The sequence below is a fragment of the Maribacter luteus genome (genome assembly GCF_009674825.1).
Classification (GTDB): domain Bacteria; phylum Bacteroidota; class Bacteroidia; order Flavobacteriales; family Flavobacteriaceae; genus Maribacter_A; species Maribacter_A luteus.
Genome location: NZ_WKJH01000001.1, coordinates 1 through 57,671, shown reverse-complemented (window position 1 = coordinate 57,671; position 57,671 = coordinate 1). Strand labels below are relative to the sequence as shown.

Sequence of the window (57,671 nt, the reverse complement as noted above, 5' to 3'; positions counted from 1 at the left end):
ATTTAACTGGATTTCTATATTCTTAAATTTTGAGCCTTTCTTTTTTAAGATATGAACATTACGTATTCGGTCGAGTCCAAAAGTTCGAATTTCCTCCATACCATCCGGGACAGCTATCAAATACCATCTATTTAGAAATTCCTTTAGGCGAAACGGACTAACTATGTATTCTTTGGAATCATCATGAAAGAAATTCATCTTTGTGAACCTTATTTTTTGAGCAAGGGTAATCCCTTTCAAAATAGGTTTCATATTCTGTAAACCATAGAACCCAGAGCTGTCATCGGGTATCACCCATTTTTGGAAGGTTTTATAATCCTTTAAACCCGTTTCATAGATTTCGGCCAAGGATGATAATTCGGCAAACTTGAAAAAGGTAGCGATACGCTCAGGGTCATCATCCAAGACATACCCTCTTTTGCTTCTATCGTATTGTATTTCCAAACCAAAATCAGTTTTTAATATCTCGAAATCACGCTCAAGCGTACGGTCGCTTATCTCTTGGTCGTAGTCATTTCTCAAACGTTCCAATATCTCCCCTTTAGAAATGCCCGGTAAATTCTTTATAAGGTAAATACTGCGCTCCAATCGTTTCAAAAGTTTGTAATTCGCCATGATTCGTGTTTACAAAGGATAGACTTTACTCCGTCATTTAATGACGATGTAAGTTAAAAATTTAGTTCGACATGGTTTGGCGGAGTGCAACTTTAATTTTGTCTAAAAATATCACCGATCATGGAACATATCATATTAAAGGACATCATCAAGTTCTCAAAAAGGGTAAAAGGATGTAAACTGAAAAAACAGCTGTTGGATAGTGAAGAGGATTTCTTATCAAGGATAGATGATTATTTCCGGACAACCCGGTTTCAATCTCTAATATTAGTGGCTGTTTTTGAATTGAACAGTGAAGATAACTATCCGGATTATGCCGAACTAGCTACTTTCCTAAAATGCTCGGCAATAGAATTGTTCGTCTTTAAAAAAGAAATTGAAGCAATGTATGATAAGGGGATTTTAGAGAATGAATCCAGAATTGTTTTTTCAAGAATAAACAACACCCGGTTCAAAATATCAGAAAGGGTGAAAAATGCCATTATTGAAAACAAGCCCTTCTCTCCTCCTGAACCAACAAAGATGACCCCAATACAAATTGTAGTTTGGGTTAAGGATTTGATCGAAGCACGTAGGCTCGAGGACGGTAATATTCTTGAGCTAAGGGTCGAATTCCGTAAGATCTTCATGGATTATAAGGAAACGGATTTCATTAAATATTTGAATGGACTAAAATTCAACACGAAAAACCTAATGGCATATTTATATGTCATTGCACATAATGTACAGGGCAACCGAGATTGTGAGCTGCAAAGGTTTTCCAAAGGATTCTTTCAGGATATAACCGATCAATTGTTTTATGAAAAAGAAATTTTGGATAAGAAGAACCAGCTTATCAAATTGGACTACTTTGTTCTTAACGATGATAGTTTTTATTCTTCTGCAAGTGTTTCTCTTACAGAAAGGAGTAGTAAGGAATTAGAGCCGTTCAAAATCCCCATTCGATTAAAAAACCAGGAAAAAAATGTGCAATTGATTTATCCGAACCAGGTTTTTAAAAAGAAATTATTCTTTGATAGTGTTACTGATAAGGAAATGGACTCAATAACCAGAAGTCTAAAGCCGATCAAATATAAGAAGATTATCAATTCATTAAAGTCTGAAGGTTTGAGAACAGGTATTTGCACACTTTTTTACGGTGATCCAGGTACAGGTAAAACGGAAGGGGTATACCAAATTGCCAAAGCTTCTGGCCGACCTATGTGGAAAGTGGAATTGAGTGAATTGAAATCCATGTGGTACGGAGAAAGTCAAAAACTGGTAAAAGCTTTATTCAAGAACTATGAAGCACTTTGTAGAAAGGAAAAAGTAACTCCTATTTTATTGTTGAACGAGGCAGACGCTATTCTAGGTAAAAGAATAGCCCAAAACCGAAGTGGGGTAGAGAAGGAAGATAATGCCATTCAAAATATCTTCCTGGATTGTCTTGAAAATTTTGAGGGGATTCTTTTTGCCACGACCAATCTAGAGGAAAGTCTGGATGAAGCATTTGAAAGAAGGTTTTTGTTTAAAGTTCGGTTTAACAAACCAAATAAGATGTCTCAAAGTAAAATTTGGAACAATGGGCTTCATGGTATTTCTAAAACAACATCCAATTATTTGGCCACCAACTTTGACCTTACTGGTGGGGAGATTGAAAATGTGATTCGAAAATTTAAAATGGCAAGAGTATTAAACCCAGAAATTGATATAAAGGAAAAGCTGGTTCAGTTGTGTCAGTCGGAACGGTTTGATGAAAGGAATCAACGTACAAGAATAGGTTTTAATTTTTAAGACGTTATGGAGCTAAGTGGGTACTATAAACTCAATGTCTTAAAAATGAAAAGAAACAATGAACTCAAGTAATTTTCACACATTGTTTTCGTTATAAATAAATCTTCAAATCTTCACAATTTTAAAGAATCGACATCATGCAAATAATTTCGATTTATCTACTTATCGGTTTGGTCTTTAGTATTACGGCTTCTGAAATAGACAAGATGCCATCAGAAGATGGTAATCAGGATATAATGACCCATACTGACAAGGTCATCTACATTCTCCTTTGGCCGGTCATTATTTTTTATCTCATGTATAAACTAAAAAAATAAAATGTGGCGATTATTGTATGACTCCATTATCGGAATTGAAAAAGTGGATTTATTTAATGTTTCCCAAGAGCGTGCATTGGCTTTAATTCACCTATTAGACCAAGATGACCTAGAGTTAAAGACTACCCTTAGCAATATAGTTGAGCATGAACGATCAAATGAAAAGGATAAAGTAAAAAAAATATATGCTATTCTTGAAAATGAGCGTCTGATGGGCCTACTTTTTGGGGACAATGTTCTGAAACTAAAAATATCATCTAATTATACAAAACTCGTTCAAAAAGCACCAATACTTTCTTCTACGGATAATTTAGAACACCTGATAAAGGGAGTAGTCGATAAAATTGTCAAAGAAAAGAACTCCATTATTTCCCCTCAAAAGTTCGAAACAATCAAAAGCCATGTACTGGATTTGCCGGATTCTGATTTTATGAACAATATCTACAGTATAGACAGTTCTGGTTTTTCGGACCTGCGATTATATCATTTATGTGAGACACGATATTTTAAACGAATAAAAAACGGGTATTCAAAAAAATGGAATACGGTGGTGGCCATGAAAGATTTCAGGGTCACTAAATTATATTATAAAAAACACCTCTTAATGGGTTTTTCGCTTTATAGAAAAGAAGATGGCGAACAGTTCTTCTGGAGTGGACAACTACAAGAGGTTTTGGAGAGTTTAACGAGAAAATAAATAATATGCATCAGAAAAAGAGAGAATTGATCAGTCAATTTATTTACAGTTGGAAACAATTAAAAGAAGAAGGTGTTATTAAAAATCAAAAAGACTTTACTGGTCAAATTGCGGAATGGTTAATTGCAGAATTATATAATGGAACTTTAGCAGAAAATGGTAAACAAAAAGATTGGGATTTAATAGCTGATAATCTAAAATATCAAGTGAAAGGACATGCCAAATCCAAAACTTCAAAAAGAAGGGATACCGATTTCAATTACAATATGAACTCGGAACTAGATGTATTTGTTATTGTAGTCTTTAATGAAGAATTTAAACTCAAAAACATTTTCCAAATTTCAAAATCGGAGATATTTGAAAAGAAATTAATTGAAAATAGAAATAAAGGTAGTGTCATTTTATGGAGCAAATTAGAAAATTATGATATTTTACGCTCCTATAAATGGAATAAAAGACAAATGGATATTCTGTCTATATTTTTCACCGATGACGATGATTCTAAAATAGAGTGTAAAACTTACAAAATAAAAATAGGAAAGGACTATTGGGAAAAAGGTTATCTCACTCCTCCCAAAAAAGCCTTATCATCTTTACCCCCGGAGGGAACTCGTATTATTCTTAGACCTAGGAATAAAAAAGAAATAATTTGTAATCTAGTCAATAACCCCAATAAAAGAATTTTAAGTAACCTCGAATTGAAGGATTATATACAGCAAAACTTTGAAATTGGAGATACATTAGAATTTGAAATGGTAGGCGACAATAAGATGAAAATTCTGAATTAAAATGAAACCCCTAACCAAATCCCGCTTTAAACTTGGACTGGAATGCCCTAACAAACTGTATTTTACATCTAAAAAAGAATATGCCAATCAAAGTCTTGACGATTCGTTTTTGGTGGCATTGGCAAAAGGAGGATTTCAGGTAGAGGCTTTGGCGCGTTTGCATTACCCGGGAGGCGTATTTATTGATACGGAAAACCATGAATATGACCGGGCAATAAATCTTACTCGTGTACAGCTGGGAAAAGATGCTATTTCCATATATGAAGCAGCCTTTGAACACGAAGGACTTTTCATCCGAACAGACGTTCTTTCTAAAAAAGGAAACCACATTAAGCTCATTGAGGTAAAGGCTAAATCATTTGACCCCAATGATGAATATTTATTCTTGGGAAAACGAGGGGGAATCAATAAAGGATGGAAATCATACCTTTTCGATTTGGCTTTTCAAAAGTATGTGGCACAGAAAGCGTATCCCCAATTTACATTTGAAGCCTATCTCTTGATGGCGGATAAAACAAAAACCTCCAAAGTCAATGGCCTAAATCAATTATTTAGGGTACCCAAAGAGGGAAACCCAAGAACCGATGTGGTTAGGAGTATATCCTCTATAGACGAAATTGGGGGCTCCGTGCTTTCGGAAATCAATGTGGATACCCTAATCAATGGTATTATTGCAAACGAGCACCCTTATTTTGACAATCTTTCTTTTTTGGAGTCCATTACTTTGTTTAAAGGCGCTTATCAAAATAACGAGTACTTAAATTGGCCTACGAATTTCAGCAGTTGTAAAGGTTGTGAATTTAAAACCACTCCAGAGCAAGCAAAGGAAGGGTTGAAATCCGGTTTTAAATATTGCTTTAAAAAACAACATCAATGGCAGGATCAGGACTTTGAAAAATCGAATGCATTTGAGATATGGAATTTTAGGGGCAAGAACCTTGTTGAAGAGAACCGCCTGCTTATGGATGACCTTACCGAGGAAGACATCAATATAAAAGTGGAAGCGGGAAGGTTATCATCTTCCGAACGGCAATGGGTCCAAATTGAAAAAGCCCAACAAAAGGACGATTCCATTTTTGTTTTAAAAGAGGAACTGAAAGAAGAAATGGCTAAATGGAATTTTCCATTACATTTCATAGATTTTGAAACCAGCACCGTAGCCTTGCCTTTCACCAAAGATAGAAATCCTTATGAGCAAGTAGCTTTCCAATTCTCCCATCATCAATTACACGAAGATGGAAGTATTGAGCATAGAAATGAATACATCAATAACACCCCTGGGGAATTTCCCAATTTCGAATTTGCCCGTGCTCTGAAAAAAGCCCTATCCGAAGATGAAGGAACAATTTTCAGGTTCGCAGCTCATGAAAACACAATTGTCAATGCTATTATATCCCAATTACAGGCAGGTACAGAGGAAGATGCCACCGAATTAATTGCCTTTTTGAAATCCATTTCAACTTCGACTAAAAACAATGTGGATCAATGGATCGGTCGGCGAAGCATGGTGGATTTGAACAAAGTGGTCAAAGACCACTATTATAATCCGTTGACCAAAGGCTCAAATAGCATTAAAGCCGTTTTGCCCGCTAGTTTGGACACCAGTACTTTTTTACAGGAAAAGTATAGCCAACCTATTGGAACAATAAGAGTCGGTAGCACCAATTTTGAAGCAGATCATGTTTGGCTCCAAAAAAACAATGAGGGAGTTGTTAATCCGTATAAAATGTTACCTCCTTTGTTTGAGGGCTGGAGTATGCTCGAATTGGATGACACCATTTCCGAATTGGAAGGTATTGCCGATGGTGGTGCGGCTTTAACCGCTTATGCCAAATTACAATACACCGACATGGACCAAAAAGAACGTGATGAAATCACCAACGCCTTGTTGAAATATTGCGAATTGGATACCTTGGCCATGGTCATGATCTATGAGCATTTTAAGTATGATCTTTATGTTTGACACTTCACATTTTACATAGAAGAGTATAGTAAAAAGACTATTTCATAAAAATGGTGGTAATTCCTTAACGAGGATTTCTCATTAGATACTCATCAACCTTTAGGTTAAGATCTTCTTTAGTCATTTGCCTACCCTGCATTAACCATTTGTCAATTTCTTTCTTTTCAAAATATAAACGCCTACCCTTTTTGATGAATGGTAAAGAACGTTTATGCACAAGTCCGTAAATGGTGTAAACTGACAGATTTAAATAAGTGCTGAGTTCTAAACTTGTCATGGGTTTACTTCGGGCTTTACCTATATCTCCTTCTTGCTGTGATACTAGCTTTTCTAGCAATGCTTCAATCCGGTTTAGGCGTTCATTAATGATTTCAAATGGATTTTCCATATTCAGGTTTTAAAGTTTGCGCAACTTTGTATGAAATACTATTTAATCATGATTTTTTTTCGCTAAAAACGGTTTTCAATATATAAGCATCCATTTCATCTTCGGTAGGCATTTTGGTTTTAGTTGTATTGTTCTTTTTGATATTCTTTTTCTTGGTTTGAAAAACTAGATTTTCTAGTAATAACTCAATGCGCTCTAATCGTTTGTCTATGATTTCATAAGGGTTGTCCATGATTACAATTTGATTATAATTAGCGTAGGGTAATTTTTATTTAAAGCTTATGAAGCTTGGTTTATATTCATTTCTTAGAATAAAATTAGATTTTTATTTGAAGAAAAAGTAGCATAAATAGGGTGGTTTATTGTCAAACCATGAATTATATAGAAGTTAGGTAGTTATCCGTTTTTGTTTGCTGATAATGATTGTTATGGGGTGCCTAATTATGGGAGGAGGTCGTCTGTAATTTCATTGAACTTAAAATCTTGTAAACGGCTTTGATTCCTTGTTTGCTATACCCATGCAATGAAGACTTTTTTAGTTGTTTTCATTACAGATTTTCGTATTCCCTATCATTTATCCTATCCTTACTTCTTTATATAAGGGTAGTAAGATACCCTTCATTTCAGGTGATTTTCCCAGTATTTCTTGCTGAATTGTAATATTACCTAGGGTACTTAAGAACTTAAAAATTAATCTATTAGGGTAGGGGTAGTTGATCAAAACAGGCCTCGTATTACCCTGTGTATATTTTACGGGTAGGCTCTTAAAATGCTTATAATCAATAATATAGGTAGTTTTTACCTTGTTAATACCAAAAAGGCTACCCTGTTATTTACCCTAAGGCTACCCTTGGCCTACCCTGATTGAACTACCCTGTCCTACCTTATATAACTACCCTAGCTGTTTTGGTCGATTTTTGGTTATTTTTTTTTTTTGAATATATTATTAATCAGATAATGGATGGCCTCTTCATCGCTCAGCACTGACCGTCTGACCTTATTGGATTTTTGTTTGGATATCTCTTTATCATCTCGAATGGGGTTATTTTTAGGTACATCCTCATTTTTAACATTAAGAGGACTGCTTTTTTCGAACCCAAACTTCTTGTTGAGGTCCAGCAATACCTTTAGGTAGCCTTCGAATGTAACGATTTCCTTAAGTATAGGTGCTTTGTCAACAAGGGCGTTGTTGAAATACCCGGTGTCACCCATAAGGAAGTGGGCCAGTCCTTCCGGGAACATTTTTATTAGGTTTCTTGGTAGAACATCCCGGTGTAATGCGAAGAGCTCCAGTTTTTCGGCATTCTTTACGACATGATCGCCACTCGGAGTGTTTTCCAGCCTAACCAGGTCTAACCGGGTCTTAAGGATATTGTTGGATATGGATAGATAGTGATCCCTGGCTATTCTTTTAATTTCCAACGGTTCAAGTCCGAATGTTTGATTGTTATAACCGTAGAAGAAATCGATAAATATATCTGTGGATAGATTGGCATAGTTGGCCAATATAAAATTATGGAAAGCAATAACAAGATTTGTTGAAGGGACTTGGACCTTTGTACTGTTTTGGAGGGCCATTTCGCTCAATCCGCCTATTTGAAGCGATATTTTATTCTCTTCCACAAAAATTCCTTTAGAAATATATAGTGCGGTGCGTTCTTTCTCAGAAAGTGAAAGAAGATCAAGTTTTTCTAAAAGTCCAAGATAATTCATAAAAATATTTAGCTATTGGAAGTTTTCGTTGGTTTTAAAAGTTGTGAATAATCTTCGGGCAAGGCTGCATCGATATCCCGTAAATATTTTTCAAGTGCGGTCAGTGTCGTATGGCCTGTAATGAGCATCAATCTACTTTTTACCTCTAACGGGGTGGCTGTCCGTTCCATTTTCCTGAACATTCTGGTGATATAGGTATGTCTGAAACTATAGAGCCCATAATCCTTACCTAAATTGAAATGATTCTTGACCTTTCTGAACCGTTTAGTAAAGTAATTGCGTTTTTCTGTTTCGGAAACGTTCCACAAGTCTCCTAAACCATTAGGGGTGAATAGTGGGTTTTCCTTATTCATTTTAGAGATGTCGGGTAATTCGTCCAATAAGATCTCTGGAATGATCTTTATCTTGACCGGTTTGTTCTTTGCGCGTACATATATTCTGCGATCGGATATATCAAGGTCGCCGACCTTTAATCGACATACCTCTATGGGCCTCAATAAATTATAGGAAATGAATTGTATGAATAATCGCAGTATGGGGTCGTGTTCTTTTAGATATCGGTCAATGTCCTCGACTAGCTTGGGTGTGTAGGTCTTGTTCCGTTCAGGAATGGACTTTTCTACATTTATTCTAAGGATAAAGTTCTCCGGTATCAGTTCGTTGTCTACCAATGTTGTAAAGAGCGAACTTAAAGCCGTACGTGCATTGTTACGGTTGCGGGGACTTGTTTTTTCAAGTACGGAGTTCAGGTATTGAATCACGGTTTTCTTGTTGATGCTTTTAATGTTGTCAATCTCCTTTTTGTTTTCTTCAAGCCATCGCTGGAATCTATTGATACGGCTTTTGTACTTGGGATAGGAATTGTCGTTCAGGGTGTTTTTTTTGATTCGTAGCCCGATTTCGAAAGCTTCTTCCACGGAAACTTTTTCTTCTGGTTTCGATTTCTCTTCATGTACGGGGTCGTTCACCATACTATTACACGTTGTCCTTGTGGGAGGGGAGGTTAAGGGGGCGATCACCTCTTTTGCAGGAGCTTTGGATACTTGTTTAGGAACAGTGCCTAGTTTTGGTTCGTTCGGCTTTCCAAGAAATTTGGCCTCAAGTTCCGAATTGTCTTTGTACGGGTCAAAGCCTGCTTCTAGCAAAAGGAGCAGGTTGCGCTGAAGGACCTTCAGAAATTGCAATCGCTTTGTCTTGTCTTTATACCTGTTGGCCCCACCTTTTATATAAGGTTGCCTTTTTTGTTTACCGGTCTTGGGATCGCGGAAGGAAAAATAGACGAACCACTGTTTTTTCAACGCATCGTTTTGTTGCGTTTTAGTTAGGGAGGACCACTTTGAAATATCGATTCCACCAGTATAGATTTTTGGCTCGATATAGTTCGGTTTCATGGAAAAAGTGTTTACGTTTTTGTTTACTGAACGTAATATTACGGAAATACAAGGCATAAAAAAAACGGATTGTAGTTCACAATCCGTTTGTTTATAGCGGTTACGCCTTAGTAGCGGGGACTGGACTCGAACCAGCGACCTTCGGGTTATGAGCCCGACGAGCTACCTACTGCTCTACCCCGCGATATGGGTTTCATCTTTCTTGTTGTGAAACTTCAGTTCATTACCCTGACAAGATGAGCGCTACTATTTGTAACGGGCGACAAATATACAACGGTTTCTTGGTATAATCAAAACTTGTTGCGATAATCTTTTTAAGAACCCACTTAAGTTAAAACTCTTAAAATTCCATATCTTCGAATTTTTATAGCCCATGGACCTTATCAATGATTTTATTGCAAAGATGTTACCTTATACAGAATGGCCCATGTTCATTCTACTTATTTTAGGCGGACTTTTTCTTGTTTTTTATTCCAAGCTTTTACCCTATCGGTATTTTGGTCATGCCATAGCCATCACTATGGGTAAACATGATAAGAAAGATGCTAAAGGGGATGTGAGTTCCTTTCAGGCCCTTTCTGCCGCGGTAGCGGCCACTGTGGGTTTAGGTAATATTTCTGGAGTTGCTATTGCCATTCACGATGGTGGGCCAGGCGTGGTTTTTTGGATTTGGATGACCGCCCTTATAGGAATGTGCATCAAATTTTATTCCTGTAGTCTATCAATAATGTTCAGGGGAACCGATGCCGATGGTAATCTGCAAGGAGGTCCCATGTATTATATTACCAAAGGTTTGGGTGAAAAAGCAAGGCCCTTGGCTATATTTTTTGCTATTTGCGGACTTTTTGGTTTTTTGGGGGTATTTACGGCCAATCAATTTACTGAAACTTTTATGAGTGTCATAGAGCCATCACAGACGATTTATGCGATGAGTGATGTTAATTGGAAATGGACTATAGGCTTTGTATTGGCAGGGGTAACCTCTATTGTGATTTTCGGGGGTTTAACCAAAATAGCCAAAGTGGCTTCTGCCATAGTACCTTTTATGGTGGCTGTTTATTTGATTGCAGTAGTTGTGGTAATGGCATTGAATGCCTCTGAGATTATGCCTGCTCTAAAAATGATAATAACCGAAGCCTGGAATTTCAATACCATAGTAACCGGAGGTTTTTGGGGGTTGGTGATCATAGGGGTTCGTAGGGCCATGTTCTCGAATGAGGCCGGTCTGGGTAGTGCGCCAATGTACCACGGGCAATCAAAAACGGATAACCCGATAAAGGAAGGGCTTGTCGCCATGTTGGGGCCTTTTATAGATACGATTATGGTTTGTACCTTTACCGCTGTTGTTATTATTCTCAGTGGAGCGTATCTTGAAGATCAAAGTGGTATTGTAATGACGCTTTCCGCTTTTGAAAAGACGCTTTATGGTTTTGGTGATGATTTATTGATGTTGATCGTAACCGCATTTGCGCTATCTACATTATTCACCTATTCGTATTATGGTGTTAAGTGTTTGTCGTTTCTTACGAATGCGAAAATCGGTAAATTCTATAATTGGTACTTTGTGGTCATGATCGTATTCGCAGCGGTTGCCTCGTTGGATTTGGTAAAGAACCTTATCGATTTATCGTATGCTTTAATGGTGATTCCCAATATGATAGCAGTCTTATTGTTGGCACCAAAAGTGAATAAGGCTGCAAATGAATATTTTAAAAAGTTGAAGAATGGAGGAGCATAAAGCAGGATTCGTAAATATAATAGGAAACCCCAATGTGGGTAAATCTACATTAATGAATGCATTCGTTGGTGAGAAGCTTTCCATTATCACCTCTAAAGCACAGACTACCCGTCATCGCATCTTGGGTATTGTGAACGGAGACGATTTTCAAATGATTTTATCCGATACACCTGGAATCATAAAACCAGCCTACGAATTACAATCGTCCATGATGGATTTTGTAAAGTCGGCCTTTGAAGATGCGGATGTATTACTATATATGGTCGAAATAGGGGAAAAGGCATTAAAAGATGAGCAGTTCTTCAAGAAAATAGAAAACAGTAAAATACCTGTTTTACTTTTGTTGAATAAAATCGATGCTTCCACCCAAGAAGAACTGGAAGAACAGGTGCAATATTGGCAAGAACAATTGCCATCAGTTGAGATACATCCAATTTCGGCATTGAACAACTTTAACGTTAAGGGGGTGTTTGAGCGTATTCTTGAATTACTCCCCGTATCTCCCGCCTATTACCCCAAAGATCAACTTACCGATAAGCCTGAGCGGTTTTTCGTAAATGAGACCATACGGGAAAAAATACTTCTTTTTTACAAGAAAGAAATTCCATATTCCGTTGAAATAGAAACCGAGGAATTTTTTGAAGAGCCTGAAATCATTCGCATGAGAGCAGTAATTATGGTTGAGCGTGAGTCCCAAAAAGGAATCATCATCGGCCATAAAGGTAGTGCGCTAAAACGGGTCGGAATTGAGGCCCGTAAGGATTTGGAAAAGTTTTTCGGCAAACAGGTACATTTAGAGTTGTATGTTAAGGTAAATAAGAATTGGAGAAATGATGCCCGACAATTGAAACGTTTTGGTTACAATAAAAAATAAAGGTCATATTTCCAAAATACGATTCATAAACTGGTGCAATTCATGCATTTGAGGTTTTCCTTTACTTCTTCCGGCTCTTCCAAAGGCGTATAAAACAAACCAGAGTAGAACCATAAAAACCATTAATCCGATTTGAAGGGTCAATGGCCTACCTAATGAGGCACTCGAATAGGCCCAAACACCTAATCCTATAAAAATGGTGGCTACCCCAAAATGAAGGAACATAAAAAAGGTCCATAGCGTAGGGTTTGGCCCAAACAGACCATAAATTTTACTGCCACCTTCATTCAAATCATTTATTTCCAAATGTAATTGTGGTGACCAAAAATGGACTTTTTTCCTATTGAACTTTATGAATACGTGGTCATCTATTCGCTTCACCAAAAAGGGTGGTAGGTCTGCTTTTTCAAAGGAATTTAAAATTGAATCTTTGGATTTGGCCATTTCAATTTGAAACCTAGGACGCAGGACTATCTCATTCGGTAAAATGCTCATGTTTGACTTTTAAGTATTCTGGAATTTAACAAAAAAAGCCAAAAGATACTGCTTATGCCCTTTTTTTTCTATATTTGAGTAATCGATTAAGTGGTTAATATCATCGATGAAATACCAAAACCCCCATTTGGAATGAAAAATATTGTCATAATTGGAGCATCAGGAGAGCATTGTAGAGTTTTGGATTCTGTAGTTGGTAAAGAGAATTACGAATTTATTGGCTATGTAGATTCTTTTAAAAAAAAAGGTAGAAAGCATAATGGATTCCCTGTTCTTGGGAATGAATCAGATCTTCCTTATCTTATTGATAAGCATAATATTTATGGAGGAATAGTAGCAATTAAAGACGATCGGGAGAAAAGTATGGTCGTTGACAGGGTCTTAAAGATTATACCCGATTTTAATTTTATATCCTCTTATCTGCCAACATTGAATACAGAAAGAAATTTGTCGGTAAGTAATGGTAGAATGGTAGTGCAAAATGATTATCTTCATTCATTCAAAGATCAAACACCTGAAAATAAGATTTTTATACACAGATTGGCCGATGTGCAGACCAGTAATATTGGTGTCAAAACCAAAGTATGGCAATTCAGTGTAATTCTAAAGAATGCCCGAATTGGAGAAAATTGCAATATTAATAGTCATACCTTTATTGAAAATAATGTTGTTGTAGGGGATAATGTTACGGTTAAATGTGGAGTTTATCTTTGGGACGGAATGAGGATTGAAGATGATGTCTTCATTGGACCTAATGTTACTTTTACGAACGATAAATATCCTAGGTCAAAGAGTTATCCAAAGAAGTTCCAGGAAACCATAATAAAGAAAGGAGCATCAATTGGTGCAAATGCTACTGTCCTAGGGGGAATAACTATTGGTGAAAATGCCATGATAGGGGCAGGTAGTGTTGTTTCTAAAAATATACCTGACGGAGAACTGTGGGTTGGAAATCCAGCTAAGTTCGTTAGAAAGATGGTGCAGGAATATTCTTCGTGTTGTAGCTAATGAAGGCTGATATCAATGCGTCATATTTTGGTGGCACTTCAATCATGCCTTTTTATTCAAGTGAAACCAATCATTTGCCTTATTGATTTGAATCAATTAAATCCACGCATATTTGGAAAATTTAAAATTCCATATCCTGTTGTAAAATCAATTGCAAGTAGTTTTGGTTGATCAGCTTCTTCATCAATCTACTGACATCTAAAACCTTTTGGCCTAAGTTATACTTTTTGGCATATTAATTAATATTACCTTTGCGCCAAAATAAAGTTGTATGAGTGCTATAGTCGCTATTGTTGGAAGGCCAAATGTTGGGAAATCTACCTTTTTTAATCGTTTGATCCAAAGGAGGGAAGCTATTGTTGATGCTGTAAGTGGCGTAACTCGTGACAGACATTATGGTAAGAGCGATTGGAACGGCAAAGAGTTCTCATTGATCGATACTGGAGGTTACGTGGTTGGTAGTGATGATATCTTTGAACAGCAGATAGATAAACAGGTTGAGTTGGCTATTGAGGAGGCCGATGCCCTAATTTTTATGGTTGATGTTGAGACTGGTGTTACCGGTATGGACGAAGATGTCGCCAAATTATTACGTAGGGTGAAAAAACCGGTTTTTTTAGCCGTGAATAAGGTTGATAACGCCAAAAGGGCAGAAGATGCCGTAGAATTTTACGGACTGGGATTAGGGGAATATTATCCGCTATCGAGTATCAATGGTAGTGGCACAGGTGAGTTATTGGATGCGTTGGTTGAGGTGTTACCGGAAATTGAGGAGGAAGAAAGTGAATTGCCAAGATTTGCCGTGGTAGGTAGGCCCAATGCAGGTAAATCATCATTTATAAATGCGTTGATCGGGGAAGAACGTTATATTGTTACCGATATAGCAGGTACTACACGTGATAGTATCGATACTAAATACAATCGTTTTGGATTTGAATTCAATTTGGTCGATACTGCCGGCATCCGTAGAAAATCCAAAGTAAAGGAAGATCTTGAGTTCTACTCGGTCATGCGTTCCGTTCGGGCCATTGAGCATAGTGATGTTTGCCTGTTGGTTATGGATGCTACAAGGGGTTTTGACGGTCAGGTCGCCAATATCTTTTGGTTGGCACATAGAAATAATAAAGGTATCGTGATATTGGTCAATAAATGGGATTTGGTAGAGGATAAAGAGACCAATACCATGAAACAGTACACTGAAAAGATAAAAAAGGCTATTGAACCTTTTACAGATGTTCCTATTCTTTTTATTTCTGCACTGACCAAACAGCGTATTTATAAGGCAATAGAAACAGCGGTGCAGGTGTATAATAACAGAAATACAAAAATACCTACCCGTAAGTTCAATGATATTATGCTGCCAATCATTGAAAATTATCCGCCTCCTGCGTATAAAGGAAAGTTTGTGAAAATCAAGTTTTGTACCCAATTGCCAACGCCATATCCGCAATTTGCATTTTTTTGCAATCTACCGCAATATGTGCGTGAGCCTTATAAGAGGTATTTGGAGAATAAACTGAGGGAGAATTTTGATTTCTCTGGAGTACCGATCAAGGTCTTTATGAGAAAAAAGTAGTCAAATCAACTTTAGTCTAGGGAAATAATGTAGAATCCGTTGGTTTTTTCAAGTGGACTTCCGTTAATCTCCAGACTTTGTACTATTGCCACATTACCACAGCAAGAATTGTTTTGGGCCTCTGATTTAATGAAGGTTGCTTTCATTTGAAATAGTTCTTCATTTCCTAAGTGCACGGTATATACATACTCGCCTTCGGTCCAATTAGGATTTTGAATAAAAAGAATGGGATTTTGGGTAGAATCTAAATCCGACACAAGGGAAATATTGGTTTCCATGGCTGTTTCGCCCTCAATGGTGATATTATCTAAAGTATAATCTCCATTGGAAAAAATAGTAGTGCCATTAGCCAGAATATCAAAACCTATAGAAGGAGAGCCTAAACATAAAACTGCGGAACAATCGGTTTTATCGTCCTCACAAGAAAATATAAAAGATAAAAAGAGTAAACCAATAAAAATCTTCTTTAAAACCATATGTATTTTTATTGAGAAGATAAACAAATGAGGAAAGGGTTGCTTTTCATCCTAAAGGAAAAACAAAAGTTTTGATTACCAACCACCGGAAGCCCCGCCTCCGCCAAAGCCGCCTCCGCCAAAGCCACCACTGAAACCACCGCCACTACCAAAGCCACCACCGGAACCAAATCCGCCACTGGAACGGCCTCCGCGCCCCATATTACTAAGGATGATAACATCCCATAGGTCGAGTCCGGATTTTCTGCCACCACCTTTGCCACCTCCGTTTCTTCGGTTACGACTGGAAAGTATGATCATGATCACTATGAAAATAATGATGGGTAAAAAGGTATCAAACGGTATGCCCGGGTTGTCGTTTAAGGTTCGTTCTTCTTTGAATTCTCCACTCAAAACCTGAAAAATGGCATCGGCCCCGTTGTTCAGTCCACCATAAAAATCATTTTGTTTAAATTGGGGTATAATGACATTTTCTATGATTCTTCTAGACATGGCATCTGTCAATGAACCTTCAACCCCATAACCTGTTTGTATGGTTATATGTCTATCGTCTTTAGCTAATAAAATGAAAATACCGTTGTCCTTGCCTTTTTGGCCAATTCCCCAGGAATGTCCCCATTGTGTTGCCAAGTATTTTATTTCCTCACCTTCGGTAGAACTGATAATGGCTACGACTATTTGGGTAGAGGTACTATCTGAATATCGTATGAGTTTTTGTTCTAGGTTATTTTTTTGGTTTTCACCTAATAGACCTATGTAGTCGTAAACACTCGTTTCTTTTTTAGGTTTTTCGGGTATCTGGAATTGGCAGTAAGAACCCAATCCCCAGAACAAAAACAATACAAGTAAACTAGTTTTTAGATATTTCATTGCTCAGCTCATTTACATCTCCATGATGCCATGGGAAATGTACTTCCAACTCCTTTCCTGCTTTTGTTATACCTTCTATAAGCCCTTCTTTGAATCTTCCGTTTTTAAAATGGGCCTCAATTATATCCTTTGTAGATTTCCAGAAATCCTCAGGAACAGCATTGTTTATGCCACGGTCGCCATAGATGGCAAACTTTTTGTCATTTACCGCAACATAAATAAGTACTCCGTTTTCTTCCTTGGTGTTATCCATCTTCAGTAAATGGAATACCTCCTTGGCCCGGTCAAGTAGATCGATTTTCGTTCTGGATTCCAAATGAACACGAATTTCCCCAGAAGTTTTCTTTTCGGCATCTACAATGGCCTGGATAATTTCCTGCTCTTCTTCCGCCGTTAATAAATCTTCTACTTTAGACATGGTAAGGTCTATTTAAAATCGAAATTCACGTCTGGTGCTTGTTCTGCCCCAGCTTCTGATTTGAAGTAAGATAGTTCTTCAAAATTGAATAACCCTGACAATAAGGAATTAGGGAAGGTCTTTATGTGATTGTTATAGGGTTCAACCGTGGCATTGAAACGATCCCGAGCAACATTGATTCGGTTTTCAGTTCCTTCTAGCTGGGATTGCAATTCCAAAAAGTTTTGGTTGGCCTTTAAGTCGGGATACCTTTCAACGGTAACCAAGAGACTTTTTAAAGCTCCACTTAAACCTCCTTGCACTTCATTGAATTTTGCCAATTGTTCAGGGGTGATATTGGTTGGGTCAATAGAGACCGATGTAGCTTTAGCCCTTGCTTCGATAACATCTGTTAGTGTTCCCCTTTCAAAATCCGCTGCTCCTTGTACCGTCTTCACCAAGTTATCTATAAGGTCATTTCTACGTTGGTAGGCACTCTCTACATTGGCCCAGGTTTTTGTTGATGTTTCTTTCAGTTTTATGGCTGTATTGTTAAAACCTACACCCCATTGGTACAGTCCAAAGGCTACTACGGCCAGTATAATCAAGGGAATTAACCATTTTTTCATGTTCGTCTGTGTTTATAGTTATTTATAGTTGATCTTTAATTTTTATAAGCTCACTTTTTACCCGTTCCAATTTTTGGATGATTTCAAAACTAGATAAGGTTTTTTGCTTTTCCTCTTTTAAATGTGTTTTAGCCCCTTCAAGCGTAAATCCCCTTTCTTTCACCAAATGATAGATTAATTGAAGGTTTTTTATATCCTGTGGAGTGAATTTACGATTGCCTTTAGCGTTCTTTTTAGGCTTTAAAGCATCGAATTCTTTTTCCCAAAAACGTATTAAGGAGGTGTTTACACCGAATGCCTTGGCAACCTCGCCAATACCATAATATCTTTTCTCGGGCAAGTCTATATGCATTAATCCAAGGATTGGTTTTCTTGATTGGCGTATTTCAACATGTTCTTGAATTCCTCGGGGGTTAAACTGCCATAATAGAAGTTGATAGGATTTATTCTTTCGTTGTCCTTCCAAACCTCATAATGTAAATGGGGTCCTTGTGATCGTCCGGTGTTACCAACGAATCCAATAAGATCTCCTCGTTTTACTTTCTGCCCTTTCTTTACGTTGTATTGACTCATATGTGCATATAGGCTTAAATAGCCATAGCCGTGATCAATACGAATGTGCTTCCCGTAACCCGAAGAATTATTGTCCGCTCTAGTGACCGTACCATCTCCCGAAGCATAAATGGGGGTTCCTTTCGGGGCGGTGAAATCCATTCCCCAATGTTTTTTACGTGCCTTTGTAAAAGGGTCGGTTCGCCACCCATAGCCAGAAGCCATTCGGGTAAGGTCTTCGTTGTTCACTGGTTGAATCGCCGGTATGGCCGCCAATAATTTTTCTTTCTCCTCGGCCAATTTGGTGATCTCGTCCAAGGACTTGGATTGTATGGCCAGTTGTTTTTTGATGATATCCATTCTTTTGGTCGTGGCAATGACCATTTCCGAATTATTGAAGCCTTCTAGTGCCTTATACCTGTTTACCCCACCAAAACCAGCGCGTCGCTGCTCATCAGGAATAGGGTTCGCCTCAAAATACAACCTATATATGTTGTTGTCGCGATCTTCTACATTGGCCAGAACATCTTCAATCTGCTCCATTTTTTTGTTTAGAAGCTCAAATTGCAATTCGTAGTTCTTGACTTCCCGTTGTAGGGAAAGTTCCCTTGGGGTATTTATCAGATTGGTGTTCAGCAAGAGCACCAAGGAAAGTAGCCCAAAAAGAAATGAGCCTAGGATAAACAAAGCAATATTGCGGAATCGCTTAGTTTTTTTTGGCTCTATCTTTCGATATGAAAGTGTGTCCGGATCGTAATAATACTTTACTTTAGACATGAATGGATTTTATCCTATTTTTGTGCATTCGATTTTTCGAAACAAACAAATATAAAAATTGTTTCGCACAATTACTTAAAATTATTAAAACCTTACCATTTTAGATGAATTCCAAGGATATTAGGACCCAATTTTTGAACTTTTTTAAGGAAAAGAACCATAAGATAGTACCCTCTGCGCCCATGGTCATAAAAGATGATCCGACATTGATGTTTACCAATGCGGGCATGAACCAGTTTAAGGAATTCTTTTTGGGGAATAGTGTGGTCAAGAACAAACGTGTTTCCGATACACAGAAATGTTTACGGGTAAGTGGTAAACACAATGATTTGGAAGAGGTAGGTAAAGATACTTATCACCACACCATGTTCGAAATGTTGGGTAACTGGAGCTTTGGTGATTATTTTAAAACTGAAGCAATAGCTTGGGCATGGGAATTATTGACCGATATCCTTAAAATCGATAAAGACAGTTTATATGTATCGGTCTTTGAGGGTAGTGATGATGCCGATAAACTTGGAATGGATACGGAAGCGTATGATTTATGGAGCGCCATTGTGCCCAAGGACCGTATCATAATGGGCAATAAAAAGGATAATTTTTGGGAAATGGGAGATCAAGGTCCATGTGGTCCTTGTTCGGAAATTCATGTAGATATTCGCTCGGCGGAAGAAAAAGCTAAAATTTCAGGGGCTTCTTTGGTCAATAAAGATCACCCGCTAGTCGTAGAGATTTGGAACTTGGTTTTTATGCAATACAATCGTAAGGCGGACGGAAGTTTGGAGCCCTTACCAGAGAAACATGTAGATACGGGAATGGGATTTGAACGTTTGTGCATGGTATTGCAAGGGGTACAGTCCAATTACGATACCGATGTTTTTACCCCGATCATCCGTGAGATTGAAGCCATTACCGGGAAGGATTATGGTAAAAAAGAAGAAACCGATATTGCCATTCGTGTAATCGCCGATCATATTCGCGCTGTGGCCTTTTCAATAGCGGACGGACAATTGCCCAGTAATACCGGAGCAGGCTATGTTATACGTAGGATTCTTAGAAGGGCCATTCGTTATGGGTTTACGTTCTTAAATACAAAGGAGCCTTTTATGTACCGTTTGGTCAATGTACTAACAGAGAATATGGGAACTGCGTTTCCAGAGTTGAAAGAACAACGACAATTGATCGAGAACGTGGTCAAGGAAGAGGAACATTCGTTTTTACATACTTTGGAGCAAGGGTTGGTTTTATTGGATAATGTGGTAAAACAGTCCAACGGCAAAGAGATTTCAGGTAGAAAAGCCTTTGAATTATACGATACTTATGGTTTTCCGATAGATTTAACGGGATTGATTTTAGAGGAAAAAGGCTATACGTTAGATGAAAAAGGTTTTCATGAAGCCATGCAAGAACAGAAAAATCGGTCTAGGTCTGCTTCCGAGGTGGCCAAAGCCGATTGGGAAATCTTGATGAACGACTCCGAGCAGGAATTTGTGGGTTATGATGTTTTAGAGACCAAGGTGAAATTAGTGAAATATCGAAAGGTTACCTCTAAGAAAGAAGGTGAACAATATCAAGTGGTATTTAATTTAACGCCTTTTTACCCTGAAGGAGGGGGGCAAGTTGGTGATAAAGGATATTTGGAGGCTCCCAATGGCGATGTATTCTATATTGTCGATACGAAAAAGGAGAACAATGAAATTGTTCATTTTGCGAAGCACTTGCCTAAGAACACTTCTGAAACGTTTAAGGCAGTGGTCGATAAAAAACAACGTCAGCGAACGGCCGCCAACCATACGGCAACACATTTGTTGCATCAAGCACTTCGGGAGATTTTGGGCACACATGTAGAACAAAAAGGTTCCGCGGTCCATTCTAAATACCTGCGTTTTGATTTTTCCCACTTTGCCAAGTTAACGGTCGAAGAGCTAAGGGCTGTTGAGAATTTCGTAAATGCACGAATTGATGGCCAATTACCATTACAGGAGAACCGCAATGTGCCTATGGAAGATGCCATGAAGGAAGGGGCAATGGCCCTTTTTGGGGAAAAATATGGTGATGCCGTTCGTACAATACGTTTTGGGCAATCCATAGAATTGTGTGGAGGTACCCATGTGAAGAACACTGCCGATATTTGGCATTTTAAAATTAAATCGGAAGGAGCTGTCGCTGCTGGAGTACGCAGGATAGAGGCCATTACCTTAGATGCCGTCAAGGATTTCTATTATCAGAATAATCGCAGCCTTTTTGAAATCAAGGACCTGCTGAACAATGCCCAAGACCCTGTTAAGGCGGTAGAGGCCCTACAGGCAGAAAATATTAGATTAAAGAAAGAGGTTGAAGTTTTGTTGAAAGACAAGGCAAAAAACCTAAAAGGAGAATTATTGTCCGAATTGGAAGAAGTGAATGGGATAAATTTCATGGCCAAAAAATTGGATTTGGATGCTGCCGGGATCAAAGACCTTTCCTTTGAAATGGGGAATAGCCATAACAATCTGTTTTTACTCTTCGGTACGGAGCAGAATGGCAAAGCATTGCTTTCGTGCTATATTTCCAAAGAATTGGTATCGGAAAAAAACCTGAATGCGGGCACGATCGTTCGGGAACTCGGCAAATTTATCCTAGGAGGTGGCGGCGGACAACCCTTCTTTGCTACAGCAGGTGGTAAAAACCCTGCAGGTATAGATGAGGCATTGGCCAAGGCAAAAGAGTATCTTAACTAAAATCATGAAGCTCCAAACCCAAGTATCTTTAAAGAAGGCGAAAAAACAAATTGATTATCAGAGCCGGTTGTTGTTGCTGGGGTCATGTTTTGTTGAGAATATAGGGGCAAAATTGGAATATTTTAAGTTTAGGACAATGCAGAATCCTTTTGGGATTTTGTTTCACCCTAAAGCTATTGAGAAGCTTATTTCTAAGGTTATAAAAGGGGAGGTTTATTCGGTGGATGATATTTTTCATCAGAATGAAAGATGGCATTGTTTTGATGCACATTCAGACTTAAGTGATCCATCCAAAGAAAATTTGCTATTGAATCTGAATAACGCCTTGGCCCAAACCAAGGAACAACTTTCAGTTGCGACCCATGTTTTGATTACTTTGGGAACGGCATGGGTATATCGGCATAAAGAATCGGATACAATAGTGGCCAATTGCCATAAGGTTCCTCAAAAGAGCTTTTACAAGGAATTACTTTCGGTGACAGAAATCGCTGAAAGTTTAAGGAGGACAATAGATTTGATACAAGCTGAAGATCCTAAAATACAATGTGTGTTTACGATATCACCGGTTAGGCATCTAAAGGACGGATTTGTGGAAAATCAACGGAGTAAGGCTCATTTAATAGCGGCTATGCATGAAGTGCTTGAAGATTCCAAACTTGAAGCCGAAATAAGTTATTTTGAAAGTTATGAGCTTGTCATGGACGAACTCAGGGACTATCGTTTTTATAAGAACGATTTGGTACATCCCAATGATTTGGCAGTGGAATATATTTGGGAAAAATTCAGTTCGGTTTGGATTTCAGAAAATGCAAAGAATACGATGGCTTCCGTTGAAGAGATACGGAAAGGACTGCAACATCGCCCTTTTTATCCTGAATCGGAACAGCATCGTAAATTCGTGGAATCGTTAGAACGAAAGATGGAGAAAGTACGGCAAAATCATCCATTTATTGATTTCACGGTCTAATGCGTCAAAATATCATCGTATTTTATAAATTTCATTAATGAAAAGAATATTAATAGGAGCCTTGATCACATTGGCAATAATTTTAGTATTTAGATCTTGTTGGGAAGATAAAAAAGAGAAATCCATTCTACAGGAAAACTCTATGTTGATACAACAGCAGATCAATAATGTTTCCAAACTGATCGTAACCGAAGGGCATTTTGCGGAAGTTTATAACTATAAAGATTCCCAAGAATTATTCGGTGCATTAATCACGGCCGATAAAAAGGCTTTAGTAGTCGTGAATGCCGAGGTTTTGGTGACTTATGATTTAACTAAAATTGATTTTGAAGTTATTGAGGAAACCAGAACATTACGAATAAATAGTATTCCGGAGCCTGAGATTAAGATAAATCCCGATTTTGAATATTATGATGTAACCGCCGATTATTTGAATCCGTTCAAAGCTTCTGACTATAATAAGATAAAACGTAACGTAAACGCATCACTTATGAAAAAGGTCGAAGCCTCATCCTTAATATCAAATGCAGGGAACAGATTGTTCAGTGAGCTTTCAAAATTTTATATCTTGACCAATTCCATGGGTTGGACTTTGGTTTACCGGGATAGGGATATCGAGAACATGGAAGGTTTACGGATGTTGGATGAAATTTCTGCGGATTAGGTGGGGTAGCTTGCTATTTCACAAAGGTATTGGCCCACTTTATATAGTTTTCCCAATCGTAATCCATCACATCGTGAATGCCCGTGCGAATGTGGTAAGCTACCGTGTTTTGAATGGGGGCATTGGTCTTGGGCATTTCCTTGGATGTAATTCCCTTCCTACCGTATAATCCATAAACAGAAGATGCATAATAGGTAGAAAGGAACTCACCCTTTGGATCGGCCCATTTATCCTCTTCTGCACTGGCGATGTATAAAGGTCTTGGTGCTATCAAGGCCAACAATTGATGTTGGTCGACAGGAAGCGTTCTTTCATTGTTGTCGTATTTTAAAAAGCTATCTGCAAACCAATGCGGAAAAGAAGTGTTGATTTGTGCTACAGTTTCACCAAATTGCCGCCTACTCAAGGCAGCACCGCCACAACCGGAATTATTGCTTATGACCCCGGCAAACCTTTTATCTGTGGCCCCGGCCCATAGCGCGGCTTTGCCTAAGCGCGAGTGTCCAAAAACAAATACTTTGGAGATATTGACATCGCTTTCGAGGTAGTTCATCGCCTTGCTCAAGCCAAAGGCCCAAGCCGAGATACTGCCCCACTCATTCGTTTTGGGCTTGGTTTGTCCGTCCCTATAAAATAGGGAATGTACACCATCTGAAAAATCGTTTTTATCTGGGTCTATTTCGCCATAGTAAATCGTAGCAAGGCCAAACCCATTGTCGAGCATTTTTTCTATGGCCCATCGATGTGTTCGTATCCCTCTACTGCTCTCCGACGCTTTGTTGTCCGTTATGCCAAAAGCTTCATTGTTCTTTACCCAAGCTTTGGTGATAGCAACATTTGGGTCAGCGGTCACCGTATGGTTGCCGTAAAAATTATAACCAAGGAAAACGGGTGCTGTTGGATTTCCCTTTGGAAGATAAATAAGCATGTAATAGGTAATGGTTTTTTTGTTCTTCTTTAAGGTAATGGCAATCTGTTTGCGCCTTGCTTTTCCACCATAGGCGTCATTGCTTTCTTCCAAAAGTTTAAAGCCATACTCATCCAACCGATCGGGAACCTTTCCATAAACTTGCTTTTCAAAGAATTGCAAAATCTCACGGCGCCTGTTTTCTTCCCATTCGGTTTGATTGGTGATGGGATTGCCACTAAAAGAAGTCAATACATCCGGAAGTGTAAATTTGGGAACTTTTGATTCATCGTAATTGGCCTGCGATTGTGCAAGGCCTAGGGAGGTAAAAAATAAAATAGCGATTAAGATATAGATTCTCATAGTATTGGATGGTAAGGTTGGTGATTCATTTTCATTTGGCGCGATGTGTATGGAAATTTTCATTGACCAATGCAACCCCGTCATCGATCAAATGACCTACTGTTGGGTTGTCTAGTTTTACATTTTCCAAATGGTCACGTATATCTCCTGCAAATATGAAATCGTTGTTGGATTTGGCAAGTTCATAAAGTTCAACGGACAACAGCCAATCTTCAGGGTGGTTGGCCTTAATTTCAGCAAAGACCTTGTTCCGTGAGATTGTCGTGTTTTTTCCTTCCCTAAAATCACGGACTTGTTGGTAAAGTTGCTCCAATTTAATTCTTTGTTCGTTTTTCTTAGGTTTTACCGTTGTGGTTTGTATATCATGGGAAAGTAAATTGAAACTGTTCATATCTGCCGGGCCATTAAAGGCAGAAACAATTCGTTCCCCTATGGCCATATGATAAAGGTTTTCATGGGATTGGAAAAGAATCTTGCCTTGGCAAGTTACGGTGCAATCTTTTAATGTAACTAAAATGATTTGTCCCCCCAGATTTCTGGTTCCTGTAATAATAAGACCAGTTACGTTGACTTCTCCTTCAAATTCTATGGAAACCCTTTCCCCTTCATAAATATTATAGGCCTTAAGATCCCGAGGGCTCATATCTTCAATGGCCAGGTTAATGCCTTTTAGTTTCCCAAGCGGACTACCGAAACCTGATGGATGCTTTTCGATTCCATGTCCTATCAATTCCTTTTCGCGATATGCCAAAGCAGTGGCCCCGTTGGTTTTAAAGAAAACAGGTTTGCCGTCATATGATATGACTTTTTCGAAGTTTCCTGAAATCTGCAATCCTGTACTAAGTTCTATAGTTCCCAATTCTTTCGAATTGATCAGTTTGTCAATGCCCTTCAGTCCTCCTTGCCGCAAGGCCATTGTGCTGGCAAATTCCTCCAATACTTGGCTAAGAAATGCAAAATCGGGGGTAACGAACAATTGCGGTTGCGGTTTGGTAATATCAAATGAAGTGTGGGCGGCCTTTAGTGAATATGGTATTTTGTCCACTTTGTTGGTCATGCACCAAGCACTTTCCCCAATAGAAGACAAAAGGCCTGCACCATATATTTTCGGGTTCTCCGGAGTGCCGATCAGGCCATATTCAACTGTCCACCAATGTAAATTTCGAATGAGGGCCATTTCACTGGGTTCGCCCATGTTTCGTTGAAGCTCTGAAATATGGTCTTCTGCTTTTTTTATTTCACTTTCAGCAGTTCCGATTGCTTCCTTGATAATGGATAAATGTCGTACGGCCTCATACAACTCAAAGTCTTTGGCGCTTGATATGGCTTTACTTCCTATTTCTCCAAAGCGTCTCAGATACTCGGCATATTCCGGATTGGCGATAATAGGGGCGTGGCCTGCACCTTCGTGGATAATATCCGGAGCAGGGGTATATTCTATATGTTCCAGTTGACGTATGTCCGAGGCAATGACCAAGACATTATAAGCTTGAAACTCCATAAAGGCAGAAGGGGGAATAAAACCATCTACTGCAACAGCTGCCCATCCGATATCTTTAAGGATTCGGTTCATGCCGTACATATTGGGAATCTGTTCTATCGAAATCCCTGTTTTTTTCAATCCTTCTAAATAAGATTCATGGGCAACATGGCCAAGGTAATCTACATTTTTTCGCATTACATAGCGCCACACGGCCTGATCTATTGCCGAATAACCCCCATAATCCTGAGGTTTTATGTATTGCCGTAAATGCTTTGGCAGTTTGTCCAGTATGGGATTGCTTTCGTATGGCACCTTTCTTGGGTTTATGTTCGACTTAAAGTTACGAAAACAGTATTTTATGGGAAATTTAGGGTAAGGCATACAAAAACCGCCGTTTTAAAAGGCGGTTTTGAGTCATTATTTTGAAGTATTTCCCGGAGGATATTGTTGTAATATTTCATACACGAATTCCTTGATACGAGCTTCTTTCTTTTCGATGTCCCTCGTATTGTTCAAGGAGCCGACCCCTTTGCCTTGCCAAACCAATTCCTTGTTTTGGGCATCAATCAAATCAATATAGAGGGAGCCTTGTGTACGAGTGCTTACAGCAGGACTGTTCCATCCCCATCCAGGACCAAAACCGCCCCAGTAATAAGGACTCCATCCCCAACCACCGCCCCAGTAGTTGTTGTATACATCAACCTGTTCTTGTTCTTTGGTGAAAATACTGACCAAAACATCGGGGTTTTCAGATTTAACCATACCTCGAGAACTTAATTCGGCATCTATGGCTTTTAATATCCTCTTTTTATCCAAGTCCGAAATATGGGCCTTGTCAATACCCGTTTTGTAGAAGGCATAGGATTTGTACCCATTAAAATCCGCTTCCCTATCATAATCCGATAGAACGCGAACAGAAACACAGGAACTTAAAAAAAGTAGGGCCATAATCGGTAACGCGAGAATTTTCATTGTTTTCATAACTTATTTTTTAGGAATTAATGCAGTATCACTAAATGAAAAAGCTCAAAAATCGTGCCGAAAGGGCTGGAAATCATTGAGAATTTGTTTTCGCTTCGTACCCGTATGGGCAGTGTCTGCAACCACTCTCACAGCAATAACCGCGCTTAAGGTGGTACTGTTCAGTAAAGACCCTGTAGCCAGATTCGGAGAGATAGTAATCGCCTTCTTCTGGCTTTAATATTTTTTTCATCGGGATCGGAATGGTATTTGTTCTGAATCTGTAAAATTAAAGGTTTTCTATTGAAAAGCCTTTTGATTTATTGTGATGATCCATTTTTTATCGAGATTTTGGATATATTGTTGTGCCGTACCAATTTATTGGTAACGATTCCCCGATGACTGCAATTGGTCGAATTTTAACAATTATCTTTGAATAGGGGCGTTATTTATCTGAGTTATGATTTTAGTCTTTAAACATTTTTTTTACAAAAATTACGTGGGCCTATCTCTTTGGCCTTTCATAATCTTGAAAAATGAAGACCTAAAGAAGGATAGCTATCTTATCAACCATGAGAAAATACACCTTGAACAGCAAAAGGAATTATTGATCGTTCCTTTTTATATGTTGTATGTAACCGAGTGGGCCATAAGGTCTTTGTGTTATTTTGATAGTTATAAAGCATACCAAAACCTAAGCTTTGAAAGAGAGGCCTATCGCAACGAAAAGAATCTTGATTACATTGCAAATCGTTCCAAATTCAGCTTTATTAGATATCTTTGGCGCTGAAAACATGATAAGTGCAAACTGAAAATCAAAAAATAAACCTTCCAATATTAGAAGAAAAAAAGGTGACTCTTTCCATTAAAAGGGAAGATAAGATACACCCTTTTGTTTCAGGGAATAAATACCGAAAGCTAAAATACAACGTGCAAAAGGCCTTACAGGATAATTATGATACCCTTTTGACCTTCGGAGGTGCTTTTTCCAATCATATTGCGGCAGCGGCTTGTGCCGCACAGGAAAGTGGGTTACGGAGCATAGGTATAATACGCGGAGAGGAATTGGCCTATAAATGGAAGGACAATCCTACGTTGGCAACAGCCGCAGATATGGGAATGCAGTTACAATTCGTTCCCCGTAATTTATATAGGGAGAAAAACAGTGAAGAGTTCCTTGGGCATTTGAAATCGGAATTCGGAAGATTTTATCTTTTGCCTGAAGGAGGTTCAAATGATTTGGCGGTTAAGGGTTGTGAAGAGATTTTGACCGAGGACGATACGGTTTTCGATATTATTTGTGGCTGTGTAGGCACGGGTGGGACCATAGCGGGTATGATCAATGCCACGGGCAATCATCAAAAGGTATTGGGGTTTCCAGCGTTAAAAGGGGATTTTTTAAAAGAAAGTATTCGTAAATTTACCGCAAAAGAAAATTGGGAATTACAAACGACGTACCATTTTGGTGGTTATGCCAAAGTAACCTCTGAGTATATAAATTTCATAAATGAATTTAAGCGTTGTACCCAAATTCCTTTGGATCCGGTATATACGGGAAAAATGATGTATGGCCTGATGGATATGGTCAAAAACGATCGTTTTTTGCCGGGAACTAGAATATTGGCCATTCATACAGGAGGGTTGCAAGGAATTAAAGGGATGAATGTTACCTTGAAAAAGAAAAACTTACCATTGATAGATCTATGATAAAAAGACTGGTTTTCATATCGATTTTAGGAATTTTACTTCTTGGCTGTAAAGCAAAGAAACGAACTGTTTCTTCCGATAGTTCCAAACAGGAAAGTACATTGGGAGGTAATAAAAATACCCAGATGGATTATGAATCTACAGGGCTTTACCCCCTTCCTGCGGATACCGGTAAATTTCAAAGATTTTCTATTGGTTCCGTTGAAGAATATATAGATACGTTTTCCGAAATAGCACAATACGAAATGAAAGCCTATGGTATACCGGCAAGTATTACCTTGGCCCAAGGCCTACTAGAAAGTGGATTTGGAAAAGGGGATTTGGCAGTAAGGACAAACAACCATTTTGGAATAAAATGCCATAAAGGTTGGCAAGGTGATTATGATTTTCATGATGATGATGAAAAAGGGGAATGTTTCCGAAAATACAACCACCCCATGTATTCTTATAGGGACCATAGTGAGTTTTTGTCAAAAAGGGCCCGATATTCATTCTTGTTCAATTATAGTAGTACGGACTATAAACGATGGGCGAAAGGACTTCGCCAGGCAGGTTACGCGACGGATCATAGATATCCGCAAAAATTGATTTACTTAATTGAAAAACACAAGCTCTATAAATTCGATAAGGGAGTTCAATTGAATGATGCAATTGCCAATTCAGAACCCAAAATTTATGAGAACAGTGTTCACGTTGTGCAAAAGGGTGATACCTTATATTCCCTTTCAAGAAGATATTTTATCTCTGTAGATGAGATTAAAAGAATTAACAATATGAATTCCAATAATTTGGCGATAGGGCAGAAAATTACTGTCAAAACCGAATTGAGCAAAAAATAATAATGATTTATCAAAGAAGTAGTGCCTTGTTCGCAGAGGCCAAGAAGTACATTCCCGGAGGTGTTAATTCACCGGTTAGGGCGTTTAATGCCGTTGGTGGCGATCCCGTTTTCGTAAAGAGTGCCAAAGGCGCTTATTTATATGATGAGGACGGCAATAAGCTTATAGATTATATAGCATCATGGGGCCCTTTGATTTTAGGCCATGCCTATGAACCTGTAATAGAGGCGGTAATTGAAAAAGCAAGGAAAGGAACCTCATTCGGCATGCCGACAGAAGTCGAAACGGCATTGGCCAAATTGGCCGTGTCCATGGTTCCGGATATAGATAAAATCCGTTTTGTAAATAGTGGTACGGAGGCTTGTATGAGTGCAGTGCGGTTGGCCCGCGGTTATACCGGTAAGGATAAGATCATCAAATTCGCCGGCTGTTATCATGGACATTCCGATTCTTTCTTGATACAAGCAGGTAGTGGGGCAGTAACATTCGGTAGTCCAAATAGTCCTGGAGTTACCCAAGGTACGGCTAAGGATACCCTATTGGCCAACTATAACGATTTACAAAGTGTAAGAGAACTGACCAATGCCAATAAAGGGGATATAGCAGCAGTGATCATAGAACCTATTGCAGGGAATATGGGATGCATAATTCCTTCAGAAGATTTTATAAAAGGCTTACGGGAACTTTGTACACAAGAAGGGATCTTACTTATTTTTGATGAGGTAATGACCGGATTTCGTCTTGGAAAAGGAGGTGCTCAAGAAGCTTTGGGAATAGAAGCGGATATTGTGACCTTCGGAAAGGTTATAGGTGGTGGTTTGCCCGTTGGGGCTTTTGCCGCTAAGGAAGAAATAATGGATCACTTAGCTCCTGATGGTCCTGTATACCAAGCAGGGACTTTAAGCGGTAATCCTTTAGCAATGAGTGCAGGATTGGCTATGTTGACAGAATTGGATGCCAAGCCGGAAGTGTTCAAGAGTTTGGCCGATAAAACCGCCTACTTACATAAAGGAATAGAAGATGTTTTGGTGAAAAACGGGATTCCACATCAAATAAATAGATTTGGTAGTATGATGTCGGTACATTTTACCGATGAACCTGTTGTTGACTTTAACTCTTCGGCCAAGGGGAACAACGAAACATTCAAAAAATATTTCCACGGTATGTTACGTGAAGGAGTATATTTGCCACCAAGTGCTTTTGAAAGTTATTTTCTTAACGATGCCCTTTCGTATAACGATTTGGATTTTACCATAAAGGCTCTTGAGAATATCGTAGATGAATTAAAATAAAAAAAGGCGCTTTAAAAGCGCCTTTTATATTTCTACCCGATCGTATTATTTTCTTTTTGATCGCTTTTCCTTCATCTGGTCACGGTCACCTCTTTTTTTTCGGGTCTTTTCCCATTTGGCATATTGATCGTCGTTCAGGATTTTCTTAAGTGCAGCCTTATGTGCAATAGCGGCATCCAAACGTTCTGCTTGCATCGCATATTTCTCTTCTGAAGTCATTTTAGGACGTTCCCCAGAGTCCCTCATAGCCTTACGCTCATCCATCTTGGCCTTACGTTTTTTCGCATTTTCCAAGTTTAAAGCAAGGATTTTGGTTTGTTGGGCATCGGTCAAGTCTAAATCCAATGTCATTTTTTTGGTCTGAAGGGTCGCCACTTGTTCAGCGGTCATATCCTTCATTGAATTTCTCTTTCCGTCTTTTCTTTGTTGTGCCATAGCGGTTGTACCTACTATCAAGGCAATCAATACTATTACTTTTTTCATGTGTTTTGTTTTTAATGAATTTTAATAGTAAGACCTGTTAAGTTCATTAAGGTTTAACCCAGCAACTCAATTTGTGAATGGTTTAACAATTTTAGGCAAAAGAAAAGGGCAAGAAGATGTCTCCTTGCCCTGTATTATAATCTTTAATTTAAATCGGGTAAAATGGACCGATTTAATTTTACCACTAATCTCTTAGTGGTTGTAATGAAAATATACTTTGAAAAGAACCATTAAAAGCATGTAGGTTCCTAAGGCTATAAAATAGGTCATAATATGTGGGGGTTTTTGATTATACCATCAAAGATATGTATAGATACTATTGGGTATTTTGAATTGTTGCCAATTGAACATTTTATATGGTGAAATATTCTATTTATGTGGTTTGGTATTTTAGTTCATCGAAGAAATATGCATTTGGCCTAATGCCCTCTTTTTTGGGGGCGCAGTTTCAGTAGGATTTAAAAATAATTGGATAAGAATTATGATATGGGTGTAACATTTAAGGAATTAAGGAGTCCTATTAATAGAGAATTTTCATTTTCTTCACCGATGGTTATCGGGATTTGAATTAGTCAATAAATAAAGCTGTTGCATTGCAATGGCTTTATTTTATTTAAGCTAGAAGCGTGTTTTTTATCGATAAACAGTTGAATTTTTGTTGATTAACAAAAAAATAACATCTTCAAGTCGATTTATTCCCTTCATAAAATTCCAATTAAATTCATGCGAGCCAAGTAAATCGGATCATTTGAAATTATCATTTTGATAATTTGGGAAGATGGTATTTGCGAAATTGATTTTATGCTTATGCCGTTTTTCTCTTGTCCACAATATCTGGGACAATAATAATTGTCCAAAGCTGTTATACCTTTGCATTGAATTTAACCTCAAATGTTATGAATAAGAAAACAATTTTATTGGGTCTAACAACAGGACTTCTATTTGTAAACGGCTTGTTTGCAAATGATACGAAAAGAGATGATGATAATTTCGATATTAATTCCATCGTATATATCGAAGATGATACTGAAGTGGAACTTGGTTTTGATACCTCGGACTACTTACCGGAAGATTTTAATGCTCATGAGCATTATTTTGATATCAATGGCCTCGAATATATAGAGGAAACGATGATATTGGATGTGGATACCAAAACATATCTACCCCAAGACTTTGATGCATATGCATTTCCGACAGATGTTCAAAGTTTGAATTTTATTGATATGGAAGAGGATGCTCCCATTGATCTTGGTTTTGATACTAAACAGTATTTACCGGAGAATTTCAATGCGTATTCAAAATAGAATCCATTAAAATAGATTTATGGTGAACCCTCGTAATTACGGGGGTTTTTCTTTTTAAAATAATAGGGGTACCACAAATTGGAACATAACGGATAAAAGGGCTACCGCTACCAAATTCAATATAACCCCAATCCGGGCCATCTCATGTACCTTTATATAACCGCTTGCAAAGACTATGGCGTTCGGAGGGGTCGCCATTGGCAGCATAAAGGCACAACTGCTCGCCATTGTTACGGGAATCAATAAATAAAGAATAGGGATATCAAGGCCAATGGCAATACCGGCAACTACGGGGGCCAGCACGGCGACTAATGCAACGTTGCTCATTAATTCGGTCATGAACAGCATTAAGAAAATAAGTAATATGGCCGTAAACAAGATACTTATTTCACTAGAGGCAATTGCTTGGGCAACCAAATCAACGATACCACTGACCGACATTCCTTTGGCCAGGGCCAAACCGCCACCGAACAAAACCAGAATACCCCAGGCCAATTTTCGGGTGTCGACCCAATCTATAATAAAGTCCCCTTTATTGATGTTGTAGGGGACTGCAAATAGCGATACCGCCGCAAGCATACTAATGATGGTATCTGTAAGTCCCAATTCTGGAAAAATAGTATTGATCAAAGTTCTAAAGATCCAAAGGGACACGGTTATCCCGAAGATGACCAATACCATTTTTTCCTTACCGCTCATAGGGCCCAGTTTTTTCAGTTCGGATTGAATTACGTCTTTTGAGGCCGAAAATTTCAGTTCCTTGTTCGGGAACATCCATTTTACAAGAACAAAATAGATGATGGTGATCATTACCGCTGAAAATGGGACACCGATTAGCATCCATTTTAAAAAAGAGATCTCGATATTATACTCATTCTCCAACAGGCCGATCATAACCGAATTCGGAGGAGTGCCAATAACCGTGGCAATTCCGCCCGCATTGGCCGAGAAAGCGATACCCAACATTACACTTAAAGCAAAATTCTTGTCATTCTTGGAAAATCCGTCGGCATCATCGATCAATAAACCAATGACCGACATGGCGATAGGCAGCATTACAACGGTGCTTGCCGTATTACTGATCCACATACTAAGGGTTGCTGTGGCAATCATAAAACCAAGAACTACCTTATTGGGCGTAGTGCCCGTTAATCTTATAATATTCAAAGCGATTCTTCTATGAAGGTTCACTTTTTCCAAAGCCAAGGCCATAACAAAACCACCGAAGAAGAGAAAAACGATCGGACTACCATAATTGGCCCCAACATCGCCTATGGGCATAATATCCAAAACTGGAAAGAGGATAAGGGGCAATAAAGCGGTTACCGATATCGAAACAGCTTCCGTTATCCACCAGATAACCATCCAAATTGCAACGGCAATGACCATATCTCCCTTTTCTGAGATGAGGTTTCCCGGAAAGTTCAGGATAACAAAAAACAATATCGGCCCAAGAAAGAGTCCTAATTTTCTGCCTAGTGTCATGGAATTTTATTAGAGCCCCTAAACTAGGATTTTTTTTAAACATATAACATGACCCAGATTAAATACTGGAAAGAACAGAAAACCCCAACTGGGTTATTTTACCTAGTTAGGGCTTCGTTTTATATTCCAATTTAGGCAAGTAAAAGCTATTTACTTATAAAATCGACACTGCTAAGAGTTTGTAATTAGGATTTAAGTTTAACGGTTTTGGAATCACCTTCAACCACTACTTTTATCAAATCATGTTTAGAAAGTGCTTTCATGGATTTGTCCCATTTCTTCCCGCTTAAACCAGCTGCACTTTTTAGGGCTGCCAAATCCATTTGACCTTCAGGTTTCAATAAGTCCAACAGTGATTTTTCTTCCACCGATAATTCAACTTGCTTTTTCTCAGGTCGCATTTGAGGAAAGAACAATACTTCCTGTATAGAGGAATTATTGGTTAAAAGCATTACTAAACGATCGATACCGATACCGATACCAGAAGTTGGGGGCATTCCATATTCCAGGGCGCGCAAGAAATCCTGATCAATGAACATGGCTTCGTCGTCCCCTTTTTCAGAAAGTTTCAATTGGTCCTCAAATCGTTCGCGTTGATCGATTGGGTCGTTCAACTCGGAATAAGCATTTGCCAATTCCTTACCGTTCACCATCAATTCAAAACGCTCTGTCAATGCAGGGTTCTCCCTGTGTTCTTTTGTTAACGGACTCATTTCCTTGGGATAATCGATAATAAAAGTGGGTTGAATATAGTGGTGCTCACATTTCTCCCCGAAAATCTCATCGATCAATTTACCTATTCCCATGGTGTCGTCTACCTCAATGCCCAATCCTTTTGCGGTTTCCCGCAACTGAACTTCATCCATATCGGCAACATCTATACCTGTATGTGTTTTGATAGCTTCTAAAATAGGTACTCTTGCATAGGGAGCCTTGAATTCTATTTCATGGTCTCCAACAGTTACCTTGGATGTGCCATTGGCATCGGTAGCCACTTTTTCCAAAAGCTGTTCGGTGGTGGTCATCATCCAGTTATAGTCTTTGTAGGCTACATAGAGTTCCATTACCGTAAATTCAGGATTGTGGGTACGGTCCATACCTTCGTTCCTAAAATCTTTGGAAAACTCATAGACCCCATCAAAACCACCGACAATCAATCTTTTTAAATATAATTCATTGGCTATTCTCAAATATAACGGAATGTTCAATGCATTGTGGTGGGTAAGGAACGGTCTTGCGGCAGCACCTCCTGGGATAGGTTGTAAAATCGGGGTTTCAACCTCTAGATACCCCTTACTGTTATAGAATTCCCTAATGCTATTGGTAATCTTGGTTCGTTTTACGAAAGTCTCTTTTACAGACGGGTTTACGATCAGGTCTACATAACGTTGTCTATATCTAAGTTCAGGATCGTTGAATTCGTCAAAAACATGACCTTCGGCATCTTTTTTTGGCAAAGGTAATGGGCGTAAAGCCTTGCTTAACATGGTGAAGGTTTTGACCATCACCGTTATCTCACCAACTTTAGTGGTGAACAATTCCCCTTCGACACCGATGATGTCACCAATGTCCAATAGTTTTTTATACACTTCATTGTACATGGTTTTGTCTTCCCCGGTACAGATTTCGTCCCGATTAAAATAAACCTGTATCCTGCCTTCGCTATCCTGCAGTTCTGCAAAAGAAGCCTTTCCTTGTATTCGGCGAGACATTAACCTACCCGAGATAACGACTTTTTTGCCCTCTTCATAATTCGATTTAATACCCTTGGATTTGGCATCGACAGGGTATAAGGCCGCGGGGTATGGGTTAATGCCCAATTCCCGTAATTTGGTCAATTTTTCTCTTCGGATTACTTCTTGTTCTGAAAGCTGCATAAAGTTGTTATTAAGGCTGCAAATATAGGTAGTCTAGGTAAATCTATCAATCCATTGGTTAGGAATATTGATTTTGAGTAAATAGGGTGGTTTTGATGTAACAAAATGGGTAATTTTGCGTCATACAAGTACATCAATCAAAAAAATCCTACATCTATGAGTTTAATTCGTGTGCTTTTGGCCATTTTGTTTCCGCCCTTATCCGTTATCGGTAAAGGTTGTGGTTCGTTCTTAATTGTTTTACTTTTGACTTTCTGTGGATGGGTTCCTGGGGTCATAGCGGCTTTGGTCATTCTAAATAATCCTAATTAAGACATAATTATGTTCAAATTTCGTTTTTGGTCATTGCTTCTGGTTTTGGCCCTCGTTTCAGCATGCAATTTTACTGAGGAAATTTATGTAAAGGAAGATGGTTCCGGGAAGATATCGATAAATTTTGACGGTTCTGAAATGATGGGAATGATGGGCGAGGAATTGAACAAGAACGGGGAGAAGGCTATTGATTCAGTAATTTCTTTCAAATCGTTTCTCGAGGAAAAGAAAGATAGTATCGCTACGCTTTCAGCAGAAAACCAAGCCAATTTAAAAAAGTTGGAACCTTTTGAAATGCATATGGTCATGAACCCGGAAACCAATGAGATGAAGTTTGATCTTTACCGGGATTTTGATGATTTGAATGAGATTTCGGATATCTTCAAAGCTTTTCAGGATGCCAGTAGTTTAGGTCCTGGGTCAAAAAAACAAAGTCCCACTTCGAATTTAAGTAACCAGGCTACCGAGATAGATTATGCTTTTAAAGCCAATTCATTTAAAAGAACGGCACGGGTCGTAGATAGTGCATTGTTAAAACAAAGTATTGATAGTTTGGCCGGGGCAGAAATGTTCCTGTCCGGTTCAACCTATAAACTAAAATACCATTTTCCAAAACGTGTTAAATCGGCATCAGTTGAAGCCGCTACCTTTAGTGCGGATGGCAAGACCTTGTATTATGAGGTTGATTTTCTGTCTTATATGAAAAATCCGGATACCTTGAATATTGAAGTGCTATTAGAGGAATGATTTAGCCATTGTACTTCGTATCTTTGTGCTTATGAACAAGAAGATTGAGCTACAGGATTTAGGTCTTAAGGATTATAAGGAAACTTGGGACTATCAAGAGGAACTATTTCAAAATACGCTTGATATAAAAATCAAGAATAGGAGGGAAGGCTCCTTGTTACCGACACCTAACCATTTTCTGTTTGTTGAGCACCCTCATGTATATACTTTGGGTAAAAGCGGAGATATGGCAAATCTTCTGGTCGATGAAAAAGTGTTGGATGAAAAAGGGGCAAAATTCTATAAGATCAATAGAGGTGGGGATATTACCTATCATGGACCAGGTCAGATTGTTGGGTATCCTATTTTAGATCTGGACAATTTCTTTACCGATATTCATAAATACCTTCGATTCTTAGAGGAAATGGTAATTTTAACATTGGCTGAATATGGGTTGAAAGCAGAGCGATCTAAAGGGGAAACCGGGGTTTGGTTAGATGTAGGTACACCTTTCGCACGTAAAATATGCGCGATGGGCGTGCGTGCCAGCCGTTGGGTTACCATGCATGGTTTTGCTTTGAACGTAAATGCAGATTTGGGATATTTTGATTTAATGATTCCATGTGGTATAAAAGGTAAAGCCGTAACTTCCTTGAATGTGGAGTTGGGTCAAAAAGAAATTTCGATGGATGAGGTTAAGGAAAAATTGCTCAAACATTTCTCAGATTTGTTTGAAGCGGAAATCATAAAACAAAAAACCGAGGTGTAGACCTCGGTTTTATATTTAAATATAAGCTTAATATTCTAATCCTAAATAGTCCATTACATCTCTGTAATTACTTGTTTTTATACCAATTTCTAGCATATTTTCTAAAGAACGCGCATCACTTTTCCCCGTTAGGTTAGTGGCGGCAATTAATACATACCTAACCTCATGATTAGTGGGTGGTTCTGGCTGGGCTCCTATATCATTTACTATGGCAAATGCTACATACTCTCCAATAGACATTGCATCATGAATTTCATACCTGCTTGCTAAACTTATAAATGGAGTTGATACTGCGGAAGTATTTGACCCAGTGAATCTTATAAAGCTTAATAAAGCATAAGAATCTATTACGTCTTGTGTAATACTAGAATCAGAGATTTCAAATCTAGCTTCATTTGTAGCATCCCAACTATTAGGAAAGTTAATTACTGTCCATGAAGATGCAATTACATTCGCATTACCATTTTCCCCATTTTCCCCATCTTCCCCGTCAACTCCGGCAATTCCTTGCTCTCCTTGTAGACCCATTGCTCCATCTTCCCCATCTTCCCCATCGCAAGAGGTTAATACAAGGCTAAAAGCCATAATTACTAATCCAAATAGTTTCATTGATGTTTTCATAATTAAAATATTTTTTAAGTGATTATTTAATGTTTAATGTAGACTGATGTAAAAGGTTAACACAAGTATAGGATTTGGATGGTACTCCCTAGTGTTTTAAGTTAAAATGCTTCATTACTTGGTAATAGTCTGTTGGGTCTATTCCTTTTTCGTAAAGTGCATCTAGGGTATTGTATTTAGAAGATTTTCCTGTATTAGATGGTGACATTACTACCAAACGAAGTTCATCTAAATCTCCAGCGCCTATTATTATAGGCTCACCGTCTCTTAAAAAATTTAATTTGAAATAATAAGAGGTGTTTCCATTTGGAACAAATTCACTACCAATATCAATAAGAGCAAAACCATTGGTAAAAATACGTTGATTAGGTACATAGTACCACGTATCACCAGCTCTTACGTATGAAAGCACTGCCCCATCTTCCACAAAACTTGCAGGGGTCGTATTATTTAGTTGATGGCTTATTCCACTTGCTTCGGTAATATCATATTTGAAAGCAGAAACATTCGCATTACCATCTTCTCCATCGGTACCATTCGCTCCGTCAGCGCCGTCTTGACCATTAGTGCCATCAATACCAGCAATTCCTTGTTCCCCTTGTAATCCCATTGCACCATCCTCACCATCTTCGCCATCTTTGCCACAAGAGGAAAGGGTTAAGCTTAAAGCCATTATTGCAAATCCAAATAATTTTAATGATTGTTTCATAATTTAATTTTTATAATATGATTTTTAATGCTCTTTTATGGTAAAAGAATGGAAAGGTTAACATTGGAATGGAAAAAAACAGAAGTTTAGGTCCCAACATAAATTGAAGAATAGTTAGCCTATTGATAATACCCCGTTGGAGTGATTATTAAATGGGGATAAGCTATTTGGTCCAATTCCCGTTCCCATAGCAGGGTTTTATCTGAAAGATTCAACAAGGCGATATTTGCTTTGTTGTCATCAGGTACGATGTTGAAGAGTAATAGGTGATTGTTAAAGAAGTAATATTTTGTTGCAGAGGTTTTCCATTCTTCAGCAGTCATGTATGAATAGGAATCCAGTTCCTCACCGGTAAAAATATCAAGGGTTTTAGTTACAATGTTTGATTCCCCCACCTCTTTATGGCTAATGAAAACCGTATCATTGGATATATCTATGGCCAATGGGAATTTTCCTGTATAGGTGTGATTCCAAATAAGGTCACCTTCACTTTTATCAATGCTATAAACGGTCTGGTCCCGAGAGTAAAAAATAAATTGGTTTCCAATTTCATAACCTCCTAGAATATTGGGACTCCCGGTGTTAAAGGTCCAATTCACATTCAATTCGGCATCCATAGAAACAATACTATTACTCCAAGTCATTATCAATATTGAGGAGGCACCGCCAATTAATTTTGAGATTCTATCGGTGAAAGGTATTCTTGTGTCAATATGGCCATTATCCGGATTTATGCTCAAAAGTTCCACGGTACTAGAGCCTACGCTCAATTCGGTGATTATTTTGTTTTTGTAAGGTGTGAACTTCTTTACCTCATTACCGAGTTCAATGCTCCAAATGACGTCCCCGTTGTCAAGCTCCAAGGCTTCTAAATGATAAGTGGAGGTGTAGGTTGTTGCATTGACTATCCTATAACTAAGTAGAATCGAATTTTGATGTATTGCCGTCGCATTGATTTGGAAATACCTTTCACTATCTTTTACATAATCTTTGGACCACATGAGATCTCCGTTGAAAGAACCTTTTCGCTGTACTGTTTTTGTTCCCGTGTATTCCCCTTGGGTGCATATGAATGTGCCATTAAATTCATTACAATGAAATGAAGACAAGGTAGTGAAGGTGTTGATTTGCTGATTGTCCTTTAAATCCAATTCCGTAAAGACATTATTGTTATTTATCCATAGACTTCCTACGATGTTGTTGGTAGGCTCCACTATTTCATCAAAACTATTATCATCGTCTTTTTTACAGCTTATTGAAACAATAAGCACTATAAGTATTCCCAAGAGTGATTTATTGGTCTTCATTGTCTAAAGTATTTTAGGTTAATAATGCTTTCTATTGTTGGGGGTCGTTCTTGGTTTTCTCCATGGCATTATTCAACATCTTGTCTACTGCTAACTTCAAAGAGTCTTTCTTTTTAGGGTCGAGACTACTGTCATAGACGTTGTACATATCCCTAAGTTGTTGTTTTTGTTCTTCCGGAGCATCCATTTTTTCAATTAGTTCTAAGTAATTTTGAGCTCCGGCCAAAGGGTTCTCTTCTCCGGCCCCTGCTAGTTTGAATATGCCACTGAACATTTTTGTTTGTTCGTCCAATAAGTTCATTTGTGCGCTTGAATCTTGCTTTGTTTTCGATTGTGCATGACATGTTGGGAAAAGGCCGAATGCACATATGATTAATAAAGTTGCTTTTGTTTTCATAAGTATGGTTTTATAAGATTCTTTTCCTTTTATGTTGTACTTTTTAAAAGGTTAACATGATGTAGAATTTTTATAAAGAAAAGCCTGCCCAACTATAAAAGATGACAGGTTTAAAAATGTGGAAATTGTTATTATTATAAGGTTAAGTCTACTTTTATTAGTTTTTGGGTATCATAATCATTCCAACTTGTAGCAGCCAACCAAAAATTAGTGCCGTCGTAGGTAATACCTGTTACATTATGTCTTCTTAATTCATAAGATTCGATGGCTTTGAATTCTGGAGAAGTTTGGCATTTATGTATCCTATTACCTTCTGTAACATATAAAAAGCCATCTCGATAGTCTAACCCACGAGGTTGAAAGTCCAATGTTATATTTCCAAGAATTTCTCCCGGTGATATTGGTTCATGGGCCCAATAGTGATATAATGTCTTTTCACTTCCGCTAGCCGCCCATAATTCTCCTGGTACGATAGAAGCTATACCATATATCCAAGCCCCTAAGTCTAAAGAGGTATAATTAAAAGTATTGGAAGAATATATGTAAGAATGAAAAATTTGACTTCCATTACTACTTTGAAAAAGCTGTTTATCTGCTGCATCTGACTTTTCAATTTCTACGGCATAGGCTGAATGGGTTGTAGGGATAATTCCTTCTACATTAAAATCAATAGGATTAATTTGTTCAATATTATAGCTGTTAGAATTTAAACCCAATAAATAGGTGCCATCAAAAGCAATATCAACATCCCTGTCCCAAGCTGTATTTCCTTCGTCTAAAACTGTAAGTTCATTAATCCAATTAGACGGTGCTGGTACTGTGGTAGAACGTTGCATTATAATAGGGTCACTATCATTAGACCTTGTAATGGTTAAAATATCATCGCTAACCTCATAATTATTTATCCCAAATATGCCAATACTACCATATAAATCATTTGTTATTATTTGATTTACGGAAACAGTAACGTTTGTTCTTTCTGCTCTTTTAAAACCCAATTGATCTTCTGATAAAATTTCTAGGGTGTTATCTTCATTTATATAAACATATTTTGCTACATCAGAACCAACTTCACTAATAACCTCCCATGTGCCATATGCAGCAGGTGTTGTTAAGGTTGCGTCATCGCCAGCAGGTCCTTGTTCACCCTGTATTCCTTGTTCCCCTTGTGCTCCCATAGCGCCATCTTCACCGTCTTCAGGATTGCAAGATGAAACTATTAATAATAACATGGAGAAGATGAAAACTGGATTGTAATACTTCCTTTTTTGCATAATAATAGATTTAATTTTTTTACAAATTCTTATCCTTTAATGAGCCAAGAAGTAAAAGGTTAACATCTTCTATTTTTTAATGAAATAAAGTAGATAACATTAGAAATAATAAAATGGTAGGCTAAATCTTACATTACTTGTGTTTAGGCTAGTTTTCTATAATTTAGAGGATTAAAAAAATGAAAAAGACTAAATTTAGCCATCAAGAACGTTAACCTTAATTTTCCTATTACATTAAAGTGAAAGAAGCAAAAACCGAAATTACGCTCGAGGATTTAAGACAAGGCTCGGACATGGCGTTGAAACAGGTTTACGAAGATAACCGTGAAAAATTCCTGAATTTTGCACGGAGGTACCACTTGTCGGATGAGGAAAATATAGATATTTATCAAGATGCCTATGTCATTTTTTATGACAATGTGATGAACGGGAAAGTAGAGCGCTTTACCAGTAGTATTGCCACTTATCTTTTCGGTATTGGTAAATACTTGATTTTTGAACGCATGAAGAAAAATAAAAAAACGGTAAGCTCAAAATTTGACCTAACATTAGTGGGGAAAGAGGATGAACTAGTGGAGAGTTTTGAAATGGAAGAACAGGAGTTGACACCAGAGCAGGTATTATTGAAAAAACATTTTGGGGGACTAGGGCAAAAATGCCAAGAGTTATTGACCCTCTTTTATTACCAAGGCTATACGATTCAGGAAATTATGGAGGCTCGCGATTACAATAGTGAAAACGTTGTGAAAGCGGCTAAATCCCGTTGTATGAAAACATTGCGGGAACGTATACAGGCTAATAATCCCGATTGATTATGGATAAGGAACTTTTATTATATCAATATTTTGCAAACCAACTCTCAAAGGATGGGCAAAAGCTTTTTAATGAATTGTTGGAAAAAGATCCGGATTTTAAAGCACAATTCGAATTTGAAAACAATCTAAAGCGTGTTATCAAAAAGAAACAAAACGAAAACTTAAAGCAAAAACTGGCCGGTTTTGAAAATGAAATCAAGAGTAATAATACCAAACCCAATACTAAAACCAATTTCAAGTTTTGGTCGGTGGCCGCATCCTTCGCTCTTTTGATTGCTTTGGGATGGATGGCCTATAGCACTTTTTCCAAACCCGATTATGATGCATTATACGCTTCGAATTTTGAAACGTATCCCAATACCGTTTATACGATTACTAGAAGTGATAGTAACCAATCCTTGGAAAGGCACGCTTTTTCATCCTATGAGGCCAATGACCATAAAACGGCAGTCGCTGCGTTTTTAGATTTGAAAACGAAAGGGGAAACGGCTCAAGTGGACTTTTATTTAGCGCAATCTTATTTAAATTTAGGAAAGGACAAAGAGGCCATTGAAGTATTGAAAAGAGTTATTGCAGACGGCAGGGAATTTAAGGCAGAAGCCCATTGGTACCTTGCCTTGGCCTATCTTAAAAGTAAAGATGAGGAAAATGCTATAGCTACTTTAAAAAGGCTCATCGAAAATTTCGATTATAAAAAGGAAAAAGCTGAAGCATTACTAAAAGAGTTGGATTAAGCCCTTCTTTTTTTTCTCGCTATGAAGTAGTAAAACCCACCGGTCAATAATATGATGGTACCAATTATAATATAAACCCAATTATAGGAGGTTGCCAAGGGTACAGTGCTACCTGAAATCACAAAACCAGACCAATAGTAAGGATGTGATAAGCCATTATCACGATTAGTATTCAAAAATTCTATCTGAGCTCGTTGAAGGGCCAGATCCTTGGCATCTCCCCTGGAAAGATTTTTGTAAAAACCACTCATTAAGGTAGCGGAACTGGCATCGTTGATTTTCCATAAGGTGCTGGCAATGCTTGCCGCCCCACTATAAAAGAATCCTCTTGCCAAGCTCATAAACCCTTCCCCTCGTTTTAAATCGCCCAAACCACTTTCACAGGCACTTAAGGTAACCAAATCTGCATCAATTTGTAAATTATAAAGATCGGCCACATAAAGTAAATTCTCTGTTTTATTACCCTTTTGGGAAAAGGCCAAATAGGAATATTCCGGGGCTGCATCGTCAAAAATGGCATGTGTGGCCAAATGTACTATCCCAAAAGAGGATAGTTGGGATTTAAAATTCAGGAGCGACGCATCTTCATCGATATATGAACTGCCATTGAAAGAAGTCAATATTTGCTCCACCTCTTTTTTATTATTGGGCAATGGAAGTAATTTTCCGCGATCTGTATTGGTAATGTTAACTGTTCCGTCAAAACTGGGGGCAAAGGCCAAAATTGTATGCTCTTTTGGTTGTCGTTGTCGCAATTCTGCAAGCATTGTAGCTGAATTTACATAACTTACGGCATGGTTTTCGGCTAAATAAGTTAATCCCTCGGGGTTGGTGTTCAAGGCTGCAAAAGGGATGTAATTTAAAAGTCCATCAGTGGTGATGATAAGTTTTTTATGGTGGTCGGACTTTAATATGGGGTCTAGTAAATGTTTATATAGGTTATGGGTGGCCTTGCCCAAAACCACTATATCCGATTTTGGATTGGAAAACATCCTGTAAGCCATTTTAATTTTTGTCTCGAATTCCGAATCAATCGGTATCCTTGTTATTTTCTTTGAGTTGTTATCCAAGCTAATGGCGTAAATGTCATTATTGCCAAAGAAGAATGAAATCATAAGTTCATCCGTGTCCAATAATGCCTGGGTCTTTTCCAGTGATATGACCTTGGTTCGGTATTTTAAATTGTAATAGGAGGGGTAACCCGATTCAATTTTATGGATAAGGTTTAGATGGTCGTTCTTCAATGCGAACAACTCCCCTTCCAGTTCAAAATTCCCTGTTTTTGAAGTATTGAGTTGTTTTTCAATGAATGTGATTTCCGATTTTAGTTGGCTTTCTTTCCGTAACAGATTATCGGGTATGTTGGCGAATTTCGTTGCTTTTGTGTTAAGTAGCGCTTCCATTAGCAGAACTGATTTACTTTTTTCCATGAAATAAAAAGCTTTGTCTAATAAAGAATCATCTGCTTTGGATGCATGTAGCATATAAATAGCCTCCAATCCTGATTCGAAAATCGGGAATGCGTCTTCGATTAATAGAAGTTTGTCTTGCTGACTTTTAAAGGTGGGCTTTAAATCGTTCAGCAAGTGAATGGCTTCATCGACAGTTTCCAAAGATGCCAAAAAGTACTTTGGTTCATGAATCCCATTTAGGGTATGTGCCTTATTTTTTAAAAGTTTTAACTCGTTAATGGAGCGGTTCCCGACTTTTTTGAATTGTTTTTCCGCATACCTAAAATTGGACAAAGCTTTTTCCGGGTTGCCATTCAAATCATTGATCTTGCCCATTTCAATGTATGTCGATGCGAGAAAAAGTGCTTTGGTGTTTCCTGTGGTATTTTGAATCTTGTTCACAGCCTTTTCAAGCTCGGTAAGGGAAGCATCGTACTCTTCGTTTTTAGCAAAAATATCGGATTTCAATATGTGGTATTTTGGATAAAAAACAGGGTTGTCGTTTAAAACCGATTTTGCGTATTCAAGGTAATATAATGCACTATCCCTTTGGTTCAACTGATTAAAATTTTGAGCTACATAAAAGGAATTGGCAATCACTGCATTCGAATTGTTTTTCTGTTGATTGTATTTTAAGGTCTTTATCCAATATGTACTGGCCTCATCATACTTTTTTTCGTTCATCAATACTTCTGCAAGTAAGTTGAAATTACCGTATAATGCTTCTTGGTCAACATCCTCACTTGCCAGGATTTCCCTAATGTTTTTGTTATAAAGTTGTTTGGCCAATTCAAATTTTCGTTCGCTTAGGTATATTTTCCCTAAAAAACTATGTGCTACTGAAGTTAGGCTTTGCAAAGTTTTGCTTTGCAAAGAGTCGGCCGTATTGTTTACATTAAGAATAATTTCTTCAAAGGCTTTTCTGGCATCGGAATCTTCGGATAATTGAAAATGGTAGGCACCACGAAAATAGAGGTAAATATTATAGTCATCGGTTGAACTAAAATTGGTATGTCCTTTTTTTTCCGTAACAAGAAGGGAGTCCAATTTTTCCAAATTGGCACCCATCGTTTTCATATCACGATGGTAGTTGGCCACTCCTGTTAAACTGAACAGCGTTTGAATCAGGTTTTTCGAGTCATTATTTTTTTTTGCTATGTCGTATACTTTATTGAAATATACATAGGCAGAGTCCTTTTGGGTGTAAAAAAACGTAGTTGCTTTTTTGTTCAAGGCAACGATTTCCGTGCTTTGTTTTTCATCTTGAGCTGATGAAAACAGGCCGCAAAGTAGTACTGTGAAAATGAGGGCTTTCTTCATTACAAAAAGCCCTCAAAAGAAGGCTTGTTAATTTTATTGTTATAAGGTCAACTATCTATTTAAAGTGACCGTTGATGTTATTTCGTTGCCTTGATCGTCTTTTTTAATAATCTCGATAATAATACCCTTTGCATGGGAATCCACCGGAACTCTTATATATTGCAGTTCATTCTTAAATTCAGGCAGCGGTGTTAGTTTATCGGAGATCCCGATACTCTCCCCGTTTATGTTTTTTACATAAACCACTGCTTGTTCAATATTTTTGTAAAAAACAAAGTATTCCAACAGTCGTGGTACACATTTTCCATTTGGGGTATCGCACGGAATTACAAGATCCAATCCTACAGCACTTAAATCTATAATTTGGGCCAAACGGTCTTTAAAGTTGACCCGTTGTTTAATTAGTTTTTCTATTTTGGGGTCATTTTCATCGAGTTGGGCAATTTCATCTGTTAATCGATCAATTTGTTCTTCTAAAAAAATCCTTTCCAAATCGCCATCATAAAGATAGTTTTCAGAATTTAGTTCTATTTTATCCCCGCCTGTATCACCTAAGTAATCCTTTATACATGAGGTCATAAGAAGTGATAAAAATGCGATGGTAATGAATAGTTTTGTTTTCATAATTTGTGTATTAATGGTTTCTTATATTAATTTAATGGGCATAAAAGGTCTAGGTTAACACAGTGTTTAAACTTTATTGCCTGTTTAATTGGTGGGGGAACAATACTTTGGGGGAAATTTGAAAGTAAAAAAGATACAAAATGATTGGCTGCAAAATTGTAAAAACCCGTCCTATTTGTTAAAGTGGATAAAAAAAACGGGATATTTAAGTAAATGGAGTTTAATTACTTTAGGAATATTGGGTTCTTTATAAAGGCTTCTTTTACAAATTTGAATTTATCCAAATGAAACTTTTTTGGGGTCTCACCGCAATATTTTTTAAAATCCTTACTGAAATGCGCTAGGTCATAGTAGTTGAAAAGTGCTACTAAGGTTTTATAGTTGTTTTGGTCTTCAGCATCGAATTGAGAGAATAAGTTGTTGAAGCGGACGATACGGTTGTATTCAGAAGGTGTAATACCTACCATTTCTTTAAACTTCTTTTGAAAATAGCGTTCACTTACATTTAGTTTTTTGGTGATTTTAGTAATTGGCTCGCACCCCAATGAACGATTCATCATGTCGATGGCAATGTCTATAAAACTGGGGACGTATTTTTTATCTTCCAATTGGTTTAAAAGTAATCCTTCCACCATATTCACCTTCATTTCGGTCCTTGATTCCTTTTCATAGGAGATTTCAAAATGGGTTAGGTCAGAACCAAGAACAGTTTTTGAATCCATAGGGGAATTGGCTAGTAATGCCATGTTCTGCCCGAACATATGGTAAAGGCCGGTGGGTTTAAAAGCTACTCCGGACAAGGCCGTGGTTTCATGATCGGAGAAAAGCGTATAGGTTTTAGTCTGTTGGCCAATGGTATAGTATTTCGGCACAAATTGTTCTTTAGTATCCATCATGCCCCTAAACCTTCCCTTGTATTGAAAGACCATAAAGCCTTTGCCACTTGGTAAAACGGTCTCCCGGATATCATTTTCATAGTCTTTACGCTTCCAATTTAAGTCATAATAGAACGAGACATAAGGTTGTAGTTTCTTTGTGACGGGATAGGTAGTGAACATGTATGAATAATTGATAATGCTTTGATTTTAGAAAGGCATGGATTATAAATTTAGTTTAAAAATGTAAACAATTGATAATTAAAGTATTGTATTTACTATATTTTTACGAATTCCACGCGCCTATTGTTGGTCTTGCCTTCGGTCGTGGTGTTGTTGTCAACGGGCTCTGTTTCTCCTTTTCCCTCAGTTTGTAATCTATTACTTTGAATATTGAATTGTGTAATCAAGGCGTTCTTAACGGATGATGCACGTTTTTCCGACAGGGTCAAGTTAAGGCTATCATTGCCATCTGCATCGGTATGGCCGATGATCTTCAGGTTTAAGGTTGCTTCTTGTTGCAAGGTTTCTGCAACCTGTTTTAATACGCCGAAGGATTCGGGCTTGATTTGGTCCGAGCCCGAGTTGAACAATATGCCAGTAGTGGAAAACCGACCATTTTCCAATAATTGGTTTCGTAAGTCCAGACCGCCTTGGGCAATTTTAATATTATTAATAAAAACGTTATCAATACCATCACGAATGTTCCTTGGGTGCAATTTAAATGATACAATGTTGTCGGGAACCAGTCTAGGTACGTCAACCACCTTATTTTCATTGATCCACATTCTAAACCTTTTACCGTTAACGGCAATGGAAACATGGTTTTTTTGTAAAAGTATGTTCCTTATGTCTTTTTCAACTGTATTTCTGATGACACGGTTACCATCAATCTTATTATCGACTATAAAACCTATGCTGATAAATAAACAAAGGGGTATTTCTACCATGGCCATATTTTTTGAGGGGTTGAACATATTATTATCCTCAAGCCATATTTCCAACTTTGCCTGTGAACTTGTTTTTTTATCAACTACGGTAAGCATGTCAAACTCTACAGTATAGTCTTTGGGTAAATTGGAAGGTAAATCGGGGATGTAAATGGATTTCCCGGCCAGCTTAAACCACTTTTCATTGTTAATCATAGCTAGTTCACCAGTGCCATTAGTATTCCATTTGGATGGAAAATCGCCCATATTATCCAATGAAAAATCATCTGTCATTAGTATTTTGTCACCAGGGACAAAATCGAAGGTACTGTAGATCTCCAATTCATTCGTTACATTGTTTTCTTGTTCTAAAGAGCTATTTGTATTGCCCGTACTATTTTTGGCAATATCATCTTCAGTTTTTGTTTCGCCGTCTTTTCCATTCTTTTCTGACAATAACTTTTTAGCCGTTTTTATGCTGTATTTCAAGGCTTTTTTTGCGCGGTTCATTTGTAATGTTGCCTTTCCTTGTTTAAGAATACTGGCACCTTTGATATCGACCACTGCATCTGGGGCACTCGATAGAACACTTTGTGCATCTTCAACCGTGTCGATCAAGGCTTCATAATCATCTTCTTCCAATGGTTTTCCTTCTTGTGCATAATTATCGTAGATGTAAACTTTATCATATAGGTCAAAAGATTCCCTGACGAATGTATCCACACTATGGATTCCTACGCGGCCGGAAGGCCGTTTTAACCTTTTTTCTTGGGAATGTAAGGAGTTTAAGAATAGAAATCCTAGGAGCGCTAGTACTAACTTTGATTTATAGGAATGCTTCATCATTATATTTTTTTAGATTAAACAGTTACGCTTTAAAGGCGTTCGTATTCTGAGGTAACAATTTGAAAATTTTCCCTTTCAAACTTTATACATGTCATTGTTGTTATTTTTTCTCTTCTACCCCTTTTTTTATTGGTTACGATTTTTAAGGGCAAACCCGAATAAATGGCTTTAAGGGAATCGTCATCAAGGGTTAAACTTCTTGCCAAGATGTAGCCGAACATTTGTGGGGTCATTGAATTTTCGCCAAAAGAGCCATCGATTACCCCTTCGGCCACCCACACTTCGCTTGTTAGGTTATCACTGGTCATTCTAAATAATGTACAATCATGACCTAATAGCCTGCCATAGCCTGCAGACTCATGAACCTCTGGATTTTCTGCATCATTGTATTCTTTTAATAAACTTTTGAAGCTAAAAGGCATCGTCATCAAAATTTTTTTGTCGTCGCGACCCATATAGCTATACATCTTATTACTAGCATTGTCAAAAACAGTTATCATGTCGCCTTCTGTTTTTGTACAGAAATAGCCTCCATTGGTGGGTAAATAATAGTCTATAACTGTTTTATTGCCCCTAGGGTTTTCAATTTCTAATTGATAGATATAATCAAAAGTGTACACATCATTTTGGGCGTTTAAATGGCCCCCAAATAGTAGGGCTAACAGTAAAAGTGATAGGGATAGAATTGTGGTGTGTTTAAAGTTGGTTCTCTGCGTTGTCGTTAAAGAGCTATTTGAAAAGTCCATATGTTTATTTTTTAATTGTTTTCCTTTTAATGTTATTGGGTTAAAAAGGTTAACACCATATTGGTTTATTAAAAGCAAATTATTTTCCTGTAATAGGAACCATGAACCAGGAATGTTATAACACATGGCATTTCACTATTGGACCATTTGATACGTGAAGAGAACTAACAGATGGGATTTTTAAGAAAATGTTGATTGTAGAAGGGTTTAACTTTTTTTAAAAGAGGGTGTTTTATTATTACTGAAAATTTCTTTTCGGAGAAATAAAGCCTTCCGTTCACTAAATGATGGAACCTGATTAGGTTATTGTCGGATGAGGTGGGTATCTTTAATTTTCTGGGATATTTCTTATTTGAGTATCCATAGAATTGGTGATAAGAGCATTATGATAAAAAGCAAATCCTCATTCAAATATTGATTTCATTTGATTGATGTTTAGATTTGTTTGCAACCATTTAGTTATAGAACTATCTCTTAGAGATAAAAAAACCGAGGTGTGGGCCTCGGTTTTTTTTGTTTTTTAAATGGAGTTCTTTACTTACTATATTTCGTAAGAACCGTAGTTCCCATAGATTTTCCGTTCTGATTAAAACTCTCTTGCTTGATCATGCCGACACCCTCAGAAAACCAAACCCTCGACGGGAATGTCTGATTAACCATCATGGCTTTCATTTTGTTATCGCTATAGATAACATAGCAATCAAACGTACCTGCCGGGGTGGTGACGCTTTCCTTTTTTTCGACTTTTCTGTTGATCAAGTCGATCGTAGTGTTCATGTTCATTCCGCCCATACTTATTTTTACGCTTACATTTGCATTAGATAATTGTTGACCAACGCTGAGGTCATTGGGTAATTCTAGATCGGTACCCGAAATATCCATCTCCATTCCTTCGTATTGTTCGAACATGCTGCTGGGGATCAATGATTTATAGTCAACAGTAACCATATTTCCCGTGCATGTGAAGTTGTAGTCGGTTTTATATATTTCCTTGCCTTTTTCGTCTATTAATTCAATGGCCATTGTTGCATTTGTTACTTCGCCTGAGGTCTGCACATTGGTGACCTGATATTTTGAAACCCCTTGGGACTTCCCTTTTTTGTTGTAATTGGTGTATTCAAAAGTAGCACCTTCTATCATGGGATAGTATTTGCTACATTCTTGGGCTGTAATGAATGTGGATATTAGTAAGAAAATACCAAATAGGAATAGTGCTTTTTTCATAATCGTGTCGTATTGATTCTTTATTAAGTTAGTCATAATGTTATGAATATCAAAGCTTTCGGTAATTAATCAAAGAATTTATTTCATACTCAAAGTAACTACAATTTAAATATGAAAATATTGATTTTCATCCCTATTGATATACTTGGATGATAGAAATGTATAATCGGCCTTGATAAGCGTATAAATGGTCGATTCTGCCTTAGTTAAGTTGATATACGATTATTGAATTTTTCTGGTCTTGTGCAACCACTTCCAACTTTCTGTCATTCTCCATATCGGTCAAATCAACAGGGGAGGAACCATAAACGGGAAAACCGGTTATTGGTTTGGCCTGGCTGTCGTATAGGTAAATCTTTTGATTTTGAATATCGGTAACACCTACGTAGATTTTATCGTAGATATAGAAAATTTCTGGTTTTGAGTACACCCCGAAATCGAGCTCAACCTTTTTACCTTTTATGCTCAACACATTATCGTTCATGTAAACGAATGTATTGCTTGTGGCATCGATTCCATGATCTTCGTTCAATCTAAGGTTTGTGGTGTTCATTTTCCCATTGCTGGCAATTTGGTAAAGCACCCCTTTTTTATCTGTCAGAACGAACTTGTTCTTATATAGTTGTAGATCATTCCTTGAGAAATCGATTTTAGTTTCCACTTTGGTTCGTATGTTCCCTACCCGGTTTAGGATTTTTAAGCTTCCATTATCGAGCATAAATGCCAAATAGTCCTTATTGCCTATTCGTATATGTTTCGGTGCCCTCACAATGGCACTTTCCGCTTTGGTGTACTTAAAGCCCTTAACGATTTTACCTTGGTTGTTGTACATAAAGACCTTGTCTCCTTGGGTTACCACAAACCGATAGTCTTTTCTTTTTTCATAGTCAAAAACGGCCAGTTCGTTAAGATTTCCACCTTCGAACTTTTTAGTGAACGGTTCTACCTCTTTTCCATTTCGATCTAGAATCAAAAATTGGTTGTTCGTTGTAAAAGCAAGTTGCAATCTTCGGTTTTTATAGATATCTACCTGATGTATCTTTCCTTGTATTTGTCCATCAAGCTGTTTTTTCCATAATAATTTACCACTGCTCGAAATCAAGTAGAGATTATTTTCCTGGTCTTGGACCACAATTTCCTTTTTATTGGTCCTGTGGTTGGTCACGAATTGGGGGTTGGTGGCCAAATCGGTGTCAAATGCAAATGAGAACAAAGGTGAAACATTGGCAATCTTTGATTTTCTGGCTGTTTGTTGTACCGTAAAGTTGGTGTGAAAGAACCCTTTGTCTGCGACAATCTGGGCTGCAAATGTATTCTTGTCGAACCCGGCATTCTTGAAATCGTTGACAAAATCCTTGGTGAAATCATTCTTTAAGGCATCTTGGATGCCTTTTGAATTGGAAATGAAAAGGATCGATGATTCATTGGCCAAGGCATCTTTTGCAGAAGCATAAACGTCTGTTTTTTCAAAAGTGGAACCAGTTTTATAACTCTGGATTATATCTTGTAGAATGGCTTTGTTCTCCCCAAAGACAAATGCATTTTCTATAATGGTACAGTAATTTGCATCAAAATCATTGACTATCGGGTTTAAATAAGAAACCAAAAAATCGGGTGAATCCAATTTAATGAGTTGGGTGCCTTGATATTCGGCTTCGGAGCTTTTGATATTCGATAAGTAATCCGATAACCTTTCAGAACCATAAGTATTCAATAAAACGGCTTTTTCATTATTTTTTAGGATTATTCCTATTTCTTCAACGGTGTTTAGAAGGGAGTCTTTAGGAGTATCCAATTTTAGGTAGCGTTGTTGGTTTTTTGCAAAAATACCGTACTCATCAAAGGTGAATGACAGTACCGCGTCCGATGATCTAGGGGCAAAAGTGGAAGTTCTGTCCGCTAGCGGATGGGTGTCTTTAAATAGGTTGAGGAATTTTTGGGTAGAATCGGCAGTAACCGTTATTCCGTTAAAATGTAAAAGGTTCTGTTCGGCATTAATGTCAACAAGTGCCCAATCAGCGTAATTGGAAAGCTTTAGGTCAGTATCCCCAATTGTGAGGTGTTTAAACAGTGGGTCGCTATTTTCAAGATTAAAGAATATGGATGCGTTTTTGGTGGTACTTGAAACTTCATAGAGTTTATTCAGGCTGGAGGTAACTTTTGTTGTGCCCGAATATTTAAGAATGTTTTCCAAGATTACCCTTGAGGAACTAATGGTGTTATTGCCTTTGAATGTCATTCCGTATAAAATATCACCATCAATCTCGTATTTATCTATTTCTTGGCCTTCAAAGGAAAAGGATTCCCTTTTTAAGTTTTGAACGCTATCCAAGACAAAAGTATTGGTGCTATCGGCAGTAACGAACGTAAATTCAAAATTATCGGCACCCAAAGCGGAGAAAGCCAATAATGATTCTGATTGGGTTTTGACCAAATCCAAATGCTTTATTTCATTCGAAATGGTTTTGTACGTTTCAAATGATTCCGATAAGGTCAAGAATTCATTATTGTTCAAATCGCTTTTAAAACCATCCAGATTATTTATTTTAATAACGATGGCGGCATTTTCAGGAATAAAATCCAATAGGGGAACAGTAGTATTTTGTTTTTGGGAACAGCCTATGGTCAATAGAAGTATAAGGCCGATTATAGGTATGGATTTCATTGCATGGGATTTAAAAGCGAAGTTACTTTTTTATAGCTTTAGTGTCAACTGTTCAGGTAATTGTCTAAAGCTTTTTCTATGGTATTTGGTTAATCCGTAAGTTCGAATGGCCTCCCTATGTTCTTTGGTCGGGTAACCTTTGTTTTTCTTCCAATTGTACATAGGAAATTCATCGTGCAATTGGGCCATATATTCATCACGGTATGTTTTTGCCAAAACGGAAGCTGCAGCGATACTCATATATTTACCGTCACCTTTTATGATACACTCAAAAGGAACATTTTTATAGGGCTTGAATCTATTTCCGTCTACGATAATGAATTTTAGGTTTTCATTGAGCTGGTCAATGGCCTTGTGCATTGCCAATATAGAGGCGTTCAGGATATTGATTTTATCGATTTCCTCTGGGAAGATATGGGCGACACCATAACATAGGGCATCTTCCTCTATTATCGGCCTTAAAATATCACGCTTTGTTTCGGAGAGTTGTTTGGAGTCGTTGAGAAGATTATTTTTAAAATGTTTGGGCAAAATTATTGCCGCTGCCGTTACCGGTCCGGCAAGACAGCCACGACCCGCTTCATCGGTACCGACTTCATCAAATGTATAGTGGAAACTTTTAAGCATATAAATAATGTCTCACGGTATGCGAAGATAATTTTTTTGGGTCAAAGCACGGTTGCGTAAATCTTAAACTGCAATATTATTCCCATTTGTTGTAAAAACTTTCACATTTTATTCGAAACAAAAAAATTAACTTTGCGGGGTAACCTTATATATGAAATACTTTTTCCTACTGCTATTCGTAATTAGTTTCCCTTTGCTCCATGCACAGGTAGAGCCTAATAGGCCCGTTAAAAAAATGGACTCCACCAAGTTTAAGAAAATGGGCAAAAAGAAAGCGCCTGATAAGGATGGACCCCAAATTACAATTAAGGATTATAAGATCATCTCTTATAAAAGGGATACTACCTATCTAGATACTACACTTACCATTCAAAAAGAATATAAGTACAACTATTTACGCAAAGACGATTTTGAATTAATGCCTTTTGCCAATGTGGGGCAACCTTATAATAAGTTGGGGGTTGATTTTGAACGAAAGCAAATGTATCCGAGATTGGGAGCTAAGGCACGACACTTTAATTATTACGAGATTGAGGATATAGACTATTATAATGTGGCCACTCCTATGACCGACCTTTTTTTTAAGACCACTTTCGAAGAAGGCCAGCTTTTAGATGCCTTACTTACGTTGAACACTTCAAGACGGTTCAATGTATCCTTGGCGTTCAAAGGTTTCAGATCTATGGGTAAATATGACCTGGATGAGGCTGAATCGGGAAATTTCAGGGCCACTGCAAATTATATTACCGAAAATGGGCGGTATAGCTTACGTGCACATATTGCAGCTCAGAATATAGATGCTGAGGAAAATGGCGGGTTAAGTAACAAAGAAGAACAGTTTGAATCCGGAGATCCAGATTTCGTGGATCGGTCGCGGGTAGACACGCGGTTTTCATCTTCAGATGCAGGGGATAGCAAGATTTTGGGTAAACGGTATCATTTAGAGCATCAATATAAGTTGCTTAGAACTAGTAAGGATTCCAGTAGAGTCGAGAAAACGTCATTATCCTTAGGGCATACTTTTGATTATGAGACCAAATACTATCAATTTCAGCAGGGAACTTCCAATGAGTACTTCGGTACTGTTTTTGATTCGGATATTGATGATAAGGCAAACTTAAAGACTACGTACAATGAGTTGTATGCAGAATTCTATAATGCGACTTTAGGAAGGTTGCAAGGGAACATTAGTCTATACCATTATGATTATTATTTCAACAGCCTGTTGATTACCGCTGATGAGGAAGTGATCCAAAGCCGATTGGAAGGTGATGAAATAAGTCTAGGGGCCAAATATTCAAAACAAATAGGAGGTTTCATGATTAATGGGGATGCCAAATACAACCTTTCCGGCGATTTAACCACTAGTATATTGGATGCATCGGCAAGCTATCGGTTCAATGAGAATAATAAATTAGTGTTTTCGTTACATTCATCGGCAAGAATGCCAGACTTTAATTTCTTGTTGTACCAAAGCGATTATGAGAATTATAACTGGCAGAACACTTCTACGTTTGGGAACCAGAAAGTAAATAGTCTACAATTCCATTTTAATTCTAAAAAATGGGGCAATCTGTCCGCTAAATATGCCAATATAGATAATTATACCTATTTCGGGGAAGATCCTGCGCAGGAATTGGTTGAAGACCAGGAGCAAGCAACCCTAAAGCCTTTTCAGGAGAACGGGAGTGTAGGGCATTTAAAGGTGAAGTATAAGAAAGAGTTCAAGTTGGGTAGGTTTGCTCTCGACAATACGGTAATGTACCAGAATGTTTCCCAGAGTAATGATGTACTCAATGTACCGCAATTGGTAACCCGGAATACATTATATTTCTCTTCAGATGTATTTAAAAAGGCCATGTACCTTCAAACAGGTATTACCTTTAAATATTTCACTTCCTATAATATGGATGCTTATAATCCCTTGCTAGGAGAGTTCTACATTCAGAACAGGGAAGAGTTGGGTGGTTATCCCTTGTTAGACTTTTTCATTAATGCTAGGGTAAAACAAACGCGTATTTATCTAAAAGCGGAGCACTTCAATTCGTCCTTTTCAGGTTATGACTTTTATTCAGCACCGAACTATCCGTATCGTGATTTCGTAATTCGATTCGGATTGGTATGGAATTTCTTTTCCTAATTAAACGGGTAAAGTGGGCAATTAAGATTTTTTGGATAAGAATTAAGGGCAATATCTTCTTTGCGATGGCTAATTAATGTACAGTCCAATTGTGGTATGGTTTGGTGAAACCTTAGATAAGGCAAAGGACTGTTGTTATTCTCCTTGGATTTCATGAACAGGAAGGATTTTGTTGGGCAAACTGTGTTACAGTGCTGAAATTCAGTGATGTATATTGCATAATGGGCGTATTTGATGTGCTGCTTTCACTTGTTTATAATAGTTTTTGGTTTTTGGCCTGATTCGGATGTAAACTTGTTTTAAGAAAATTTTCAATTTTTTTTCTTGTGGCATTGTTTGATATTCAGTACTTTAGTGAGCCTTTTTTTAAAAACTGAAAAAACCTTTTAAAAAAGTCTTGTTTGGAAGGAAAATGGTTGTAGATTTGCAGCCCGAAACGATTAAGGTCGTTGGGTAAAAAAGGTCTTCGGGC

Annotated in this window: 55 protein-coding genes and 1 tRNA gene (1 of these 56 running past the window's edge); 23 read left to right on the top strand and 33 right to left on the bottom strand. The window is 37.8% G+C overall.

Annotated elements, in window-relative coordinates; all coding sequences use genetic code 11:
• Positions 1–615, bottom strand: partial view of a helix-turn-helix transcriptional regulator gene (locus GJ691_RS00275; protein WP_154362586.1) — the 5' portion only. Its footprint begins 297 nt before the window's first position; the window shows 615 of its 912 coding nt (coding positions 1–615); the start codon lies at positions 613–615; its stop codon lies off the left edge, out of view.
• 120 nt (positions 616–735) lie between these two features.
• Here GJ691_RS00275 and GJ691_RS00270 point away from each other — a divergent pair, with 120 nt between their 5' ends.
• From GJ691_RS00270 to GJ691_RS00250, 5 genes are all read left to right on the top strand, one after another.
• Entirely contained in the window at positions 736–2,388 is a 1,653-nt protein-coding gene (locus GJ691_RS00270; protein WP_154362585.1) for an ATP-binding protein, read from the top strand.
• 137 nt (positions 2,389–2,525) lie between these two features.
• Complete coding sequence (locus tag GJ691_RS00265) at positions 2,526–2,705, top strand: hypothetical protein (protein WP_154362584.1); 180 nt, start codon at positions 2,526–2,528, stop codon at positions 2,703–2,705.
• Between the two features lies 1 nt (position 2,706).
• Entirely contained in the window at positions 2,707–3,402 is a 696-nt protein-coding gene (locus tag GJ691_RS00260; RefSeq protein ID WP_154362583.1) for a hypothetical protein, read from the top strand.
• 5 nt (positions 3,403–3,407) lie between these two features.
• Positions 3,408–4,190 carry a hypothetical protein gene (locus GJ691_RS00255; RefSeq protein ID WP_154362582.1) on the top strand — a complete coding sequence of 261 codons (783 nt, stop codon included), beginning with the start codon at positions 3,408–3,410 and terminating at the stop codon, positions 4,188–4,190.
• Between the two features lies 1 nt (position 4,191).
• Positions 4,192–6,153 (top strand): DUF2779 domain-containing protein, encoded by a 1,962-nt coding sequence (locus GJ691_RS00250; protein WP_154362581.1) that lies wholly within the window; start codon positions 4,192–4,194, stop codon positions 6,151–6,153.
• Positions 6,154–6,217: 64 nt separating this feature from the next.
• Here GJ691_RS00250 and GJ691_RS00245 read toward each other — a convergent pair whose 3' ends face one another.
• The 5 genes from GJ691_RS00245 to GJ691_RS00225 all read right to left on the bottom strand — a co-directional run bounded on the left by GJ691_RS00245 (position 6,218) and on the right by GJ691_RS00225 (position 9,829).
• The gene (locus GJ691_RS00245) at positions 6,218–6,541 is read right to left on the bottom strand and encodes a helix-turn-helix domain-containing protein (RefSeq protein WP_218944416.1); all 324 of its coding nucleotides are present in this window, start codon (positions 6,539–6,541) and stop codon (positions 6,218–6,220) included.
• 46 nt (positions 6,542–6,587) lie between these two features.
• Positions 6,588–6,773 (bottom strand): hypothetical protein, encoded by a 186-nt coding sequence (locus tag GJ691_RS00240; protein ID WP_154362580.1) that lies wholly within the window; start codon positions 6,771–6,773, stop codon positions 6,588–6,590.
• A gap of 689 nt (positions 6,774–7,462) precedes the next feature.
• Positions 7,463–8,254, bottom strand: coding sequence for a hypothetical protein (locus tag GJ691_RS00235; RefSeq protein WP_154362579.1), 792 nt, complete (start codon positions 8,252–8,254; stop codon positions 7,463–7,465).
• An 8-nt stretch (positions 8,255–8,262) separates the two neighbouring features.
• Positions 8,263–9,645: a tyrosine-type recombinase/integrase gene (locus GJ691_RS00230; RefSeq protein ID WP_246200062.1), complete on the bottom strand. Its 1,383-nt coding sequence runs from the start codon at positions 9,643–9,645 to the stop codon at positions 8,263–8,265.
• Positions 9,646–9,756: 111 nt separating this feature from the next.
• Positions 9,757–9,829 (bottom strand) — tRNA-Met (locus GJ691_RS00225).
• Positions 9,830–10,018: 189 nt separating this feature from the next.
• On the opposite strand from GJ691_RS00225, the gene GJ691_RS00220 reads away from it, so the two are divergent.
• Both GJ691_RS00220 and era read left to right on the top strand, forming a co-directional pair.
• A complete protein-coding gene (locus GJ691_RS00220) occupies positions 10,019–11,383 on the top strand; it encodes an alanine/glycine:cation symporter family protein (RefSeq protein ID WP_154362577.1) in 1,365 nt (454 codons plus the stop codon).
• A complete protein-coding gene (era, locus tag GJ691_RS00215) occupies positions 11,370–12,257 on the top strand; it encodes a GTPase Era (RefSeq protein WP_154362576.1) in 888 nt (295 codons plus the stop codon). The genes GJ691_RS00220 and era overlap by 14 nt, the downstream gene beginning before the upstream one ends.
• A gap of 3 nt (positions 12,258–12,260) precedes the next feature.
• Here era and GJ691_RS00210 read toward each other — a convergent pair whose 3' ends face one another.
• Positions 12,261–12,752 carry a GTP-binding protein gene (locus GJ691_RS00210; RefSeq protein ID WP_179954981.1) on the bottom strand — a complete coding sequence of 164 codons (492 nt, stop codon included), beginning with the start codon at positions 12,750–12,752 and terminating at the stop codon, positions 12,261–12,263.
• 132 nt (positions 12,753–12,884) lie between these two features.
• Between GJ691_RS00210 and GJ691_RS19465 the strand changes: the two genes are divergently transcribed.
• Together GJ691_RS19465 and der are read left to right on the top strand one after the other, a co-directional pair.
• Positions 12,885–13,760, top strand: a complete 876-nt coding sequence (locus GJ691_RS19465) for a DapH/DapD/GlmU-related protein (RefSeq protein ID WP_179954980.1) — start codon at positions 12,885–12,887, stop codon at positions 13,758–13,760.
• A gap of 271 nt (positions 13,761–14,031) precedes the next feature.
• Positions 14,032–15,336, top strand: coding sequence for a ribosome biogenesis GTPase Der (gene der, locus GJ691_RS00200; RefSeq protein WP_154362575.1), 1,305 nt, complete (start codon positions 14,032–14,034; stop codon positions 15,334–15,336).
• A gap of 11 nt (positions 15,337–15,347) precedes the next feature.
• Here der and GJ691_RS00195 read toward each other — a convergent pair whose 3' ends face one another.
• The 6 genes from GJ691_RS00195 to GJ691_RS00170 form a co-directional block, all read right to left on the bottom strand.
• A complete protein-coding gene (locus GJ691_RS00195; protein ID WP_154362573.1) occupies positions 15,348–15,812 on the bottom strand; it encodes a hypothetical protein in 465 nt (154 codons plus the stop codon).
• A gap of 75 nt (positions 15,813–15,887) precedes the next feature.
• Positions 15,888–16,682 carry a TPM domain-containing protein gene (locus GJ691_RS00190; protein WP_154362571.1) on the bottom strand — a complete coding sequence of 265 codons (795 nt, stop codon included), beginning with the start codon at positions 16,680–16,682 and terminating at the stop codon, positions 15,888–15,890.
• On the bottom strand, positions 16,663–17,100 hold the full coding sequence (locus tag GJ691_RS00185) for a TPM domain-containing protein (RefSeq protein ID WP_154362569.1): 438 nt from the start codon (positions 17,098–17,100) through the stop codon (positions 16,663–16,665). Before GJ691_RS00185 ends, GJ691_RS00190 begins: the two co-directional genes overlap by 20 nt.
• A gap of 8 nt (positions 17,101–17,108) precedes the next feature.
• Positions 17,109–17,708, bottom strand: a complete 600-nt coding sequence (locus GJ691_RS00180) for a LemA family protein (protein ID WP_154362568.1) — start codon at positions 17,706–17,708, stop codon at positions 17,109–17,111.
• Between the two features lie 22 nt (positions 17,709–17,730).
• Positions 17,731–18,060 carry a MerR family transcriptional regulator gene (locus tag GJ691_RS00175; protein WP_154362566.1) on the bottom strand — a complete coding sequence of 110 codons (330 nt, stop codon included), beginning with the start codon at positions 18,058–18,060 and terminating at the stop codon, positions 17,731–17,733.
• Positions 18,060–19,037, bottom strand: coding sequence for a M23 family metallopeptidase (locus tag GJ691_RS00170; RefSeq protein ID WP_154362564.1), 978 nt, complete (start codon positions 19,035–19,037; stop codon positions 18,060–18,062). The genes GJ691_RS00175 and GJ691_RS00170 overlap by 1 nt, the downstream gene beginning before the upstream one ends.
• A gap of 104 nt (positions 19,038–19,141) precedes the next feature.
• Here GJ691_RS00170 and alaS point away from each other — a divergent pair, with 104 nt between their 5' ends.
• From alaS to GJ691_RS00155, 3 genes are read left to right on the top strand one after another with little or no spacing between them, the layout of a single operon-like run.
• Positions 19,142–21,757 carry an alanine--tRNA ligase gene (alaS, locus tag GJ691_RS00165; protein ID WP_154362562.1) on the top strand — a complete coding sequence of 872 codons (2,616 nt, stop codon included), beginning with the start codon at positions 19,142–19,144 and terminating at the stop codon, positions 21,755–21,757.
• A 4-nt stretch (positions 21,758–21,761) separates the two neighbouring features.
• Positions 21,762–22,724, top strand: a complete 963-nt coding sequence (locus GJ691_RS00160) for a GSCFA domain-containing protein (RefSeq protein ID WP_154362560.1) — start codon at positions 21,762–21,764, stop codon at positions 22,722–22,724.
• Positions 22,725–22,761: 37 nt separating this feature from the next.
• Entirely contained in the window at positions 22,762–23,388 is a 627-nt protein-coding gene (locus GJ691_RS00155) for a DUF4230 domain-containing protein (RefSeq protein WP_154362558.1), read from the top strand.
• Positions 23,389–23,401: 13 nt separating this feature from the next.
• On the opposite strand, the gene GJ691_RS00150 is transcribed toward GJ691_RS00155, so the two are convergent.
• The 4 genes from GJ691_RS00150 to GJ691_RS19460 form a co-directional block, all read right to left on the bottom strand.
• Positions 23,402–24,658 carry a glucuronyl esterase domain-containing protein gene (locus GJ691_RS00150; RefSeq protein WP_154362556.1) on the bottom strand — a complete coding sequence of 419 codons (1,257 nt, stop codon included), beginning with the start codon at positions 24,656–24,658 and terminating at the stop codon, positions 23,402–23,404.
• 31 nt (positions 24,659–24,689) lie between these two features.
• Entirely contained in the window at positions 24,690–26,453 is a 1,764-nt protein-coding gene (locus tag GJ691_RS00145; RefSeq protein WP_343033434.1) for an aromatic amino acid hydroxylase, read from the bottom strand.
• A gap of 105 nt (positions 26,454–26,558) precedes the next feature.
• Entirely contained in the window at positions 26,559–27,122 is a 564-nt protein-coding gene (locus GJ691_RS00140; RefSeq protein WP_154362552.1) for a DUF4136 domain-containing protein, read from the bottom strand.
• A 73-nt stretch (positions 27,123–27,195) separates the two neighbouring features.
• Positions 27,196–27,354: a C1orf53 family protein gene (locus GJ691_RS19460; RefSeq protein WP_179954979.1), complete on the bottom strand. Its 159-nt coding sequence runs from the start codon at positions 27,352–27,354 to the stop codon at positions 27,196–27,198.
• A gap of 276 nt (positions 27,355–27,630) precedes the next feature.
• Between GJ691_RS19460 and GJ691_RS00135 the strand changes: the two genes are divergently transcribed.
• From GJ691_RS00135 to hemL, 4 genes are read left to right on the top strand one after another with little or no spacing between them, the layout of a single operon-like run.
• The gene (locus tag GJ691_RS00135) at positions 27,631–27,891 is read left to right on the top strand and encodes a hypothetical protein (protein ID WP_317662979.1); all 261 of its coding nucleotides are present in this window, start codon (positions 27,631–27,633) and stop codon (positions 27,889–27,891) included.
• Between the two features lie 11 nt (positions 27,892–27,902).
• The gene (locus GJ691_RS00130; protein WP_179954978.1) at positions 27,903–28,808 is read left to right on the top strand and encodes a pyridoxal-phosphate dependent enzyme; all 906 of its coding nucleotides are present in this window, start codon (positions 27,903–27,905) and stop codon (positions 28,806–28,808) included.
• Complete coding sequence (locus GJ691_RS00125) at positions 28,805–29,647, top strand: glucosaminidase domain-containing protein (protein ID WP_154362548.1); 843 nt, start codon at positions 28,805–28,807, stop codon at positions 29,645–29,647. Before GJ691_RS00130 ends, GJ691_RS00125 begins: the two co-directional genes overlap by 4 nt.
• Before the next feature lie 2 nt (positions 29,648–29,649).
• A complete protein-coding gene (hemL, locus tag GJ691_RS00120) occupies positions 29,650–30,939 on the top strand; it encodes a glutamate-1-semialdehyde 2,1-aminomutase (protein WP_154362546.1) in 1,290 nt (429 codons plus the stop codon).
• Positions 30,940–30,984: 45 nt separating this feature from the next.
• On the opposite strand, the gene GJ691_RS00115 is transcribed toward hemL, so the two are convergent.
• On the bottom strand, positions 30,985–31,422 hold the full coding sequence (locus tag GJ691_RS00115; protein ID WP_154362544.1) for a DUF4890 domain-containing protein: 438 nt from the start codon (positions 31,420–31,422) through the stop codon (positions 30,985–30,987).
• A gap of 896 nt (positions 31,423–32,318) precedes the next feature.
• Here GJ691_RS00115 and GJ691_RS00110 point away from each other — a divergent pair.
• Positions 32,319–32,726 (top strand): hypothetical protein, encoded by a 408-nt coding sequence (locus GJ691_RS00110; RefSeq protein ID WP_154362542.1) that lies wholly within the window; start codon positions 32,319–32,321, stop codon positions 32,724–32,726.
• 54 nt (positions 32,727–32,780) lie between these two features.
• Here the strand turns inward: GJ691_RS00110 and GJ691_RS00105 are convergent, their stop codons facing one another.
• Both GJ691_RS00105 and lysS read right to left on the bottom strand, forming a co-directional pair.
• Positions 32,781–34,211: an SLC13 family permease gene (locus tag GJ691_RS00105; RefSeq protein WP_154362540.1), complete on the bottom strand. Its 1,431-nt coding sequence runs from the start codon at positions 34,209–34,211 to the stop codon at positions 32,781–32,783.
• A gap of 185 nt (positions 34,212–34,396) precedes the next feature.
• On the bottom strand, positions 34,397–36,088 hold the full coding sequence (gene lysS / locus GJ691_RS00100; RefSeq protein ID WP_154362538.1) for a lysine--tRNA ligase: 1,692 nt from the start codon (positions 36,086–36,088) through the stop codon (positions 34,397–34,399).
• A gap of 156 nt (positions 36,089–36,244) precedes the next feature.
• Between lysS and GJ691_RS00095 the strand changes: the two genes are divergently transcribed.
• Genes GJ691_RS00095 through lipB form a run of 3 tightly spaced genes read left to right on the top strand, consistent with a single transcriptional unit; the run spans position 36,245 to position 37,895 of the window.
• Entirely contained in the window at positions 36,245–36,400 is a 156-nt protein-coding gene (locus GJ691_RS00095; RefSeq protein ID WP_109654881.1) for a YqaE/Pmp3 family membrane protein, read from the top strand.
• Positions 36,401–36,409: 9 nt separating this feature from the next.
• Positions 36,410–37,147: a hypothetical protein gene (locus GJ691_RS00090; RefSeq protein WP_154362536.1), complete on the top strand. Its 738-nt coding sequence runs from the start codon at positions 36,410–36,412 to the stop codon at positions 37,145–37,147.
• Between the two features lie 31 nt (positions 37,148–37,178).
• On the top strand, positions 37,179–37,895 hold the full coding sequence (lipB, locus tag GJ691_RS00085; RefSeq protein WP_154362534.1) for a lipoyl(octanoyl) transferase LipB: 717 nt from the start codon (positions 37,179–37,181) through the stop codon (positions 37,893–37,895).
• A 27-nt stretch (positions 37,896–37,922) separates the two neighbouring features.
• Here lipB and GJ691_RS00080 read toward each other — a convergent pair whose 3' ends face one another.
• The 5 genes from GJ691_RS00080 to GJ691_RS00060 form a co-directional block, all read right to left on the bottom strand.
• Positions 37,923–38,516, bottom strand: a complete 594-nt coding sequence (locus GJ691_RS00080) for a collagen-like protein (protein WP_154362532.1) — start codon at positions 38,514–38,516, stop codon at positions 37,923–37,925.
• A gap of 88 nt (positions 38,517–38,604) precedes the next feature.
• A complete protein-coding gene (locus GJ691_RS00075; protein WP_154362531.1) occupies positions 38,605–39,225 on the bottom strand; it encodes a collagen-like protein in 621 nt (206 codons plus the stop codon).
• A gap of 119 nt (positions 39,226–39,344) precedes the next feature.
• The gene (locus GJ691_RS00070) at positions 39,345–40,532 is read right to left on the bottom strand and encodes a PQQ-binding-like beta-propeller repeat protein (protein ID WP_154362529.1); all 1,188 of its coding nucleotides are present in this window, start codon (positions 40,530–40,532) and stop codon (positions 39,345–39,347) included.
• 31 nt (positions 40,533–40,563) lie between these two features.
• Positions 40,564–40,929: a hypothetical protein gene (locus tag GJ691_RS00065; protein WP_154362527.1), complete on the bottom strand. Its 366-nt coding sequence runs from the start codon at positions 40,927–40,929 to the stop codon at positions 40,564–40,566.
• Between the two features lie 134 nt (positions 40,930–41,063).
• Entirely contained in the window at positions 41,064–42,203 is a 1,140-nt protein-coding gene (locus GJ691_RS00060; protein ID WP_154362525.1) for a collagen-like protein, read from the bottom strand.
• Positions 42,204–42,442: 239 nt separating this feature from the next.
• On the opposite strand from GJ691_RS00060, the gene GJ691_RS00055 reads away from it, so the two are divergent.
• Together GJ691_RS00055 and GJ691_RS00050 are read left to right on the top strand one after the other, a co-directional pair.
• Positions 42,443–43,015: an RNA polymerase sigma factor gene (locus tag GJ691_RS00055; protein WP_343033432.1), complete on the top strand. Its 573-nt coding sequence runs from the start codon at positions 42,443–42,445 to the stop codon at positions 43,013–43,015.
• Between the two features lie 2 nt (positions 43,016–43,017).
• Positions 43,018–43,752: a tetratricopeptide repeat protein gene (locus tag GJ691_RS00050; RefSeq protein WP_154362523.1), complete on the top strand. Its 735-nt coding sequence runs from the start codon at positions 43,018–43,020 to the stop codon at positions 43,750–43,752.
• Here GJ691_RS00050 and GJ691_RS00045 read toward each other — a convergent pair.
• The 8 genes from GJ691_RS00045 to GJ691_RS00010 form a co-directional block, all read right to left on the bottom strand.
• On the bottom strand, positions 43,749–46,523 hold the full coding sequence (locus tag GJ691_RS00045; protein ID WP_154362521.1) for a CHAT domain-containing protein: 2,775 nt from the start codon (positions 46,521–46,523) through the stop codon (positions 43,749–43,751). The genes GJ691_RS00050 and GJ691_RS00045 overlap by 4 nt on opposite strands.
• A 51-nt stretch (positions 46,524–46,574) precedes the next feature.
• On the bottom strand, positions 46,575–47,147 hold the full coding sequence (locus GJ691_RS00040; RefSeq protein ID WP_154362520.1) for a hypothetical protein: 573 nt from the start codon (positions 47,145–47,147) through the stop codon (positions 46,575–46,577).
• 224 nt (positions 47,148–47,371) lie between these two features.
• The gene (locus tag GJ691_RS00035; RefSeq protein ID WP_154362518.1) at positions 47,372–48,205 is read right to left on the bottom strand and encodes a DUF6597 domain-containing transcriptional factor; all 834 of its coding nucleotides are present in this window, start codon (positions 48,203–48,205) and stop codon (positions 47,372–47,374) included.
• Positions 48,206–48,300: 95 nt separating this feature from the next.
• Entirely contained in the window at positions 48,301–49,797 is a 1,497-nt protein-coding gene (locus tag GJ691_RS00030; protein WP_154362516.1) for an OmpA family protein, read from the bottom strand.
• A 29-nt stretch (positions 49,798–49,826) separates the two neighbouring features.
• Positions 49,827–50,543, bottom strand: coding sequence for a DUF4412 domain-containing protein (locus GJ691_RS00025; RefSeq protein WP_179954977.1), 717 nt, complete (start codon positions 50,541–50,543; stop codon positions 49,827–49,829).
• Between the two features lie 534 nt (positions 50,544–51,077).
• Entirely contained in the window at positions 51,078–51,767 is a 690-nt protein-coding gene (locus GJ691_RS00020) for a TapB family protein (protein WP_154362512.1), read from the bottom strand.
• 202 nt (positions 51,768–51,969) lie between these two features.
• Positions 51,970–54,432 (bottom strand): ribonuclease HII, encoded by a 2,463-nt coding sequence (locus GJ691_RS00015; RefSeq protein ID WP_154362510.1) that lies wholly within the window; start codon positions 54,430–54,432, stop codon positions 51,970–51,972.
• Positions 54,433–54,462: 30 nt separating this feature from the next.
• Positions 54,463–55,059 carry a ribonuclease HII gene (locus tag GJ691_RS00010; RefSeq protein ID WP_154362508.1) on the bottom strand — a complete coding sequence of 199 codons (597 nt, stop codon included), beginning with the start codon at positions 55,057–55,059 and terminating at the stop codon, positions 54,463–54,465.
• Between the two features lie 235 nt (positions 55,060–55,294).
• On the opposite strand from GJ691_RS00010, the gene GJ691_RS00005 reads away from it, so the two are divergent.
• Positions 55,295–57,199, top strand: coding sequence for a putative porin (locus GJ691_RS00005; protein ID WP_343033431.1), 1,905 nt, complete (start codon positions 55,295–55,297; stop codon positions 57,197–57,199).
• Positions 57,200–57,671: the final 472 nt, after the last annotated feature.

Coding starts and splice junctions, on each gene's coding strand:
- GJ691_RS00045 (WP_154362521.1), bottom strand. CDS start 46,523: ATGAAGAAAGCCCTCATTTTCACAGTACTACTTTGCGGCCTGTTTTCA.
- hemL (WP_154362546.1), top strand. CDS start 29,650: ATGATTTATCAAAGAAGTAGTGCCTTGTTCGCAGAGGCCAAGAAGTAC.
- GJ691_RS00125 (WP_154362548.1), top strand. CDS start 28,805: ATGATAAAAAGACTGGTTTTCATATCGATTTTAGGAATTTTACTTCTT.
- GJ691_RS00235 (WP_154362579.1), bottom strand. CDS start 8,254: ATGAATTATCTTGGACTTTTAGAAAAACTTGATCTTCTTTCACTTTCT.
- GJ691_RS00180 (WP_154362568.1), bottom strand. CDS start 17,708: ATGAAAAAATGGTTAATTCCCTTGATTATACTGGCCGTAGTAGCCTTT.
- GJ691_RS00150 (WP_154362556.1), bottom strand. CDS start 24,658: ATGAGAATCTATATCTTAATCGCTATTTTATTTTTTACCTCCCTAGGC.
- GJ691_RS00060 (WP_154362525.1), bottom strand. CDS start 42,203: ATGCAAAAAAGGAAGTATTACAATCCAGTTTTCATCTTCTCCATGTTA.
- GJ691_RS00070 (WP_154362529.1), bottom strand. CDS start 40,532: ATGAAGACCAATAAATCACTCTTGGGAATACTTATAGTGCTTATTGTT.
- GJ691_RS00065 (WP_154362527.1), bottom strand. CDS start 40,929: ATGAAAACAAAAGCAACTTTATTAATCATATGTGCATTCGGCCTTTTC.
- GJ691_RS00110 (WP_154362542.1), top strand. CDS start 32,319: ATGAATAAGAAAACAATTTTATTGGGTCTAACAACAGGACTTCTATTT.
- GJ691_RS00260 (WP_154362583.1), top strand. CDS start 2,707: ATGTGGCGATTATTGTATGACTCCATTATCGGAATTGAAAAAGTGGAT.
- GJ691_RS00155 (WP_154362558.1), top strand. CDS start 22,762: ATGAAAAGAATATTAATAGGAGCCTTGATCACATTGGCAATAATTTTA.
- GJ691_RS00210 (WP_179954981.1), bottom strand. CDS start 12,752: ATGAGCATTTTACCGAATGAGATAGTCCTGCGTCCTAGGTTTCAAATT.
- lysS (WP_154362538.1), bottom strand. CDS start 36,088: ATGCAGCTTTCAGAACAAGAAGTAATCCGAAGAGAAAAATTGACCAAA.
- der (WP_154362575.1), top strand. CDS start 14,032: ATGAGTGCTATAGTCGCTATTGTTGGAAGGCCAAATGTTGGGAAATCT.
- GJ691_RS00115 (WP_154362544.1), bottom strand. CDS start 31,422: ATGAAAAAAGTAATAGTATTGATTGCCTTGATAGTAGGTACAACCGCT.
- GJ691_RS00195 (WP_154362573.1), bottom strand. CDS start 15,812: ATGGTTTTAAAGAAGATTTTTATTGGTTTACTCTTTTTATCTTTTATA.
- GJ691_RS00250 (WP_154362581.1), top strand. CDS start 4,192: ATGAAACCCCTAACCAAATCCCGCTTTAAACTTGGACTGGAATGCCCT.
- GJ691_RS00040 (WP_154362520.1), bottom strand. CDS start 47,147: ATGAAAACAAAACTATTCATTACCATCGCATTTTTATCACTTCTTATG.
- era (WP_154362576.1), top strand. CDS start 11,370: ATGGAGGAGCATAAAGCAGGATTCGTAAATATAATAGGAAACCCCAAT.
- GJ691_RS00035 (WP_154362518.1), bottom strand. CDS start 48,205: ATGTTCACTACCTATCCCGTCACAAAGAAACTACAACCTTATGTCTCG.
- GJ691_RS00020 (WP_154362512.1), bottom strand. CDS start 51,767: ATGAAAAAAGCACTATTCCTATTTGGTATTTTCTTACTAATATCCACA.
- alaS (WP_154362562.1), top strand. CDS start 19,142: ATGAATTCCAAGGATATTAGGACCCAATTTTTGAACTTTTTTAAGGAA.
- GJ691_RS00185 (WP_154362569.1), bottom strand. CDS start 17,100: ATGTCTAAAGTAGAAGATTTATTAACGGCGGAAGAAGAGCAGGAAATT.
- GJ691_RS00170 (WP_154362564.1), bottom strand. CDS start 19,037: ATGTCTAAAGTAAAGTATTATTACGATCCGGACACACTTTCATATCGA.
- GJ691_RS00080 (WP_154362532.1), bottom strand. CDS start 38,516: ATGAAAACATCAATGAAACTATTTGGATTAGTAATTATGGCTTTTAGC.
- GJ691_RS00160 (WP_154362560.1), top strand. CDS start 21,762: ATGAAGCTCCAAACCCAAGTATCTTTAAAGAAGGCGAAAAAACAAATT.
- GJ691_RS00230 (WP_246200062.1), bottom strand. CDS start 9,645: ATGAAACCGAACTATATCGAGCCAAAAATCTATACTGGTGGAATCGAT.
- GJ691_RS19465 (WP_179954980.1), top strand. CDS start 12,885: ATGAAAAATATTGTCATAATTGGAGCATCAGGAGAGCATTGTAGAGTT.
- GJ691_RS00005 (WP_343033431.1), top strand. CDS start 55,295: ATGGACTCCACCAAGTTTAAGAAAATGGGCAAAAAGAAAGCGCCTGAT.
- GJ691_RS00095 (WP_109654881.1), top strand. CDS start 36,245: ATGAGTTTAATTCGTGTGCTTTTGGCCATTTTGTTTCCGCCCTTATCC.
- GJ691_RS00010 (WP_154362508.1), bottom strand. CDS start 55,059: ATGCTTAAAAGTTTCCACTATACATTTGATGAAGTCGGTACCGATGAA.
- GJ691_RS00270 (WP_154362585.1), top strand. CDS start 736: ATGGAACATATCATATTAAAGGACATCATCAAGTTCTCAAAAAGGGTA.
- GJ691_RS00050 (WP_154362523.1), top strand. CDS start 43,018: ATGGATAAGGAACTTTTATTATATCAATATTTTGCAAACCAACTCTCA.
- GJ691_RS00015 (WP_154362510.1), bottom strand. CDS start 54,432: ATGAAATCCATACCTATAATCGGCCTTATACTTCTATTGACCATAGGC.
- GJ691_RS00090 (WP_154362536.1), top strand. CDS start 36,410: ATGTTCAAATTTCGTTTTTGGTCATTGCTTCTGGTTTTGGCCCTCGTT.
- GJ691_RS19460 (WP_179954979.1), bottom strand. CDS start 27,354: ATGAAAAAAATATTAAAGCCAGAAGAAGGCGATTACTATCTCTCCGAA.
- GJ691_RS00240 (WP_154362580.1), bottom strand. CDS start 6,773: ATGGACAACCCTTATGAAATCATAGACAAACGATTAGAGCGCATTGAG.
- GJ691_RS00075 (WP_154362531.1), bottom strand. CDS start 39,225: ATGAAACAATCATTAAAATTATTTGGATTTGCAATAATGGCTTTAAGC.
- GJ691_RS00105 (WP_154362540.1), bottom strand. CDS start 34,211: ATGACACTAGGCAGAAAATTAGGACTCTTTCTTGGGCCGATATTGTTT.
- GJ691_RS00255 (WP_154362582.1), top strand. CDS start 3,408: ATGCATCAGAAAAAGAGAGAATTGATCAGTCAATTTATTTACAGTTGG.
- GJ691_RS00030 (WP_154362516.1), bottom strand. CDS start 49,797: ATGATGAAGCATTCCTATAAATCAAAGTTAGTACTAGCGCTCCTAGGA.
- GJ691_RS00220 (WP_154362577.1), top strand. CDS start 10,019: ATGGACCTTATCAATGATTTTATTGCAAAGATGTTACCTTATACAGAA.
- GJ691_RS00140 (WP_154362552.1), bottom strand. CDS start 27,122: ATGAAAACAATGAAAATTCTCGCGTTACCGATTATGGCCCTACTTTTT.
- lipB (WP_154362534.1), top strand. CDS start 37,179: ATGAACAAGAAGATTGAGCTACAGGATTTAGGTCTTAAGGATTATAAG.
- GJ691_RS00245 (WP_218944416.1), bottom strand. CDS start 6,541: ATGGAAAATCCATTTGAAATCATTAATGAACGCCTAAACCGGATTGAA.
- GJ691_RS00265 (WP_154362584.1), top strand. CDS start 2,526: ATGCAAATAATTTCGATTTATCTACTTATCGGTTTGGTCTTTAGTATT.
- GJ691_RS00025 (WP_179954977.1), bottom strand. CDS start 50,543: ATGGACTTTTCAAATAGCTCTTTAACGACAACGCAGAGAACCAACTTT.
- GJ691_RS00175 (WP_154362566.1), bottom strand. CDS start 18,060: ATGCATATAGACTTGCCCGAGAAAAGATATTATGGTATTGGCGAGGTT.
- GJ691_RS00190 (WP_154362571.1), bottom strand. CDS start 16,682: ATGAAATATCTAAAAACTAGTTTACTTGTATTGTTTTTGTTCTGGGGA.